Origin of the sequence: Chromobacterium sp. LK11, assembly GCF_001043705.1 — a bacterium.
GTDB classification, from domain to species: Bacteria; Pseudomonadota; Gammaproteobacteria; order Burkholderiales; family Chromobacteriaceae; genus Chromobacterium; species Chromobacterium alkanivorans.
Genome location: NZ_LDUR01000020.1, coordinates 55,640 through 102,166, shown reverse-complemented (window position 1 = coordinate 102,166; position 46,527 = coordinate 55,640). Strand labels below are relative to the sequence as shown.

Below are 46,527 nucleotides of genomic sequence, written 5' to 3'. Positions count from 1 at the left end.
TAAACGCCAGGCGGCATCGCCGTTGTCTGTTTATTTTTTAGGTTTTGCGGCCTTGCTTGCCGCCGGCTTGTCCGCAGGACTTTCCGGCGCTTTCGCCTGTTTCTCCGGCGCGATCTCGGTCAGCAACTGCTCCAGCAGCTTGCTGCGCGAGGCGATGTGGTGGTCGAAACGCCAGTCTTTCAGCAGGTCGATGGCGACGTCGAAATAACGCATGTCGATGTCGTAGAGCAGGCTGAGGTCGAAGGAGCGGCCCATTTCCAAGGCGGTCGCCAATTCCTTGAGCACCTGCATCTGCTGCGGGTCGTGTCCTTCTTCTATGAAACGGCGGATTTTCTTGGCGGCATTCATGGGGGAGGCTCCCTTGTTGGCAATGCGCCTATCTTAGCCAATGTCGCCGGGGCTGTAACTTGCATTGGCGCAAAGTAGAGTCGTTCCGCCGCCTTCCTCCCCTTTGGCCCCTAGCTCCTCTCTCGAATACCACCCAAAAGAACTATCTCGATTAGATCGTTTTTCTTTGCTCTTGCCCACGTCTGGAGAATGGGTTTCCCGGCGCGCGGGCAGTAAGGTGTGAGTATGGAGTTGGACTGGCCGGCCGCCTGGCCGCAGAGGGAGGAAAGATGACATCCGCGGCGTATAAGCAGTACTCGGTGCTGGCCGTCAGCACTTTTGCTTTCACCGTCTGTTTCATGGTGTGGATGATGATGGGCGTGGTGGGCATTCCGGTGAAGCAGCAACTGGGTCTGAACGAGACCGAGTTCGGCATTCTGGTGGCGATGCCGGTCTTGTCCGGCTCGTTGGTGCGAGTGCCGCTGGGCATCTGGACCGACCGCTACGGCGGCCGCATTGTCTTGTTCTTCCTGATGCTGAGCGCGGTGCTGCCGATTTATCTGATGGAGTACGCCTCCCAATACTGGCATTTCCTGCTGATCGGCCTGTTCATCGGCTTGGCCGGCGGCAGTTTTTCGGTGGGCACGCCCTATGTGGCGCGCTGGTTCGACGCGCGGCATCAGGGGATGGCGATGGGGGTGTTCGGGGCGGGCAACTCCGGCGCGGCGGTGAACAAATTCGTGGCGCCGGCCTTGATCGCGCTAGGCGGCTGGACGCTGGTGCCCCAGGTTTACGCCGGGGTGATGCTGGCCACGGCGCTGCTGTTCTGGTTTTGCAGCCATCACAATCCGGCGCATTTGAGCGGCGGCGGTCAGCGTTTCATCGATCAACTGAGGGTGATGCGCGATCCTCGGGTTTGGCGCTACTCGCAGTATTACTCGGTGGTGTTTGGCGGCTACGTGGGCTTGTCCTTGTGGCTGACCAAGTATTTTGTCGGCGAGTACGGCTTTGATATGAAAACCGCCGCTTTTCTCGCCGCCTGTTTTTCCTTGCCCGGCGGCGTATTGCGCGCGATCGGCGGCTGGATGTCGGACCGTTTCGGCGCGTATCGCACCACGTGGTGGGTGATGTGGGTGCTATGGGTTTGCTTCTTCATTCTGTCTTATCCGCAAACCGAGATGGTGGTGGCCACCGTCAAGGGGCCGTGGAGCCTGCATATCGGTTTGAACTCGGTGTTGTTCACCATGGTTTTGTTCATCGCCGGCGTGGCGATGGCGGTGGGCAAGGCTTCGGTGTTCAAGTTCATCGCCAATGATTTTCCCGACAACATCGGCGCGGTGTCCGGCGTGGTGGGTTTGGCCGGCGGCCTGGCGGGCTTTGTGTTGCCGATTCTGTTCGGCGCGCTGGTGGACCTGGCCGGGGTGCGTTCCAGTTGCTTCATGCTGCTGTACGGCACGGTTTGCGTCAGCCTGGTCTGGATGCATTACTCGTTCAAGCCGGTGGCCGAGCAGCGTTTGCGCCTGGCGGCTGCCGCCAGCCGTTGAGTTTGAGTTGCATGGCGGCGCGTTTAAGCGCCGCCGTTAAAAGATTGTCAAATAGCGCCGGTCCGGCCATGACCCGGGCCGACGGGGAGGATTGAGTCATGTCTTATGTCATCAAACGGTGGGAGCCGGAAAGCGCCGAGTTCTGGCAGCGGGAAGGCCAGAGCATTGCGCGGCGCAATTTGTGGATTTCGATTCCGTGTCTGACGCTGGCTTTCGTCATTTCGGTATTGTGGAGCGTGGTAACGCTGAACCTGCCGAACGCGGGCTTTAATTACACCAAGGATCAGCTGTTTTTGCTGACGGCCTTGCCCGCGCTGTCCGGCGCGACCTTGCGCATTTTTTACTCCTTCATGCCGTCGATTGTCGGCGGTCGCAAATGGACCACCTTGTCCACCGCCTCGTTGTTGATCCCGGCTTTGTGGTTGGGCTTTGCGGTGCAGGATCCGACGACGTCCTATCCGGTGATGCTGGCGATCGCCTTGCTTTGCGGCCTGGGCAGCGGCAATTTCGCCAGCTCGATGGCCAATATCGCTTACTTTTTCCCCAAGGCGCAGAAGGGCGCGGCCAACGGCTTGAACGCCGGCTTCGGCAACCTTGGGGTGTCCTTGGCCCAGTTCGTGATTCCGCTGGTGGTGACCGGCGGCATGTTCGGCGCCTTTGGCGGCGATGCGCAACATTATGTTAAAGACGGGGTGGAGAAGAGCCTGTGGCTGCAGAACGCCGGCTTTGTCTGGGTGCCCTTCATTATTGTGGCCACGGCGGCGGCCTGGTTCGGCATGAACGACTTGGCGGACGCCAAGGCTTCCTTCACCGAGCAGGCGGTGATTTTCCGTCGCAAGCATAATTGGCTGATGTGCTGGCTCTACATCGGCACTTTCGGCAGCTTCATCGGTTTTGCCGGCGCTTTCGCCTTGTTGACCAAGACCCAGTTCCCGGATGTGCCGGTGGCCAAGTTCGCTTTTATCGGCCCCCTGCTTGGCGCGCTGGTGCGCCCGATCGGCGGCGTGATTTCCGACAAGCTCGGCGGCGCGCGGGTGACTTTGTGGGTGTTCGCGGTGATGGCTCTGGCGGTGGTGGGGGTGCTGCACTTCCTGCCGGCGCATGACGCGGCCGGACAATTGAGCGGCGGCAGCTTTGCCGGTTTCTTCGCGATGTTCCTGCTGCTGTTCACCATGGCCGGCGTGGGCAATGGTTCGACTTATCGGATGATTCCGACCATCTTCACCACGGGGCGGCTGCGCGCGGCGGCCGGCCGCGGCGAAGAGGCGCGCAAGCAGGCCGAGGCGGACGGGGTCAAGGAATCGGCCGCGGCAGGCGGCTTCATCAGTGCCATCGGCGCCTATGGCGGCTATTTCATTCCGCAGAGCTTCGGCGCCTCGATGAAGGCGACCGGCGGCGCGGAGCCGGCCTTGCTGTGCTTCATCGTGTTTTATCTCAGCTGCATCGCCTTGTGCTGGTGGTTCTATGCGCGGAAGAATGCGGAAGTGAGTTGCTGATCCGCTGAAGACGGGTAGGCAAAAGGAGCGGCGGGGCGTCAAGGCGACGCGCCGCCGCTTTGTTCTTCATCAGGCGTTCAGGGCAGTTTGACGATGTAGTTGGGGCCGCCTTCCCGCGCTTTTTGCAGCGCTTCGTTCAAGCGCTCCAGCATGGGTTTGGGCGTGTTCTCGCTGCCGCGCAGAGCGCTGAGTCCGACGCAGGCGGCCGCCTTGCGCTCTTCTCCCTGGTAGACGAAGCTCAGCTGGCGCAGCGATTTGATCAGCCGGCGCGCCAGTTCGTTGGCGCCGCTGACCCCGGTATTGGGCAGCAGAATGATGAAGGCGTCGTCTTCGCGCTGGGCCACCAGGTCGCTGTCGCGCGTGCTTTGCAGGCACAGGCTGCCGGCCAGGCGCAGCAAGTGGCGGTGCGCCGAGCCTTCGTCAAGTTCCGGCATCGGCTCGGGCACGTTCATCAGGCTGAGGATCAGGCCGGAGACGGCGCCGCCGTAGCGGCGCGCGCGGCCGGTTTCGGCATGGGCGGCTGACAGCAGGCGGTGCATGCCGGCCACGCCGGTCAGCTTGTCGTCGTCGGTGAGCTTGTCTTCGGCGCGCAGGCTTTTCATCAGGCTGATCGAGCGCTCCACCAAGTTGCGCTCAAAATCCAGCAGCTGGCTCATCACCTTGGTTTCCGTACGGTCGCTGAAGCTGTAGACCAGCATGAGCGCGCCCTCCAGCTCCACCTCGCGCAGCGACATCTGCACCTCGAAGCGGCGCCCGCCGCTGGCTTGCAAGGTCAGCGAACGGTTGTAGATCATGCTGGTGCGGCGCAGTTCGCCGGCCAGCAGTTCGCCGTCGGCGGGGTCGGGCAGGAAGCGGGAGAAGGGTTGGCCGATCAGGTCGCCGTGCGGGGTGGCCAGCAGAATGGCGGCCAGCTGATTGGCGCTGACGATCTGGCCGTCGGCGGGAAGCGCGATGATCAAGGCGCCCTGTACGGTGTCGATCAGCGATTGAAAGGCTTGCAGTATCGCCATAGGGCTCTCCGTAAGTCGCGTGAGGCCGGCGAGTTCGCTCCTGGCGTGGCCAGGCGCGTAGCAGTGAGGCCGCTGGTCTTAAATGCGGCTGACAAAAACGCCGGGCGCCGCCTTGCTTCGGCTCGCCGTCTTGTCCGCGGCGCGCCTTGCCTTGGGCGTGAGGCTGATTTTTGTCCGCCGCTCTAAGTGTATTCCCTGAGTACAGATATTTCATGCCCAACTTGTTTGGAGGCGTTTGGCTCGCTCATCTTTGCCGGGAAATGGCTGCGCCTCCGCCGGAAATCAGAATTAATTGCCTGTGTACGCTGGAAATCGCCATCAATCATGGTAAATTCGTGTTTGTACGCAAAATACACTAGCGAGAACCGTAGCCCGTCGCCACCCCTGACGCGGCTTTCGGCCCGCCCACACGGCGGTTTTCTCTCCCTTGCCCGGCATGCCGGGTCCCTTCCGTTCGTTCCCGGGCTTCATGATCTGGCCTGGCGCGGGCCGCGCCTTGTCGGCGCAAAAACAGCACCTTTGCCGCTGCGGCGATCGCGTTTGGGCGCGGGCGTCGGTTTCGGCGATTCAAAAACAAATATTCGGACAAAGAAGCAGACTGCATCATGGCAAGATCACAATGGGGCTCGCGCCTCGGTTTCATCCTCGCCGCCGCCGGCTCGGCCATCGGGCTGGGGGCAATCTGGAAATTTCCCTATGTCGCCGCCACCAATGGCGGCGGCGCCTTCCTGTTCATTTATCTCGGCATTTGCCTGACGCTGGGCCTGGCGCTGATGCTGGCCGAAATGGCGCTGGGCCGCGCGTCCAAGGCCGGCGCCGTCGGCGCCTTCCGGCAACTGGCCGGCGGCGGCTGGCCCGTCATCGGCTATATGAGCGTCTTGGTGTGTTTTCTGATCCTGTCCTTCTATAGCGTGGTGGGCGGCTGGACCATCGCCTACATCGTCAAGGCGCTGGGCGGAGGGATCATGACCTCGGACGCCAAGACTCTGGGCGCCATCTTCAGCGGCTTCATCAGCGATCCGCTGGAGCCCATCGCTTATCACGCCGGCTTCGCCTTGCTGACGGTGTGGGTGGTGGCCGGCGGCGTGCAGAAGGGCATCGAGAACCTGTCGAAATTCCTGATGCCGGCCTTGTTCGTGCTGATGCTGGTGCTGATCGCCCGCGGCCTGACCCTGCCCGGCGCTTGGGAAGGCGTGAAGTATTTCGTGGCCCCGGACTTCTCCAAGGTCAGCAGCGCGATGCTGGTGGACGCGCTGGGCTTGGCCTTCTTCTCGCTGTCGCTGGGCCTGGGCATCATGATCACTTACGGCTCTTACGTCAGCAAGGAATCCAATCTGCTGGGCTCTGCCCTCTGGGTGATCGCGCTGACGGTGGCCACTTGCTTCCTGGCTGGATTGATGGTGTTGCCGGCGGTGTTCGCCTTCGGCTTCGATCCGTCGGCCGGCCCGGGCCTGACCTTCATCACCATGCCGGCGGTGTTCGCCCATCTGCCGCTGGGGCAGCTGTTCGCGGTGATGTTCTTCTGCCTGCTGCTGCTGGCGGCGTTGACGTCTTCGGTGTCCCTGCTGGAGGTGGTGACCAGCTTCGCTATGGACGAGTTCGGTCTCAAGCGCACCCAGTCCGCCTGGGCGATGACGCTGGGCATTTTCCTGCTGGGCATCCCGGCGTCGCTGTCGCTGGGCGTGTGGAGCGAGTACCAGCTGTTCGGCATGAGCTTTTTCGACTTGCTGGATTATCTGACTTCCAAGCTGCTGATGCCGGTAGGCGAACTGCTGCTGGCCCTGTTCGTCGGCTGGAAAGCCTGGCCGGTGGTGCGCCGCGAACTGAGCGGCGACGGCGCCGGACGCGGCATGCGTCTGATGCGAGGTTTTTGCATGGCGATGGCGCCGGCCTTGATAGGCTGGATCATGATCGCCAGCTTGCGCGCGGCCTGATCGCCTCCTCCTCTTCTCAACCCGCCGCCTTTCGCGGCGGGTTTTTCTTTGCGCGCGGGTTTCCTCGGCGCCAGCCTCATGCCGCTGTGTTCGCCTTGTTCAGCCATTGCCTATAGTTAGAGCGGTTGGACCGCCGCGCAAGGCACTGCGCTCCGGCGGTTCTTGATCCACGGCTTGCAAACAGGATACCCGATGCACTTCCGTCTGAAGCTGGTGCACAAGCTGGCCTTGTTGATCGCTCCGCTGGTGCTGCTCTTGTTGTGCGGAGCGCTGTGGTTTGCCTTTACGCAGTGGCGGACGGTCCAGGCTTTGCAGCGCGATCAGGCCCTGGTGGACGATGTGCAGCAAGTGGGCGAGCTGATTCACGCGCTGCAGATCGAGCGCGGGCTGAGCAACCGTTATCTGAACGAGCATAAGCCGATGCCGGCAGCCCTGCCGCGGCAAAAAGCGCTGGCCGACGCGTTGTTGATCCGCTTGCGTCGGCAACCCGCAGACGAACTATCGCGCAAGGCGAGCTTGTTTCTCTCTCAGCAGCTGCCGGCGGCGGAACTGCTCGCCACCTTGCGCCGCGACGTGGCGCAGCGCCATATTTCGCCGTTGCCGGCGTTTGAGCGCTACACCGAAATCATCGAGCGGCTCTCCAAGATCATCACCCTGTTCTATTCGCAAAGCGAGGATGTGCGCGCCTTGGTGCAGCAATGGGCCGCCTTGCATTGCCAGACGGAGTACACCGGCCGCGCGCGCGGCCTGATCGGCGGGGTGCTGGCGGTGGGCAGTTTCAATATCAACGAATTCCGCCTGGCCAGCGGCATGGTGTCGCAGGAGGCCTTGTGCCGCAGCCTGTACCGGCAGAACGACGGCGACGAGCGCTTGCTGGCCCAGGCGATGGACGCGAGCGGCGCGTACGAAGCGCTGCGCGACGCGGTATTGGCGCGCGGACCCGGCGCGATGCAGAGCTTGCCGAGCGAGGAGTGGTTCGCGGTGGCGAGCCGGCGCATCGACGCCTTGCTGGAAGTGCAGAACGCGGTGCTGGCCCGGATTCACGACGCGTTGGCGCAGCAGCAGTCGGCCGCGCGCTGGCAAAGCTGGCTGGCGCTGGCGGTGCTGGCCGGGGTGTTGCTGCCCATCGCCGCGGCCTTGCTGCTGGCGCGCAGCATACTGCGAACCTTGGGCGCGGAGCCGGACGAGGTGGCGCAGGGCATGCGCGAGCTGGCCGGCGGTCAACTGGATTTCCGGCTGCGGCTGGCCTCGTCGGACGAGGACAGCCTGGCCGCGCACATCCGCCAGATGGGGCGAAAGCTGAGCGGGGTGATCGGGCAAGTGCAGCAGGACGCGGACGCGGTGGCCAACGCCGCTTTGCAATTGAACAGCGCCTCGCAGGGTTTGTCCGACAGCGCCTGCCGCACTTCCTCCGATATCGAGCAGACCAGCCACGCGGTGGACGAGATCGCCGGCCAGATGTTCGCGATGGCCCGCGACGCCAGCCGCAGCGGCGACGTGGCCAGCGAGGCCGCGCGCCAGGCGGAGGAGGGGCGCCGGGTGGTCGGCGAAACCATAGAGGCGATGCATGTGATCGCCCAGCGCACCGACATCATCGACGACATCGCCTATCAAACCAATTTGCTGGCGCTCAACGCCGCCATCGAGGCGGCGCGCGCCGGCGAACTGGGCAAGGGTTTCGCCGTGGTGGCGGACGAGGTGCGCAAGCTGGCGATGCGCAGCCAGACCGCGGCCAAGGAGATAGGCCAGGTGGCGGCGGGCAGCGTGCGTCTGGCGGAGGAGGCGGGCAAGAGCCTGAGCGCCATTGTCGAGTCCAGCCAGCAAACCCGGCAACTGGTGCGGGACATTTCCAAGGAGGCCGTGGCCCAAGCGCAGCACGTGGGCGGCATCAACCAGGTGATGCAGGGCCTGAGCCAGCTGTCCCAGGGCAACGCCGCCGCCAGCGAGCAATTGTCGGCGGCGGCGCAGGAAGTGTCGCAGCGCGCCGGCAGCCTGCGCCGGCAGATGGCCTATTTCCGCCGGCCAACGGACGTTTAACGCACTTCGCGCATATCGTCGCGCTGGACGCGCAGCCGCACCGGCGCGCCGTCGGCCAGCAAGTCCGCCGGATTGCGGTTCAGCCGGTCCACCTGCAGCAGCGCGCCGGCGCTTTCCACCTGGTAGCGGACGACGTTGCCCAGCAGTTGGCGTTGCCTCACCACCGCCGGCAGGCTGTCCGTTTCCGCGCTGTCGCCGGGCAGCAACTGAATGGACTCGGGGCGGATCGCCAGATGGCCCTGGATCTCCAGGCCGAACAGCGCCCGGCTGTCGCCGGCGGATAGCAGATTGTAGTTGCCCATGAAGCGGGCGACGAACTCGGTGGCCGGCTGGGTGTAGATGGTTTCGGCGGCGCCCTCCTGCTCCACCTTGCCCTGGTTCATCACGAAGATGCGGTCCGACAGGGTCAGCGCTTCCTCCTGGTCATGGGTCACGAAAACGGTGGTCAGCCCCAGCCTGCGCTGAATGTCGCGAATCTGCTCGCGCAGATTCTTGCGGATGCGCGCGTCCAGCGCCGACAGCGGTTCGTCCAGCAGCAGGATGCGCGGCTCCACCACCAGCGCGCGCGCCAGCGCCACCCGCTGGCGTTGGCCGCCGGAAAGCTGATGCGGGTAGTGATCTTCCTTGCCGGACAGCTCCACCAAGGCCAGCGCGTCCGCCACCTTGCGGCGGATGTCGGCGGCGGAGCGCTTTTGCATCTTCAGGCCGAAGGCGATGTTCTCGCCGGCGCTCATATTGGGAAACAGCGCATAGCTTTGAAACACCATGCCGATGCCGCGCTTTTGCGGCGCGCAAGCGGTGATGTCCTCGTCCTGCAGGCGGATGGCGCCGCCGCTGGGCGTTTCGAAGCCGGCGATCATGCGCAGCACCGTGGTCTTGCCACAGCCGGACGGGCCCAGGAAGGTGACGAACTCGCCGGCTTCCACCCGCATATTGAAGTCGTGCACCACCGTGTGCTGACCGTAGCGCTTGTTGAGATGCCGGATATCCAGGTATGCCATTATGGGTTCTCTCTTATTCGGCGGCCGTCGCCTCGCGCAGCGCGCGGCGGTGACGGCCGGCCACCTGCAGCAGGCCCATGGCCGCCCAGGTGATCAAAAAGGCGATGATGGCCAGCGCCGCCGGCTCGTAAGCGCGGTTGGCGCCGATCAACTGTAGATAAGGTCCGAAGGCCGGCCGCGCCAGCAGGCTGGCCATGGTGAATTCGCCGATGACGATGGCGAAGGTCAGAAACGCGCCGGACAACAGCGCGGACTGGATATTGGGGAAGATCACTCGCAGCAGGATCACTCGCCAGCCGCCGCCCAGGCTTTGCGCCGCCTCGGCCAGCGAGCGCACGTCGATGGCGGACAGGCCGGCGTCGATGGAACGGTACAGATAGGGCAGCGCCAGCGTCACATAGCTGCAGACCAGCAAGAGATCGGTGCCGCGCTCGCTGCCGGTCAAGGGCAGCCAGGCGTCGCTGCCGAACAGGCGCAGATAGCCGAACACGATGACGATGGCCGGAATCACCAGCGGCAGCAGGGTGATGAACTCCACCAGCGGGCGCAGCCGCGGCAGCTTGAGCTGGATCCAGAACGCGGTGGGCGCCACCAGCAGGATGCCGATGACGATGGTGAACAGGGCCATCAGCGCGGAATAGGCGAAGCTTTGCTGAAAGCCGGGATCCTGCAGCACCAGCTTGTAGGCTTCCAGGCTGTAGCCCTCGCGCAGCATCTTCAGGCTGAATTCGAAGGTGGCCAACAGCGGCAGCAGGAAGTACAGGCCGCCGGCGACGACGGCGATCCAGGCGCCCAGCCGCGACGACGGTCTGTGAACGGGCTGGTGTTTCATGTCCGGCTCCTTTCCGCGCGGCCGCGCAGCCAGATATAGGCGGCGTTGGACAGGCCGGTGACCACGATCATGCCCAGCGCCAGCGCGTAGCCCAGGTTCTGGTCGTGCAGCACGTCGCCGCGGATTTGCGCGTAAAGCAGGATGGTGACGATGTTGAGCGAACTGCCGGTCAGCGCGTAGGCGGTGGCCACCGCGCCGAAGGCGTTGGCGAACAGCAGCAGCGCCGCGCCCAGGATGCTGGGCCACAGCACCGGCAGCGCGATGCGGCTCCAGTAGGCGAAGGCGGAACCGCCCAGGCTGTCGCAGGCCTCGCGCCATTCGGTCTTGAGGCCGTCTATGGCCGGGCTGACGATCAGCACCATCAGCGGAATCTGGAAGTACAGATAAGTCAGGGTCAGGCCGCTGAAGCTGAGGATGCTGAAACCGCCGGCGTAGAGGTCGAAATCCAGATAGCGGCGAAGCAGCACCGTCACCAGGCCCATGCGGCCCAGCGTGGCCAGGAAGGCGAAGGCCAGCGGCACGCCAGCGAAGTTGGACGCCACGCCGGAAAAGGTGGCCAGCGTCGGGCGGATCCAGCCCGGCAGCCGACCGCGGATCGCGGCCAGGGCCAGCAAGAGGCCGAAGGCCGCGCCCAGCAGCGCCGAAGCCGCGCTGATCTGCAGGCTGATCTTGTAGGCGTCGAGAATCGCCGGCTCGAACAGCCGCGCGATATTGTTCAGCGTGAAATGGCCGTCGGCGTCCTGAAAGGCGCCCAGCAGCAAGCGGGCGGTGGGCAGCAGCAGGAACAGCAGCGCGAACAGGAAGAACGGCGCCACGCCCAGCCAGGACAGCGAGACGAAGCCGCCGCCGGAGCGGCGCGGCGACGCCGGGCCGGAGCGGCCGGAGAGGGAGTCGGAAGATGCGGACATGAGGGCGTGTTTCCAAAGAGAACCCGCGCGCGGCGAAGCCGCCGCGCGCCAAGGGAGAGAAGCCGGTTTACTTCACATTGCTGCCGACTACGCCGTCCCACTGCTTGGTGATCACCGCCTTGTACGCCTCTTGCTGCTCCAGCGTCGGGAACAAGGCCTTCTTATAGGCGGCGGCGTCCGGCATCCGGCTTAGCAAGTCCTGCGGGATTTTCTTGCGCGCGGCCAGATCGTTGAAGCGGGTGGGGTGGCAATAGCCCTTGAGCCAGGCCAGCTGGCCCTCGTCGGAGAACAGGTATTCCTGCCACAGCTTGGCGGCGTTGGGGTGCGGCGCGTAGGCGCTGATGCCCTGGGCGTAAACGCCGGCCACCACGCCGCTCTTGGGCACCACCACCTCCACCTTGGGGTTGCCCTTCAGGGTGTCGCGGTCGGCCAAGGCGTTGTAGTCCCAGCGGATCACGATGGGAGTGCTGCCCTGGGCCAGCGAGGCCGCCTTGCCGATCACCGGCACGAAGTTGCCGCTCTTGTTCAGTTGGGCGAAGAATTTGAGGCCGGCGTCGGCGGCCTTGGCCACATTGCCCTTGGACTGGGACAGGCCGGCGGCGAACACGCCCTGGATCGCCTGGTTGGCGGCGCGCGGGTCGCCGGCCAGCGCCACCGCGTTCTTGTATTCCGGCTTCAGCAGGTCGCTCCAGTCGGTGGGCGTTTTGCTGACCAGATCCTTGTTCACCTCAAACGCCAGCACGCCGTAGTAATCGCCGTACCAATAGCCGTCCTTGTCCTTGACGCTGTCCGGAATGGTTTTCCAGTTGGACACCTTGTAGGGTTGCAGCAGGCCGGCGGCCTTGGCTTGCGGGCCGAAGGACAGGCCTACGTCGATCACGTCCGGCGCCTGCGGGCCCTTATTGCTCTTGTTGGCCTTGATCGCCTCCAGTTCGTCGGCGGAGCCGGCGTCCGGATTCAGCTCGTTAACCTTGATGCCGTATTTGGCCTTGAAGCCGGCGATCACGCCGCCGTAGCCGCACCAGTCGTGAGGCAGGGCGATCACGTTCAGCTCGCCTTCCTTCTTGGCGGCCTGGATCAGCGCGTTCAGGTTGTCGGCGAAAGCGGTGTTGGCCAGCAGGGCCAGCGCGCCCAGCACGGCGCAGCGCAACGGTGTATTCATGGCATCCATCCCTTTGGACTAGGTCAAATAAAAGCGATGCTGATGGTATTCCGCGGAGATGACATTCCGGTTTACGTCGCATGGCAATTTGATTGCGGATCGGTGACGAATCGTCGCGACGCGGCGCCTCCGCGCGGCGGACGCTTCATTTCCTTGTCATTTTTGCTTGGTAAAAAGCCGGCGGAGACCTGATAGCTGGACTAGTCCTGATGACTGAACCGAAACCGCTTTCCCAGGCCGCGCGCATCCGCGCCGCCTTATTGCAGCAAATCGACGGCGGCCTGCTGCGGCCGGGCGGCCGGCTGCCGTCGGAGCGCGCGCTGGCCGAGTTGTTCGCCACCACCCGCATCACCCTGAAGGAAGCGCTGGGCGTGCTGGAGGCCGAAGGGCGGGTGTACCGCGAAGAACGGCGCGGCTGGTTCGTCGCCTTTCCCAGGCTGGAGTACGCGCCGCTCCACTGCAACCATTTCCAGCGCATGGCCGACGCCCAGCAACGCACGGCGGAAACCCGGCTTTTGGGCGTGGAGACCGTGCTGGCTTCGCCCGAGCTGTGCCGGGCGCTGGAAGTGCCGCCCTTGAGCTCCTTGTGGAAAATTCGCCGCCAGCGCAGCCTGGACGGACGGGTGGCGCTGTACGTGGAGCACTTTCTGCGCCCGGAGCGCTTCCCGGACATCCAGGGGCAGGACCTGAGCCGGTCGCTGACCGAGCTGTATCGCCGCCGCTACGGCATCGAGTACGCGGCCGCGGTTTTCGACATTTTGCCGGCGGCGGCCCAGGGCCGGGTGGCGCAGGCGCTGATGCTGGCCGAGGGCAGCCCCATCTTGCTGGTCCGCCGGGTGAATCGCGACGCCGCCGGCGCGACGCTGGACTGCGATTACGAGTACTGGCGACACGACGCGGTGCGTTTGCGCGTGGACAGTCCTGCCGCGGCGGCGGCGAATTGAGCTACCATCGCGGCATTGGACACTGTTTGCAGGAGATCGCATGAGCCGCGTTTTAGTGTTGTACACCGGTGGCACCATAGGCATGACCGAAACCCCGGACGGCCTGGCGCCGTCGCCGGGCTTGCTGCCCGGCCTGCTGGAGCGCTTCCGCCGCCCCGGCCTGGATTTCGACGTGGTCGAATTCGAAGAGTTGATCGACTCCTCCGCCATCGAGCCGCGTCACTGGAACCGCATCATCGCCGCGCTGGCCGAGCGCTACGGCGACTACGACGGCTTCGTCGTCATCCACGGCACCGACACCATGGCCTATACCGCCGGCGTGCTGGCCTTCGCCTTGCGCGGTCTGGCCAAGCCGGTGGTGCTGACCGGCGCGCAATTGCCGTTGCTGCATCCGCGCTCCGACGGCTGGAACAATGTCGCCGACGCCCTGGAGGCCGCCTGCCAGCCGGAGCTGCGCGAAGTCGTCATCGCCTTCGACCGCCTGCTGCTGCGCGGCAGCCGCGCGCGCAAGCTGGACGTCGAGCAGTTCGCCGGTTTCGGCTCGCCCAACGCCGAGCCGCTGGCCCGTTTCGCCATTCACCCGCATTGGAACCAGGCCGCCTGGCTGCCGGCGCAAGGAGAATTTCAGCCGAAGGCGCTGCGCGAAGACCTGAATATCGCCTGCCTGTTTCTGAGCCCGGGGCAGGGCGCGGCGCTGGCCGGCCGCCTGATGGCGGACCCGATGCTGGACGCGGCGGTGCTGATGAGCTACGGCAGCGGCAACGCGCCGGCCGATCCGGCGCTGCTGGCCGGCGTGAAGGCCTTGACCGCGCGCGGCGGCGCGGTGCTCAACATCACCCAGGCGCCGCGGGGCGCGGTGGAGGTGGGCGCTTACGCCGCCAGCCAGCCGCTGGCGCGCGCCGGCGCGGTGGCCGGGGCGGACCTGACGCCGGAAGCGGCGCTGGCCAAGCTGCACGTGTTGCTGTCCGCCGGCCTGAGCGGCCCGCAACTGGCGGCGCAGTTGGCCCGGCCCTTGCGCGGTGAGATGAGCGCGCATTAAGACACTATGCGTCACCCAGGCTGCTCATTTTTTGAGCGGCCTTTTTTTGTGCCGATTTTTCATGGCCTTGCCGTGCTTGTCCACAGCTCGCCCACACGGCTTTACACCTTGGATGTGGGCAAACGGAAAAGTGGACGCCGTGGCGGCGGAACGGCGATGGAGGGCGTCTCGGCATGCCGTTGTCTTGATTCGGCGCGGATTTTCGCTCAAAAAATAAGCGGATGAAAATGCGCTTGACGGAACAAGGACTTGGCGTGTTTATCCACAATTGTCCCACATGGCTTTTCACGCTGGATGTGGGTAAACCACGAGCTTGCTTATTTTTTGAGCGAAACAATCAAATCCATTTTGCGGCAAGGGCTTAGCCGTCTTGTCCACAGCTGACGCACAGGGCTGTCCCCCTGACTTGTTGAGAACAGCGGCCCGACTGTTGATAGCGCGGCAAGCGGCGTATAATTGAACGCTTTTCCGCAATTCGAGAGCAGCAGGATGTCAGAGGGCGCGACGCGGCCGTTGAAGATCGCCATCGTGGGGCCGGAGTCCTGCGGCAAAACCACGCTGGCGCGCGCGCTGGCGGCGGCGCTGAACGCGGCCGGCATTGCCGCCGCCTGGGTGCCGGAATACGCGCGCGACTATTTCGCCGAGCGGCCGTACCGTTCCACGCCGGAAATCATCGAGGAAGTGGCGCGCGGACAGTTGGCGGCGGAACAGTCCTTGGCCGGCGACGTCCAAGTCTTGTTGTGCGACACCACCGCGCTGAATTGCAAGATCTGGAGCGAGGTGGCGCACGGGCATTGCAGTCCCGGCCTGCTGGATTTGTACCGACCCGGCGATTACGCGCTGACCCTGCTGGCCGAGCCGGACATCCCCTGGGAGCCGGACCCGCTGCGCAGCCATCCTACCCAGCGCGACTGGCTGTTCGGCCTCTACCGGCAGGCGCTGGAGGAGGCTGGCATTGCCGCGACGCGGGTGGGCGGCGCGCACGAGCGGCGCATGGCCCTGGCCTGGGCGGCGCTGGCGGCGATCTGGCCGGGCGAGCTGCCTAAATTTTGAGCGGAAAGAATAAAGCGCTGGAAATTCAGCAAATTGCCGCAATTATCCACAACAGGCCCACAAGCTTGTCCTGCCGCGGCGTGGATAGTTGTCGGCGATAGATTAAAAAATAAGCGACAGTAAAAAGGCGTGAAAAAAGAAGGCGCTGCGGTTCTTGTCCACAGCCCGCTCACAGCCCTGTCCCAATCGAGTGTGCAAAAATGAACGAAACCTTTGAATTGAGCGGCGAATACATCGCCTTGTGCGATCTGCTGAAAATCTGCAATGTCTGCGACTCCGGCGGCGCCGCCAAGCATTTCATCGCCGAAGGCAATGTGCGGGTGGACGGCCAGGTGGAACTGCGCAAGACCTGCAAGATCCGCGTGGGTCAGCAAGTCAGCGGCGAAGGCTTTACCATCTGCGTCGCGGCGCCATGAACGACGACGACTTCGACCCGCCGCCGGAAGCGCCCGAGCCCCCGCCGGACGACGCCTGCTGCGGCAGCGGCTGCGACCCGTGCATCTGGGACAGCTACAACGCGCTGATGACGGAATACCGCGCCAAACAGGCCGCCTGGGAGTTGCGCGAAGCCGCGCGCCAGGCCGCCGCCAACGGACAATGAGCATGGCCAGCATCGATCTGCATTTCCATTCCCACGCCTCCGACGGCGCCTTGCCGCCGGAGCAGGTGATCGCGCGCGCCGCCGAGCGCGAAGCCACGCTGGTGGCGCTGACCGACCACGACTGCACCCACGGCCTGGCCGCGGCGCGGGCCGAGGCGGCGCGGCAGGGCCTGGCCTTCCTCAACGGCGTCGAAGTCTCGGTCAGCTGGGGCAAGCACACCGTGCACATCGTCGGCCTGGGCATAGACCCGGAGCAGGCGACGCTGGCCGCCGGCCTGCAATCCATCCGCGACGGCCGCGTCAACCGCGCGCGGCAGATGTCGGACGAGCTGCTCAAGGTGGGCATCCAAGGCGCTTTCGACGGCGCGATGGCCTTGTGCGACAACCCGGAAATGATAGGCCGCACCCACTTCGCCCGCTTCCTGGTCAACAGCGGCCAGGTCAAGGACGTGCGCACCGTGTTCCGCAAATTCCTGACCCCGGGCAAGCCCGGCTACGTGGCGCACGAATGGGCCAGCCTGGAAGACGCGGTGGGCTGGATCCGCGCCGGCGGCGGCGAGGCGGTGATCGCCCATCCCGGCCGCTACGATATGGGCCGCACCCTGATAGAGCGGCTGATCAACGACTTCAAACAGGCCGGCGGCCGCGGCATCGAAGTGGCCAGCGGCAGCCACAGCCTGGACGATATGCACAAGTTCGCCTTGCTGGCGGACCGCCACGAGCTGTACTCCAGCGCCGGCAGCGATTTCCACGCGCCGGGCGAGGGCGGCCGCGACGTCGGCCGCACCGACGACCTGCCGCCCATCTGCAAACCCATCTGGAACGCGCTGGCCGCGCGCATCATCCGGCCCGCGGACCTGGCACAAGGCTGACCTCATGGCACAGTTTTTCATGATCCACCCGGACAATCCGCAGGCGAGGCTGGTGCGCGAAGCGGTGAAGATCCTGCGCGAGGGCGGGGTGGTGGTCTATCCCACCGACTCCTGTTACGCCTTGGGTTGCATGCTGGGCGATAAGCCGGCGATGGAACGCATCCTGGACATCCGCCAGCTGGACCTGCGCCACCACCTGACCCTGGTCTGCCACAATCTGTCCGAGCTGGCCAACTACGCCAAGGTGGACAACAGCCAGTTCCGCATGCTGAAAGCCGCCACCCCCGGCAGCTACACCTTCATCCTGCAAGCCACCCGCGAAGTGCCGCGCCGCACCCTGCATCCCAAGCGCTCCACCATCGGGCTGCGGGTGCCGGACCACAAAGTGGCGCTGGCCCTGCTGGAAGAGCTGGGCGAACCCATCCTGTCCTGTACCCTGATGCTGCCCGGCGACGAGGAGCCGCTGACCGATCCCTATGAAATCCGTGAGAGGCTGGAGCACGCGGTGGACGCGGTGATAGACGGCGGCTGGTGCGGCACCGAGCCCACCACCGTGATCGACATGACCGAGGGCGTGGAGCTGCTGCGCCGCGGCAAGGGCGACCCGGCGCCGTTTGGTCTATAAACTCCGCTTTTGCCTCCCGACACCGTTTTCAACCCACAAGAGACATCATGGGCGACATTAACCTGATCCAGAAAATCACCATTTACGCGCTGCCGGTGTTGTTCGCCATCACCTTGCACGAGGCCGCCCACGCCTACGCCGCGCGACGCTTCGGCGACAGCACCGCCTATATGATGGGACGGATGACGCTGAACCCGCTCAAGCACATCGACCCGATCGGCACCGTGTTGCTGCCGTTGTTGTCGGTGACGCTGGGCGGCTTCATCTTTGGCTGGGCCAAGCCGGTGCCGGTCAACTTCGGCGCGCTGCGCAAGCCGCGCGAACACGGCCGCCTGGTGGCCGCCGCCGGCCCGGCCGCCAATCTGCTGATGACCCTGCTGTGGGTGCTGCTGTTCAAGCTGGCCATTGGCATGGACACCAGCTACAGCGAACCGCTGATGCTGATGAGCCAGGCCGGCATCGGCATCAACATCTCGCTGATGCTGCTCAATCTGCTGCCCATCCTGCCGCTGGACGGCGGCCGCATCGTGGAAAGCTTCCTGCCGCCGGGCATGGCCTGGAAGTATTCCAGGCTGGAGCCTTACGGCATGTGGGTGCTGCTGGCCTTGATCGCCACCGGCTTGCTGACCACCATTTTGCGGCCATTCTACGGCCTGATGTACGGGCTGGTGCGCGCGCTGATTTAAGGCCTAGGTTCGCTCCAATCCTGACGCGCCGGAATTCGTTTCCGGCGCTGTCGCGCTTATTCTCTGAAACGGAATTCAAACATGTTCGCCAACCGCATTCTCTCCGGCATGCGCCCCACCGGCAGCCTGCACCTTGGCCACTACCACGGCGTGATCAAGAACTGGGTGCAGCTGCAAAGCACCCATGACTGTTACTTCATGGTGGCGGACTGGCACGCGCTGACCACCAATTACGACGACGTCTCCATCATCGGCAAGAGCGTCTGGGACATGGTGATAGACTGGCTGGCCGCCGGCGTGGACCCGGAACAGGCCACCGTTTTCATCCAGTCCAAAGTGCCGCAGCACGCGGAACTGCATCTGGCGCTGTCCATGGTGACCCCGCTGTCCTGGCTGGAGCGCGTGCCCACCTACAAGGACCAGATCGAAAAACTGTCCACCAAGGACCTGGGCACTTACGGCTTCCTCGGCTACCCGCTGCTGCAGGCCGCCGACATCCTGATCTACAAGGCCGGCCTGGTGCCGGTGGGCGAAGACCAGGTGCCGCATATCGAGCTGACCCGCGAAGTGGCGCGCCGCTTCAACAATCTGTTCGGCCGCGAGCCCAACTTCGAGGAATTGGCCCGCGCCGCGGTGAAGAAGATAGGCAAGGCCGGCAAGGAGTTCGACCGCCTGCGCACCGCCTATCTGCAAGACGGCAACGCCGAGGCGCTGGCCGGCGCGCGCGAAATCCTGGCCGCCAGCCAGAACCTGGGCGCGGCGGACCGCGAGCGCCTGTTCGGTTGGCTGGAGAACAAGGGCAAGAGCATTCTGGCCGAATGCGAGGCGATGCTGACCGAGGCGTCCAAGATGCCGGGCCTGGACGGTCAGAAAATGTCCAAGTCCTACGGCAACACCATCACCATGCGCGAAGACCCGGCCACCGTCACCAAAAAAGTGCGGGCGATGCCGACCGATCCGGCGCGGGTGCGCCGCACCGATCCGGGCAGCCCGGACAAATGCCCGGTATGGCAGCTGCACCAGGTGTACAGCGACGCCGACACCCGCGAATGGGTGAAGCAGGGCTGTACCAGCGCCGGCATCGGTTGCTTGGACTGCAAGCAACCGGTGATCGACGGCGTACTCCGCGAACAGCAGCCGATGTTTGAACGCGCCGAGCAGTATCTGAGCAATCCCAAGCTGGTCAAGGAAGTGGTGGCCGCCGGCAACGCCAAGGCCGAGCAAGTGGCGCGCGCCACCATGCAGGACGTCAAGGAGGCGATGGGGCTGGGTTACTGAGCGCCTTCGTCAGGATGAATGGGAAACGCCCGGCTTGCCGGGCGTTTTTCTTGGCATGGCGGACGCCGGCGGCGCCTTGCTTGGGGTGCGTGGGCGTCTCAATAGCGCGCCGGCCTGGCGTGGCAGGCGGCGAGTATTCCGCCGCGGGAAAGCTTGAGCCGTCGTTTGGCGACAAACGGCGGCTTTTTGCATCGGTTTGGCAACGCTGCTCAGGGCGACGCTCAGCGGAGCGTAAGCTGCTTGCTAGACAAAAGCCTGGCACACATCCACCCAGTCGGCCTGGGTGATGTGGTGCAGCTGCTGCGGCGACAAGCGCACCGCGCTGTGGACCGCGCCGGCGGCCGGCAGCACTTCGTCGTAAGCTTGCAAGGACACGTCCAGGTAGACGGGCAGCTCGGTGGCGAGGCCGAACGGGCAGACGCCGCCCACCGGGTGGCCGGTGATGGCCTCCACCTCGTCCGGCGGCAGCATCTTGCCCTTGCCGAAGGCGTCCTTGAACTTGCGGTTGTCGATGCGGGCGTCGCCGCGCGCGACCAGGATCACGTCGCGGCCGTCGTTAAGGCGGAAGGCCAGAGTCTTGGCGATGCGGCCGGGCTCCACGTCGTGGGCGGCGGCGGCTTCCGCCACGGTGGCGGTGCTGACGTCCAGTTCTATGATGGGGATGTCCAGCTGACGGGCGGCGAAAAACGCCTGGACGGACGCTAAGCTCATGGTGGCCTCAAAGCGAAAGGTGGAGCGTTTCATTATTCCGCCCCATCCTTCGCTTGTGAAGCATTTTTACTTCAGTCCTGCCGGGTGATGTCGCTGAGCTTGTCGGCGATATCCTGCGAGGTGGCGGCCTGTTCTTCCGAGGCGTTGGCGATTTCCACCACGAAATTGCGCATGGTGTTGATCTCGCCGACTATGGTCTGCAAGGCGCCCTCGGCGCGCTGGAAATCGCTTTCCGTGGTTTGCACCTGTTCGCGGCCCTGCTCGATGGCGCGCACATTGTGCTGCACCTCTCCCTGGATCGCGCGGATCATGTCGCCGATTTCCTGGGTGGCCTTGGTGGTGCGCTCGGCCAGCTTGCGCACCTCGTCCGCCACCACGGCGAAGCCGCGGCCCATCTCGCCGGCGCGCGCCGCCTCGATCGCCGCGTTCAAGGCCAGGAGGTTGGTCTGGTCGGCGATGTCCTTGATCACGTTGACGATGTGGCCGATGGCTTCCGAGCGCTGGCCCAGCGAGACCAGGCTGTCGGCGGTCTGGCGCACCATGGTGCCCACTTGCTGCATGCCCTGGCTGGTGTCGCTGACGATGGCCATGCTTTTCTTGGCCTCGCCCAGCATCAGTTCGGCGGATTCGGAGGTGGAGGAGGTCTGCACCGCCACGTTCTGGATGGTGGTGCTCATCGCCTGCATGTTCTCGGACAGCTCGTTGATGCGGGCCTCCAGGAATTCGCGGCGCTGGTTGCCCTGGTCTTGCAGTTGCTGGGCGCGGACTTCGGCGGATACGTCCTGAAAGCTGGCCATGAAACACAGCAGCTGGTCCGGATGGGCGGAGTCCCAGATCGGGAACACCTTGGTCTTGAACATGACCTCGCCCACCGGAATCATCGCGATATGCTGGTCTATCTTGCGGCTGGCCAGGTCGGCCAGGATGCGGCGGTTGTGTTCCGGGTCGCGGTGGAACTGGTGGATGCTGTGGCCGTGGGCGTGGTTGACGTCGACGCCGGCGCGGAATTTCTGGTTCATCATCTCTCGATGCCGGCTCAGGATGTCGCGCGCGGTCTTGTTCATGTAGAAGATCGCATTGTCGCGGCTGGTGTCGCACAGCATGATCAGATTGTCGGCGTGGTCCAGCACGCTCTCCAGTTGGCGCACCTGTCGCGCCGCGTCCGCGGTTTTGTCCACCGCCTTCATGAAGCCGAACATCCTCATCTCCCGCCTAGGTAGTTTTACTCAAGCAACAGCTGCTTGTGGTTTGGCTGAGGCGGGAGGGGAATGCAAGCCTTTTTTGATTTAAATCAAATGCAAAGCAGTGATTTTAAATGGTTAATTTATTCTCCAAGCGGCAGCAGCAGAGTCTCCTTGACCTCTTCCATCACCACATAGCTTTTGGATTCCTTGGCGGACGGCAGTTGCAGCAGGATGTCGCCCAGCAGCTTGCGGTACATCGACATGTCCGGGATGCGCGCCTTGATCAGGTAGTCGAACTCGCCGGAAACCAGGTGGCATTCCAGGATTTCCGGGATGCGCATGATTTCGCGGCGGAAGGCGTCGAAGATATTGCCGGATTTGGCCTCCAGCTTGATCTCCACGAACACCAGCAGCGCCGCGCCCATCGCATGCGGATTGAGGCGGGCGTAATAGCCTTCGATGATGCCGTCGCGCTCCATCCGACGCACCCGTTCGGTGCACGGCGTGGTGGAAAGTCCCACCTTTTCAGAGAGTTCCGTCATCGAGATGCGGCCGTTTTTCTGCAGCAGGCGCAGGATTTTCAGGTCGGTTTTATCCAGCGCTTTGTCGCTGCCAGTACTTTTCTTCATGTTTTCACTGTATCTATGAAAGTTTGCAGTTTTAAAATCTGTAGTCTGACGCTACTTTGGTGAAAAAACCCAGTGTTTCATTAATATACTACGCAAAATCACTATAGCCATGTAGTGCTGCAAACGGAGAGAGAAAATGAAGGTTATCGTGCTGGGCGGCGGTGTTCTGGGCGTGTCCACGGCTTGGTATCTGGCCAAGGCGGGTTGCGAGGTAACGGTGCTGGAGCGTCAGGAGGGCGTGGCGCTGGAAACCAGCTTCGGCAACGCCGGCCAGATCTCCCCCGGATATTCCACGCCCTGGGCCGCGCCGGGCATTCCGCTGAAGGCGGCCAAATGGCTGTTCCAGCGCCACGCGCCGCTGGCGGTGAAGCCGGACGGCAGTCTCTACCAGTTGCAGTGGATCGCCAAGATGCTGGCCAACTGCAATGAAGACGCTTACGTGGTGAACAAGAGCCGGATGATGCGTCTGGCCGAATACAGCCGCGACAAGATGAAAGAGCTGCGCGCCGAAACCGGCATCGGCTACGAGGCGCGCCAGGGCGGCACGCTGCAGCTGTTCCGCAGCCAGGCTCAAGTGGACGGCGTCAGCAAGGACATCGCGGTGCTCAAGGAGTGCGGCGTGGACTTCAAGGTGCTGGACCGGGACGGCTGCGCGGAAGTGGAGCCGGCGCTGGCCGGCGTCAAGCACAAGCTCTCCGGCGGCCTGCAACTGCCCAATGACGAAACCGGCGACTGCAATCTGTTCACCGCCCGCCTGGCCGAGATGGCGCGCGCCAAGGGGGTGGAATTCCGCTTCGGCGTGAGCGTGGACGGCATCGAGAGCGACGGCAAGCGCATCACCGGCATCCGCGTCGGCGACGATTTGCTGCGCGCCGACCACTACGTGGTGGCGATGGGCAGCTTCTCCCGCGACATGGTCAAGTCGCTGGGCATCGACATCCCGGTCTACCCGGTCAAGGGCTATTCGCTGACGGTGCCGATCACCAATCCGGCCGGCGCGCCGGTGTCCACGGTGCTGGACGAAACCTACAAGGTGGCGATCACCCGTTTCGACGACCGCATCCGCGTCGGCGGCATGGCCGAGCTGTCCGGCTACGATCTGTCGCTGAACCCGCGCCGCCGCGAAACGCTGGAAATGGTGGTGGGCGATCTGTACCCGAACGGCGGCGACATTCCGGCCGCCAGCTTCTGGACCGGCCTGCGGCCGATGACGCCGGACGGCACCCCCATCGTCGGCGGCACCCGCTTCGCCAATCTGTCGTTGAACACCGGCCACGGCACGCTGGGCTGGACCATGGGCGCCGGCTCCGGCAAGGTGCTGGCCGACATCATCACCGGCGCAAAGCCGGAGATCAGCCTGGACGGTCTGTCCATGCAGCGCTACGCCAAGCAGGGCGAAACCCTGGTGGTGCCGGCCGCGCGGCCGGCCGTGGCGGGCGCCTGAGCATGCGGCCGCTGATCGCCACCGTACGCACCCAATACCTGCGCGACAACTACCTGCTGGCCAAGCGCCAGCACGGCGGGCGGGTATTGGCGGTGCTGAAGGCCAATGGCTACGGTCACGACGCGACGCGTTGCGCCCAGGCGCTGGCCGATGTCGCCGACGGCTTCGCCGTCGCCTGCCTGGAGGAAGCGCTGCAGCTGCGCGCCGCCGGCGTGAGCGCGCCCATCCTGTTGCTGGAAGGGGTGTTCGAGGCGGCCGAACTGGCCGAGGTGGAACGTCACCGGCTGTGGCTGGTGGTGCAAAGCGAAGAGCAGTTGCGCATGCTGGAAGACGCGCAGCCGGCCGCGCCGTTCCAGGTCTGGTTGATGCTGGACAGCGGCATGCACCGCGAGGGCTTCCTGCCGCAGCATTACCGCGCGGCCTGGGAAAGATTGCAGGCCAGCGGCAAGGCGGAGAGCATCGTCAAGATGACTCACTTCGCGCGCGCCGACGAGCCGACGGTGCCGATGACCTTGGCGCAGATCGAAACCTTCGACGCCGCTACGGCGGGTCTGCCGGGCGAGGAGAGCGTGGCCAATTCCGCGGGCATCCTGTGCCATCCACGCTCGCGCCGCGACTGGGGCCGCGCCGGCATCCTGCTCTACGGCGCCAGCCCCTTGCCGGCGGGCTTCCCGCAGGGCGACGCGCTGAAGCCGGTGATGCGGTTGAGCAGCCGGATTTTCGGCGTGCGCGAGCTGGCCGCCGGCGAGCCTATCGGCTACGGCAACAACTTCGTCACCGAACGGCCCACCCGGGTGGGCCTGATCGCCGGCGGCTACGCCGACGGCTATCCGCGGCTGGCGTCCAGCGGCAGCCCGGTGGCGGTGGACGGCCGCCGTTCGCGCATCATCGGAAGGGTGTCGATGGACATGATCACCGTGGACCTGAGCGACTTGCCCGCCGCCGGCATCGGCAGCGAGGTGGAGCTGTGGGGAGACGCGGTGTCGGTCAACGAGGTGGCCGCCGCCGCCGGCAGTATTGCTTATGAATTGCTGTGCAATATCAAGCGCGCCCACTTTGTGTTCGAATAAGTTTTTTCTGATCTTCTGAAAGATATTTCAGAATCAAACGACTAAGCGGAAAGCCCGGCCTTTGGCCGGGTTTTTTTATTTGAATTGCATTTTGTGTTGCACTGACGCCGCAAGGCTGGCATCAAGGCTAGGTAATAGTGTCATTATTTGATAATTATTCTCATTAGTCTGGACGCGTCATGGAATTTCTGTTTTCCTTTATTTAAAAATAGTTACGAATCCGATGATGATTAAATATAAAAAACCATCTCCAGCTCGGCTCTGGCAGATGGCGGGGATCGTTTGTTGGGGCATGGCGGCGCAGGCCGCGGAGGTGCCCGGCATGTCTGGCAGCATGCATCAACAAATGGAAAACGATTCGCGGCGCCTGTTGCAGGACAACAGCCGCCGCTTCGACGCCATCATCCAGCAGCATAGGCTGCGGCAAATGCAGCCGGACAGCAATATGATGCGGCGGCCGCAAGCGGCGGACATGAGCGAGCTGGATTGCCTGCGCGTCAAAGGCGTGCGCCTGGCCGGCATCAAGCTGTTGAGCCGCAAGGAAGTGGCCTCGCTGGGCGAACTGGCCAGCGACTGCCTGAACAACGAGGAGCTGAACCGCTACAGCCGCGCCTTGACCCAGCTTTATCTAAAGAAGGGCTATATCGCCGCGCGCGTGGCGGCCGAAGGGCCGGACGAGCAGGGCGTGCTGACCTTGCGCGTGCACGAAGGCCGGGTGGAGAAAATCGTCAGCGACGACCGGCGCAGCAATCCGGCCACCTTGTTTCCCGGCGTGGTCGGCCGGCCGCTGAACATCCACGACGCGGACCAGGGGCTGGACCAGGCCAACCGCCTGCCGTCCAGCAAGGCGACGCTGGACATCCTGCCCGGCGAAACCGTCGGCGGTTCCATCCTCAGCCTGCGCAACAACCAGGACGCGCCGTGGCGGCTGAGCTTCAACGCCGACAACACCGGCCGCGACAACACCGGACGGGTACAGGCCGGCGTGGGCCTGTCCTGGGACAGCCCGCTGGGCCTGTCCGATTTCGTCAGCGTGTCGGCGCAGCGCACCAGCGACGACAACGCGGTGCGGCACAGCCGCAGCGAATCGCTGTTTTACTCTCTGCCTTACGGCTATTGGACTTTCAGCGGCTTCATCAGCCGCGCCGATTATCTGAACACGCAGCAGCTTCCCAATAATGTGGTGCAACTGTCCGGCAGCACCGCGCAGAGCGGCCTGCGCGTGGACCGGGTGCTGAGCAGGGGTCAGAACCAGACCACCTCGCTGATGGCGCAGCTGATCCATAAGCGGGTGCGAAATTACATTCAGGATGTCGAGTACGGGGTGTCCAGCCCCACGCTGAGCGTGGCCGAGTTGGGCTTGTCGCGCTTGCAGCTGCTCAGCGGCGGCGTGCTGATCGCCGACGCCGGCGTGCAGCGCGGCACGCGCTGGCTGGGGGCGAATGCGCCGGACCCGCGCGTGCCGGACGGCCCCAATCCGCAGTTCACCAAGTGGAAGGCTTCGCTGAACTGGTTGCAAAGCCTGGGCTTGCCCGGCGGCCCCTACCAGCTCAACAGCGCGCTGACCGGGCAGACCAGCCGCGACTATCTGCCCGGCGTCGAGCAGATGGACGTGTCCGACGCCAGCGCGGTGCGCGGCTTCCGCCGCAACTTTCTGGCCGGGGAAACCGCCTGGTTCTGGCGCAACACCTTGTCGCGCCGTTTCGAGGTGGCCGGCGTAGGCGTAACGCCGAGGATAGGCGTGGACGGCGGTCGGGTGTTGCCGAACCGTTCGGTTCTGCAGTGGCAGAGCATTGCCGGCGCCAGCCTGGGCCTGGCCTTCAGCTATCGCAAGGCCAGCCTGGATCTGGAATACAGCCGGCCTTTGTACAAGCCCGCCGGCTGGCAGCAGGAAGGCCATCAGCTGTTCGCCAGGGTGGCGGTTTCCTGGTGATGATTTTGTCATTTATTTTTTGATGTGAAGATTTTTTGAAAGAAATTAGTCGCGAAAGCGACTAAGCGATATTGGCAGTATTTCATTTGAATTGATTTAAAAAGAGACGTAGATTCGAAATCAAACGTATGTTTCATTGTGGGCGAGTCCGGCTGGCAGGCCGGCGCAGCCCGCGGAACATGGGTGGCTTGGATAGACGGTTTTGGACCGGATCTGCTTGTTCTCTGAATGAACGGGACTCAAATCATGAAGAAAAAAATAAATTTCGGCTTATCGGTAACGGGGAAAGTGGCCGCGGCGCTGACCCTGGCGTTTTGGGCGGCGGAAGCCGCGATGGCGGCCGGCATCGTCGCCGGCGGCAGCGGCGCGCAGCCGCAGGTGAGCAACGCCGCCAACGGCGCGGCGGTGGTCAATATCGTGGCGCCCAGCGCCGCGGGCCTGTCGCATAACCAGTACCAGGATTTCAACGTCGGCAAGCCGGGCGCGGTGTTCAACAACTCCGCCACCGGCGGCCAATCGCAGCTGGCCGGCCAGCTGGGCGCCAACGCGCAGCTGGGCGGACGCGAAGCCAGCGTGATTCTGAACGAAGTGATCAGCCGCAATCCGTCCTTGCTGCTGGGCAGGCAGGAAGTGTTCGGCAAGGCCGCCGACTACGTGCTGGCCAACCCCAACGGCATCACCTGCAGCGGCTGCGGCTTCATCAACACCCCGCGCGCATCGCTGCTGGTGGGCAACGCCAATATCGAGAACGGCGCCATCGCCTCCTTGCAGGCGGCGATGAACGGCAACGCGCTCAGCGTCAACGGCGCCGGCCTGAGCGGCGTCAACGTGCTGGATCTGATCGCGCCGCGCATCGACGTGCGCGGCAATGTCGCCGCGCGCGAGCAACTCAATATCCGCGCCGGCTTCAACCTGGTGGATTACCAGGGCGTCGACGCCAAGGTGCTGCGCAGCGACAAGGCGCCCGAGGGCGTGGGCTCGCTGGACAGCGTGTTCCTGGGCGCGATGCAGGCCGGCCGCATCAACATCATAAGCACCGCCGACGGCGCCGGCGTCAATGTGGGCGGCAGCCTGAACGGCGCGCAGGAAGTGTCGGTGGACGCGCGTCAGGGCAAGCTGGCGCTGGAAGGCGCGCAGATCCGCGCCAGCGAAGGCAAGGTGGCCTTGGCCGCGCGGCAGATCGACAGCCGCGGCCGGGCGGAAACCTCCACCACCCAGGACAGCGGCCACGACGAGAGCTGGTTCATCTGGAAAACCGGCGAAACCAATACCGCCAGCAAGGGCAGCGACACCCGCATCAAGCACAGCGTGATCAGCGCGCGCGACGATGTGAGCCTCAGCGCCGGCGACGCGGCGACCTTGGCCGCCACCGACATCAATGGCCGCAATGTGGCGCTCAGCGGCAAGGATCTGACGCTGGACAGCCAGCTGGCGGACAGCGCGTCCAGCAGCAGCAATCACGCCTGGAAAAACTCCTGGGCCTACAACCGCGACCAGAGCGAAAGCAGCCAGCGCCAGGAAGGCGTGCGCATCCGCGCCGAGCAGGACGCCACGCTGACCGCGGCGGCAACGGCGGCGGATAACCAGGCGACGGACGGCGCGCAACCGCGCGGCCAGATCGCCATCCGCGGCGGCAGCGTCAGCGCCGGCCAGGACATCCGCCTGCAGGCCGACGGCGGCGTGAAGCTGAGTGGCGTGGTGGAAACCGATACCCGCAGCGATAGGGGCAATCGCAAGAACGACGGCGCCAGCCTGGAAACCGGTTCCTGGGATCACGCTTCCAGCGAGCAACGCCTGGCGCAAAGCCAGCTGCGCGCCGGCCGCGATCTGGATATCCGCGCCAGCGGCGATATCGACGCCAAGGCGGCCAAGCTGGCCGCCGGCCGCGACGCCTCCCTGGATGCGGGCGGCGCGCTCGGCCTGGGCGTGCAGCAGACGACGAACCAGAACAGCCAACGCAACGACCAGGTGTACTGGGGCGGCATCGGCGGCGGCGGCAACCGCGACAACGGCAAGACCGACACCGTCAACACCGGCAGCGATCTGACCGCCGGCGGCAAGCTGACGCTGCACGGCGACAGCGTGGCCATCGCCGGCAGCCGCGCCCGCGGCGAGCGGGACGCGGTGGCGATCAGCCGCAGCGGCGACATCAGCATCGACAGCGTGGTCAACCAATCGCAAACCCGCACCGATCAGCGCAGCGGCACCGCCTTCAACATCACCAAGAGCAGCAGCAAGGGCAATGCCAGCCAGCAGCAGGCGGTCAACGCCGAGCTGAAGTCCGACACCAATCTGACCATCCTGTCCGCCAAGGACGTGGCGATCAGCGGCAGCCAGGTGCGCGCCGGCGGCGAATTGAACGTGGCCGCCAACGGCGACATCAAGGTGGCGGCGTCGCAGACCCGCGACACGGTGAAGAGCAAGGACACCGAGCTGGCGCTGCGCGGCGTCGGCGAGATCACCGGCGACAAGCAATACCGCGGCGGCGTGCGCATCGAACACAGCAGCAGCAGCGTGGACCGCGACGCGACGCAGAACCAGGCGGCGACGCTGTCCGGCGACAAGGTGGCGCTCAAGGCCCAGGGCGATCTGACCGTGACCGGCTCCAAGCTGAACGCCGGCGCCGGCGGCGCGACCCTCGGCGGCCAGAACGTCAGCCTGAACGCGGCGCAGGACACGGTGAAGGAAGGCAAGAGCAGCAGCGTCACCGGCGGCGGCCTCTATATCGACGCCGGCCTGGACAAGACCGGGGTGGCGTTGGGCGTGGACCAGAAGAACAGCCGCAGCCAGTCCGACAGCAGCACGGCCCAGGTCAGCGCCATCAACTCCAAGGGCGGCGTCAGCATCGTGGCCGGCAACGGCGACGGCGACATCCGCAACCAGGGCACCCAGGTCAAGGCCGACGGCGACATCAAGCTGGCCGGCGGCCGCATCGACAATCAGGCGGCCAACAGCACTCAGAAAACCACCACCGACAGCAGCCATTGGGGCGTGGAAGTGGGCGTCAACGCCGATTACAGCGGCGTGACCCGTCCGCTGGTGGCGGCCGGCGAGAAGGTGGCCAAGGGCGATGTGGCCGGCGCCGCGGGCGCGGCCGGCAATCTGGGCGCGGCCAATCTGGGCGTGGACCTCGGCGTCAAGGCCGGCGTCGGCAGCGAAACCCGCCAGTCCAGCACCGCGCAGGCCAGCAGCCTGAACGGCGGCAACGTCAAGGTGGACGCCAAGGCCGGGCTCAGCGATCAAGGCACCCAGTACCAGGCCGGCAATACGGTGGAGATCAAGGCGGACAGCCATCAGTTCAGCGCCGCGGCCAATACCCAGAGCCAGAGCGGCAGCAAGACCGAGGCGGATGTGGGCGTGCGCGTCTACACCACCACCGGCGAAGACGTGAACGTCAAGGCGGCCGGCAGCGGCAGCACGGTGACCAGCGCCTCGTCCAGCTCCAACGCGGTGACCGGCGGCATTCGCGCCGGCAACGGCGTCAAGGTGGAGGTGGACAACAACGCCGCCTACCAGGGCGTGACCATCGCCGGCGGCAAGGGCGCGGTCAGCGTCAGCGCCGGCGGCGACCTGAGCTTCAGCCAGGCCAACAACACAAGCAGCAGCGAGCAGCGCACCGTGGGCGGCAAGGCCAATCTGGCCATCACCACCAGCCCGATCGAAGGCGGCGGCAAGAATGTCGGCGGCAGCGGCGGGGTGGCGGTGAACGTGGACAAGCAGCAAGCCAAGTCCAGCACCGCCGTGACCGGCGGCGTGGACGCCGATGCCGGCGTGGCGTTGAGCGTCGGCGGCAAGCTGGCGCTGCAGGGCGACAAGATCGCCAGCCGCGGCGACGTGGCGCTGCAGGGCGACAAGGTGGAGTTCAAGGCCGCCGAGTCCAGCGCCGATAAATCCGGCAGCCAGTGGGGCTTCGACCTCAAGGCCGGCGGCAGCCAGAGCAATGGCCAGGAGAAGGCGAGCCAGGGCTTCAACGTGGGCGCCGGCGGCAATTACGCCAGCACCGACGAGTCCAGCCGCAGCCAGACCGGCGGCAGCGTGGTCAGCGGCGGCCAGGCCAGCATAGCGGCCGGCAGCGGCGGCATCCGTCTGAGCGGCACCCAGGTGCAGGGCGACAGCGCCAAGCTGAACAGCCAGGGCGATATCCGCCTGGAGTCGGCGCAGTCCAGCAGCCAGCGCAACAATTGGAGCGTGGCCGGCAATATCGGCGGCGGCAACAAGGCCAGCAGCGACAAGGAAAACGGCCAGATCAAGCCGGACAGCACCAAGAACGTGCACGACGTCAAGGCCGGTCTGGACGTGAAAGTGGACCAGCAGGACAAGTTGAGCAACGCCAACGCCGCGGTCACCGCCAAGCAGCAAGTGGAACTGAACGCCGAAGGCAACGCCACCCTGACCGGCGCCAACGTCAGCGGCAAGACCGTCGGCGGCCAGGTGGGCGGCAAGCTGGCGCTGGAAAGCCGTCAGGACCGCGACAATAGCGTGAAGGTGGATGTGTCGCTGGGCGTCAACAGCTCCAACGGCAAGGAAGCCAGCCTGGTCGACCAGGCCGCCGACAAGGCCGGCCCGCTGAAGGACAAGGTGAAAGAGAAGGGCACTGAGCTGGTCAACGCCGCGTCCGACAAGGTGAAGGAGAAGTACGACAGCCTGGCGTTCAACAAGGGCCTGAAGGAAGACACCACCAATGCGGTGAGCTTCAACGCCAACAGCGGAACCGTCACCCTGCCCGAGCAGCCGACCTCCGGCCCGGCCAAGTCCGGCACGCTGGACACGCTGGCGCGCAAAGGCGGCAACACGCTGAAGGACAAGCTGCTGAACGCCCAGGACAAGGGCACCGAGCTGAAGGCCGACGTGGACGTCAGCGTCAAGCGCGACAACTCGGTAGGCACCGTCACCGGCATCGCCGGCGCCGACGGCGTGACGCTGCAGGTGGGCGGCAAGACTCAGCTGACCGGCGCGACCATTTCGTCCGCCAACGGCAAGGTTGACCTGGGCGAGTCCAAGGTGGAAACCGCCGACATCGCCACCGAGCGCTACAACGGCGGCGGCGGGGTCAAGCTGAACAGCACGCCGTCCGGCATTCTGAAGCAGGCGGTCAGCGATGTGACTTCCGGCAAGGCGCCGCTGATCCGCGCCGAGCATCAGAATACGCCGGACGTGGTGAAAGGCGGCATTCAGAGCAAGTAAGACGCTCAATCCAAGCGAAAACCCCCGTCAGGAAACTGGCGGGGGTTTTGTTTTTAGTCGGCAGCTCTTAGGGCCTGTTCAAAGTCTCGCGAGCAAGGGCGAGACAAGACGAAAACGAGCGAAAAAGCGGAATGTACATGTGGTACATGAGCATTTTGAGCTCGTTTTCAACGCCGTATCGCTGAAGCGCAGCAGACTTTGAATAGGTTCTTACAAGGGTATGAACTCGGTCTCGCCCGGCACTATCGGAAAGCGCTGGGCGATCCAGTCCGCGCGGGCCTGGGCCAGCCGCTCGCGGCGGCTGGACACGAAATTCCAGTCCAGATAGCGTGGGCTGGCCGGCGGCGTGCCGCCCAGCAGCATCACCCGGCTGTCGCGCTGGGCAATCAGTTCGCCGCCCTGGGCGGTTCGCAGCAGGCCCAGCTGATTGACGCTCAGCGCGGCGCCGTCCACGTCCAATTCGCCGGCGGCGACATAGGCGGCCAGTTCGTCCACGCCTTCCGGCAGCGTCAGCCGCGAGCCGGCCGGCATCACGGCGCTGGCGTAGAACACCGGCAGCGGATAGGCGACCGGCGAGCGTTGACCCCAGCCGGCGCCGATCAGCAGGTTCAGCTCCACGCCGTCCTGCTTCCAGCGCGGCAAGTCCTCGGCCGGATAGTGGGCGAAGGCCGGCTCGCACTCTTCCAGCTCGTCCGGCAGCGCCAGCCACAGCTGCATGCCTTCCACCGCCACGCCTTGCCGGCGGATGTCGGCCGGCACCCGCTCGGAGTGGGTGATGCCGCTGCCGGCGGTCATCAGATTGACCGCGCCGGGCTCTATGCGCTGCACCGTGCCCAGGCTGTCGCGGTGCATCATCGCGCCGGAGAACAGATAGGTGACGGTGGCCAGGCCGATGTGCGGATGCGGCCGCACATCGCCGGCGTTGCCTTCGGCGGCGAAATGGGCCGGGCCCATGTGGTCGAGAAACACGAAGGGGCCGACGCGACGCGCCTGGCGGGTGGGCAGCAGCCGGCGCACCGGAAAGCCGATGTCGCGGTCCAGGCTGGTAATGGTTTGGGTAAGCAGCGGCATAATGCCTCCTGGCAATGGGTATGCGGGTCAGAAGCGTCCGTCGCGGAAATCGGCTATGGCTTCTTCCACTTGTTCGCGGCTATTCATCACAAACGGTCCCCACTGGGCGATGGGCTCGCCCAGAGGTTTGCCGGCAATCAGCAGCAGGCGGCTGTCGGCCGCGGCGCGGACGATGACGCCGTCGCTGCCGGCGCGATTGTCCAGCACCGCCATCTGCCTGGCCTTGGCACCGCGCTGTTGCGCGCCAACGGCGACCTCGCCCTGGTAGACGTAGAGAAAGGCGTTGTGGCCGGACGGGATTTCCAGCGCCTCTTCGCCGCCGGCGTCCAGATGCAGGTCCAGGTAGAGCGGCTCGGTGGCTTCGCGTTCCACCGCGCCGGCCTGGCCGCGCCAGTTGCCGGCGATCAGGCGGGCCGGGCCTTGGGCCGGCGCCGACGGAATTTCGGCGGCGGGAATGTCGCGATACCACGGCGCGCACAGCTTGCGCTTCGCCGGCAGGTTCAGCCACAGCTGGAAGCCGTGCATCAGGCCGTCTTCCTGCTCCGGCAGTTCGGAGTGGACGATGCCGCGGCCGGCGGTCATCCATTGCACGCCGCCGGGGCCGAGCAGGCCTTCGTTGCCGGCGTTGTCGCAGTGGCGCATGCGGCCGGCCAGCATATAGGTGACGGTTTCGAAGCCGCGGTGCGGATGGCTGGGGAAGCCGGCGATGTAGTCGCCGGGGTTGTCCGAGCGGAATTCGTCCAGCATCAGGAAGGGGTCCAGTCGCCGCTGCAGATCGGCGCTGAGCACGCGCAGCAGGCGCACGCCGGCGCCGTCGGTCACCGGCTGGCCGTCGACCAGACGTTCCGCTTCCCGGCTGATGAAAGAATGTTGCATGACCATGTCTCCCTGTGGCGCCGGACGGGCGTCCGGCGGTTGGCATGGTCGGATTATTGCGCGCCGCCGCGGCGCTTGATAGCGCAAAGAATTGCGCGCCAGGTTCAAATAATTTGAAGGCGCGGCGGCGGGCCTCAGCTCAGGGCGTTCTGCGAGCTTTGGCTGCGCAGATAGTCTTCCAGCGCGTGGCCGGCGGACAGGATGTGGAAGCGGATGAATTCCGCGGCCTCGTCTGCCTTGCCCTGGCGCGACAGCTCCAGCAGCTTGCTGTGTTCCTCGTGCGCCCGCTCCATGGTGCGGGTGAACAGGATCTGCATCCGGGTGTAGCGGTCGGTCTTGTTGTGCAGTTGCTCGATCAGCGCCAGCGTGTTCGGCCGCTTGGCGGCGCGGTACAGCGCCAGATGGAAGCGGGAGTTCAATTCGCCCCAGTGGCGCACGTCGTTGTTGCGCAGCGCTTGTTCGAATTCGCGCAGGGTTTGCTGGGCCAGATCGTGATCGGCCTTGGTGTGACAGGGGATGGCGGCCTTGAGCACCGAGCCTTCCAGCATCGCGCGGATTTCCAGCAGCTCCAGCACGTCTTCCAGCGACAGCTTGGACACCAGCGCGCCCTTGTGGTCGATGATCTGGATCAGGCCTTCGGCTTCCAGCTGGCGCAGCGCCTCGCGCACCGGCACCCGGCTGACGCCGTATTCATTGGACAGCGCCTCTTGGCGCAGTTGTTGGCCGTCGGCGAATTCCCCGGAGAGAATGCGCTGGCGCAGGGATTCGGTTACTGCACTGGTGAGCGTCTGGCGCTTGATCGGCTGCATGGTGGTCATCGTGGTGGGTGTCGTCGTCAGTCAAGCGGTGTCATGCAAATGTATTCGATTATACGGAGCTTGAACTGTCAGACAAGGCCCAAAACTGACCTTATGAGTCGCGAAAATGAAAAAACCCGGCGTTTGGCCGGGTTTTTGAAGGTTTGGGGTGGATGATGGGGCTCGAACCCACGACAACAGGAATCACAATCCTGGACTCTACCAACTGAGCTACATCCACCGCCGAAAGCGGTGAGCCGACGCCTTGAGGCGGCAACTTGAAATAGGGTGGGGTGGATGATGGGGCTCGAACCCACGACAACAGGAATCACAATCCTGGACTCTACCAACTGAGCTACATCCACCACTGAAACAACGACTGCATTGTACTACAAAATCTTTGGCGCGCCCGACAGGACTCGAACCTGTAACCCCCGGCTTAGAAGGCCGGTGCTCTATCCGGTTGAGCTACGGGCGCTCGGTCGGGCTTCGCCTTACTGCTGGTCGGGGCGGCGGGATTCGAACTCGCGACCCCCTGATCCCAAATCAGGTGCGCTACCAGGCTGCGCTACGCCCCGACGACAGAGACCGCAACTATACGGATGGCGATTTGGGCTGTCAACTAGTGTTTGCAATTAAATTGCGGCGGCGCGGGAGCGCAATATTGGGCGTATGGCGGGCAGGGCGGCAGTTCCCTTTATTTATCTTGATGTTAAGTAAGTTTTGTTGCGCAGCGGCATTTCGGAAGCGGCTGAAAAATGCGAGAATATGCGCCTTCTTTTTCAGCCTCTTTTATGGAACCGGCCCATGGCAGCACAACTGATTGACGGCAAAGCGGTAGCGGAAAAACTGATCGCCCAGGTGGGCGAGGGCGTGCAGGCGCGCCTGGCCGCGGGCAAGCGCGCCCCGGCGCTGGCGGTGATCCTGGTGGGCGAGGACCCGGCGTCCGCGGTGTACGTGGGCAGCAAGAAGCGCTCCTGCGAGAAAGCCGGCATCCGTTCGCTGGCCTACGACCTGCCGGCCGGCACCAGCCAACAGGAATTGCTGGACATCATCGATCGCTTGAACGCCGACGCTGACGTCGACGGCATCCTGGTGCAGCTGCCGCTGCCCAAGCAGATCGATCCTCAGGCGGTGATCGAGCGCATCGACCCTAAAAAGGATGTCGACGGTTTCCATCCCTATAATATGGGCCGGCTGGCGATCAAGATGCCGCTGCTGCGGCCGTGCACCCCGCGCGGCGTGATGACGCTGCTGGAAGAATACGGCATCGACCCTAAAGGCAAGAAGGCGGTGATCGTCGGCGCGTCCAATATCGTCGGCCGTCCGCAGGCGCTGGAAATGCTGCTGGCGCGCGCCACGGTGACGGTGTGCCACAGCGCCACCGCCGACCTGGCCGCCGAAGTGGCCGCGGCCGACATCGTGGTGGCGGCGGTAGGCATCCCCAACTTCGTCAAGGGCGAGTGGATCAAGCCGGGCGCGGTGGTGATCGACGTGGGCATCAACCGCTTGGACAGCGGCAAGCTGTGCGGCGACGTGGAGTTCTCCGCGGCGGTCGAGCGCGCCGGCTTCATCACCCCGGTGCCGGGCGGCGTCGGCCCGATGACGGTGGCCACCTTGCTGCAGAACACCCTGGATTCCGCCAATATGCACGCTTGAACGGCGCGTCCGTTCGGCCAAAACGCCATCGCCGCAGCCGCGGCGGCGGCGTTTTTGTTTTATCGACGGCATTGGCGACAAACGCTTGCAAACAAAGCGAGACGCTGGCGGCCCGGCTATCGTAAAATCGTCCGTTTTAGTTCGCAGTAAGCAAATCCGATCATGAGTCAAGACAAGCAATCGGCCACGCTGTTGATCAGCGCGCCGGACAAGAAGGGCCTGGTGGCGGCGATCGCCAACTTCCTGATGACCTACAACGCCAACATCATGCACGCGGACCAGCATCAGGACACCAGCGAAAACCTGTTCCTGATGCGGGTGCAATGGGATGTGAACGGCTTCACCCTGCCGATGGAGAATTTCGCCGCCGCTTTTCAGCCGATTGCCGACGAGCACGCGATGAACTGGAAGGTGTCGCTGTCCACCCGCAAGCCGCGGATGGCCATCTTCGTGTCGCAGTACGAGCACTGCCTGGTGGACCTGATGCACCGCTGGCGCATCGGCGAGCTGGATTGCGAGATTCCGCTGGTGATTTCCAATCACGAAACCTGCCGCCGGCTGGTGGAGTTCAACGGCATCCCCTTCCACGTGATCAAGGTCACCAAGGACAATAAGGAAGAGGCCGAGGCCGAACAGTTCCGCCTGCTGGAAGAGGCCGGCGTGGACTTCATCGTGCTGGCGCGCTACATGCAGATCCTGTCGCAGGGCTTCGTCGAGCGTTATCCGGACCGGGTGATCAACATCCATCACAGCTTCCTGCCCGCCTTCGACGGCGCCAAGCCCTACCACCGCGCTTTCGCGCGCGGGGTGAAGCTGATAGGCGCCACCAGCCACTATGTGACCGAGGACCTGGACGAAGGCCCTATCATCGAGCAGGAAGTCACCCGCATTTCTCACCGCGACGAAGTGGACGACCTGATCCAGAAGGGCCGCGACCTGGAGAAAGTGGTGCTGTCGCGCGCCGTGCGCTGGCATATCGACAACCGCGTGCTGTCCTATAACAACAAGACGGTAGTCTTTGACTGAGAGCGGACATGCGCCTGCTGATTGACGATGTGGTGGATTTGCTGCGCTTCCGGGTCAAACCCCTGGGCGAGTACCAGTATCCGCGCTGGCAGACCCTGTTGTTTTTGATCGCGCTGGGCCTGGTGGCCAGCGCGGACACCGCCGAGCTGGGCAACAACCTGACCGGGCGCATGCTGTTCATGGTGCTGTTCACGCTGGCGGAAACCCTGTGTTTCGCCGGCTTCATCGGCTTGTGGCTGCGTTTTGCCAAGTGGGACGGCCATGGTTCGCTGTTCGGCCTGGTGGCGGTGGCCAGCGGTCTGCAATTCATCGAGCCGCTGACCAGCTGGTTGCCGGACGACGCGGCGCTGGCGGTCAACGCGGCCTTGTCCATCTTCGGCATCCTGGTGCTGGTCAACGCGCTGGCCGTGGTGTCCGGCATCCACCGCTTGCGGGTGGCGCTGGGCGTGCTGCTGTTCGCGCCGGTGGCCATGGTGCTGCTGGCCGGGGCCCTGTCGCTGGGGTCGGCCGCGGGCTGGGTGGACTTGCCCGCAGGCGTGGCCGACGCCGCGCGCGGTGCGGAGAGTTCGGCGCCCGCCACCGGCATCTGAGCCCGCGGGCTGGAAAAACAACAGGACATGCTTTGGCATGTCCTGTTTTACATGGGGCGCGCGGCGCTCAATCCACCTTGGCGATGTATCTGGCCAGGCCCAGCAAGGCGCGCAGCGCGTCGCCCTTGGCGGTGACCTCGCCGCGCAGCCGCGCGTAGCGGCGCAGGATGGCGCGGCCCTCTATGAACAGGTCCATGTCGGTGTCCGGCGAGGACACCAAGGCGATGCGTTCGATTTCCCCCTGCGGGCGCGGCTGGCCCTGCGCGATGCACAGGTAGACCTTGTGCGCGTTGAACGGGGTGATGTGATCGAACAGATACAGCATGGAGTTGATGCGCAGGCCGGTTTCTTCCCGCACTTCGCGGATCAGCGCCTGGGAGCGCAGTTCGCCGCGGGCGGCCTTGCCGCCGGGAAGGTTGTAGCGGCCGCCTTTGGCCGCGGTGACCAGCACGCCGTCAGGCAGTTCGATAATAGCGGTTGCGCGCCTGGCCAGGTCCGCGGGCAGGCGCTCGTTTCTTTTTTCTTCCAAAACACTCATTCTTCAAAAAATTAGTTAGGGCCACCGACTTGAGGGTGGCCCTGGATATTATTTTTCCGATTCTAAAGCACTAGACCGATCAGTCCAATAAGCTGTGCTCAAAATTTGTTCAAATATATGATTGGAATATGTTTTATCGAGCTGGTATGCGTTGTGAAAAAACTGGTTTGAAATATCAGGCCAGCTTGATGAGCAGGCCGCCCAGGCCCACCAGCAGGCAGTAGTAGCCAAACGGCCGCAAGGATTCGATTTCGCTTTTCTTGAAATAGCGCATCAGAAAAGCGGTGCTGGCGTAAGCGCAGGCGCCGGACAGCAGGCCGCAGGCCAGCAGCAAGCCGGCCGAGGCTTGGCTGTGCGCCAGCTTGGGCACTTCCAGCACGCCGGCGGCGGCGATGATGGGAGTGGCCAGCAGAAAGGAAAAGCGCGCGGAAGAGGCGTAGTCCAGGCCGTGGGCGAGGCCGGCCACCAGGGTGGCGCCGGAGCGGGAGAAGCCGGGCAACAGGGCCAGCGCCTGGCCGGCGCCAATCTTGATCGCGCCCGACAGGCTCAGTCTTTCCAGATCCAGATGGGCTTGCCTCCGTTTCAGGCGGTCGCCCCACAGCAAGAGCAGGCCGTTCAGACTGAGGAAGACCAGCACCGCGGTGGCGCTGCCGAACAGCGCGCGCAGCTGCTTTTCCAATAGCAGGCCCAGCAGGCCGGCCGGAACGGTGCCGGCGATCAATAGCCACAGCAGCCGGGCTTCCGGATTGTCTGCCTTGCCGCGGGCCTTGAGAAAGCCGCTGATCAATTGCAGCCAGTCGCGGCGGAAATACAGCAGCAGCGCGGCGGCGGTGCCCAGATGCAGCACCACCATGAAGGGCAGGAAGTCCGGGCTCGTGCGGTTGATGGACCAGTGCAGCCAGTCCGGGATCAGCACGCCGTGCCCCAGGCTGCTGACGGGAAAGAGTTCGCTGACGCCTTGGATGACGGCGAACAGCAGGGCTTCGATGGGATTCATGACGGGTCCTGTGGCGGTGGGAGGACGGCTTGCGCCGGCCTGCTTATCAACGCCGCCGCCACGGCCCGGTTGACCGGCTCAGCTCCGCTGCCGGCGCTCCAGCTCCTGTTCCTCCTCTTCCAGCCGGCGGCGGATGGCGGCGAAGAAGCGGTGAATGCCGTGCACGGATTCGGACAGCTCGGCCAGGCACTGTTGGCGTTGCGCCGGCGTCAGCACGGCAAGCTGGACCTCCGGGTCCGGATTGCGTTCGAAAGCCAGGGTCAGGATGGGCTCCAGCAGCGGCGCCTGTTCCGGATCGTCGAACAACAGGCCCCAGTCCTCGTTCAGCAACTGCATGCCTTCGGAGAAGCCCTCGGCCCAGTCGTTGCCGCGCAGCTCGCCGGCGGCGTCCGGCTCCAGCCAGGGCTGGAAGGCGCCGTCTTCGCGCAGCGCGGCGGAGATGTCCAGCCAATGTCCCATCAACAGTTTGGCGAACTGTTCCAGCGCCTTGTCGCTGGGGAAGGCGGAATCGTCGTCGAAGGCGTCGCCGATGATGACAGGCAGGCATTCGGTAGGCTTGATCTGTTCCGGGCCGCTGAGCAGGGCGGCGAAAAAGCCGTCCAGGCGTTCCAGGTTCATGCCTTGCTGCGGCAGGAAGCGGTTCAGGGTGGCGGCCAGGCGTTGGTAGTCGGCGTCGGAAAGCGGAGTATGGCTCATGGCGGACCAGGGCTAGGGGAAAAAAGCCCATTATCCGCCATCTGACGGCCAAGCGCACCGCCGGCCGCCAGCCGCGACACAATCGCGATGCGGAGGACTTGACGGCTCTGTTACAATTGTTCTTTTTTGACCCAACCTCTAATAGGTTTCCATCATGTTGACCGTGTATAACACCCTGACCCGCCAGAAAGAAGAGTTCAAACCCATCGAGCCCGGCAAGGTGTGTATGTACGTGTGCGGCATGACGGTCTACGACCTCTGTCATATCGGCCACGCGCGCATGCTGACGGCCTTCGACCTGATCTACCGCTGGTTCGTCGCCTCCGGCTACGACGCCACCTATGTGCGCAACATCACCGATATCGAGGACAAGATCATCAAGCGCGCCGCCGAGCGCGGCATTCTGCCGCAGCAATTGGTGGAAGAGACCATCGCTGACATGCGCCAGGACGCCGCGGCGCTGGGCCTGTTGTCGCCGACGTTCGAACCGCGCGCCACCCAGCACGTGCCGGGCATGGTGGCCCTGATCGAAAAACTGATCGCCAACGGCAAGGCCTACGCCGCCGACAACGGCGATGTGTATTACGCGGTGCGCGAGTTCGAGGGCTACGGCAAATTGTCCGGCCGCACCCTGGACAAGCTGCGCGCCGGCGAGCGGGTGGAAGTGGACCCGCACAAGCGCGATCCGCTGGACTTCGTGCTGTGGAAGGCCGCCAAGCCGGGCGAGCCGTCTTGGGACAGCCCGTGGGGTCCGGGGCGTCCGGGCTGGCATATCGAGTGCTCGGTGATGAGCTGTCATCACCTGGGCGAGCATTTCGACATCCACGGCGGCGGCGAGGATCTGCAGTTCCCGCACCATGAGAACGAAATCGCCCAGTCCGAGGGCGCGCATGGCCACCAGTACGTCAACTACTGGCTGCACAACGGCTTCATCAACGTCGACGGCGAGAAAATGTCCAAATCGCTGGGCAACTTCTTCACCATCCGCGACGTGCTGGGCCATTTCGACGGCGAGGTGATCCGCTTCTTCATCGTGCGCAGCCATTACCGCAGCCCGGTGAACTACACCGACAGCATCCTCGTCGACGCCAAGCACGGCCTGACCCGGCTCTACACCGCCTTGCGCGGCCTGGAGCTGCCGGCCGCCGCCGGCATAGACTGGAAGGACCCGTTCGCCGCGCGCTTCCAGGCGGCGATGAACGACGACTTCAATTCTTCGGAAGCGGTGGCGGTGCTGTTCGAACTGGCCGGCGAAGTCAACAAGAGCCGCGACCCGCGGCAGGCGCGGCTGCTGAAGGACTTGGGCGGCGTGCTGGGCCTGCTGCAGCGCGACCCGGAGGAGTTTCTCAAGGGTGGCGCCGGCGACGACGAGCTGTCGGCCGAAGCCGTGGAAGCGCTGATCCAGGCGCGCAAGGACGCGCGAGCCAGCAAGAACTGGGCGGAGTCCGACCGTATCCGCGACGAGCTTACCGCCAAGGGCATCGTGCTGGAGGACGGCGCCCAGGGCACCATCTGGCGTCGCGCCTGAGTCGTTGCCGCCGCCGCTGACAGTGGATTTTGGACTTGTCAAGCGGCGGCAAAGCGCGGATAATCGATAGTTTCGCAAGCAGTACAGGCAAATCCCCTGTACCCGATTTGAAAGGAAGACAGATGAAAACCGATATTCACCCGACTTACAAAGACCTGACCGTTACCTGCTCCTGCGGTAGCCAGTTCGTGACCAAGTCCACCATGTCCAAGGACGCGTTCGGCATTGAAGTTTGCTCCAACTGCCACCCGTTCTACACCGGCAAGCAAAAGATCGTCGACACCGCCGGTCGCGTTGACAAGTTCAACCAAAAGTTCGGCGGCTTCTTCAAGCGCTAAGCGCCGAGAACACGTTGGACACCCAGAAAAAGGCAGCTCAGGCTGCCTTTTTTCTATGATTCCGGCGCGCCGGCGGCGGCAGGGCCTGGCAGATCCCGGCCGGCGGCGCGCGCATCCACATCTGCAAGGTTGAGGCCATGGCGATCCACATCGTTTACCTGTCCCACGGCGGCAAGAAATACTACGACCAGACCCGCTTTTCCGTGTTGAGCCTGTTGCATCTGCTGCTGAAGCAGCAGCGGCAGGACGTGAAGATCATGGTGTACACCGACGCGCCGGACAGCGTGCCCGCGCATCCGCTGGTCCGCACCGAGGCCTTGAGCCGGGCGCAATTGCAAGCTTATCGCGGCCAGTTCGACTACGTGCACCGCATCAAGCTGGAAGTGATGCTCAAGGCGGCGCGCGAACTGGGCACCGCCGTGTTGTACGTGGATTGCGACACCCGCTGGCTGCGCGTGCCGGACGAGCTGTTCGCCCGGCTGGAGGCGGGAAACGCCAGCTGCATGCATGTCAACGAAGGCGTGTTCGGCCCCGGCTTCTTCCCGGACTACCTGGCCGCGGTGGACAAGCACGGCGCCGAGCTGCGCAAAATGGGAGTGGCCGACGTTCAGGGCCTGGCGATGTGGAACGCCGGCGTGGTCGGCGCTTCCGCCGACATGGTGCCCTTCTTCGAAACCGCCTTGCGCGTCAACGACTTCCTGCTGCCGCGCGTGGAAGCGCGCAACTGGACCGAGCAGTTGGCCTGGTCGCTGGTGGCCTGCGACGGCCGCCAGCCGCTGGCGCTGGGGGATGCGCTGCACCATTACTGGAACTACAGTTACGAGGCGCCGCTCTACCTGGCGGAGGTGTTCGCTGGCATGGAGGCGGATTGGGACGTGGCGCGGCAGGCGGCGTACTGCGGCGAATTCGCCTGGGACGAGGCGCGCCTGAAGGCGATACAGGCCGACCCCGAACACAAGCGTCAGCGCCGCCGCAACAAGCTGCGCAATTCCATTTCCAAGCGCAAGGTGGATTGGCGCATTCTGATCGCTCGGCTGCGCGGCGCTTTGCCGTCGGCTGACTGAAAGCGTTTGAACGAGAGTCATGCTTACTTATTCGGAACAATCCCAAACCCTGGCCAAGCCTACGGAAAAGCCGTGGATCCTGCTGCTGCTGTGCTTCGTCTGGTTGTGGCCCGGCATCCTGGGCCACGACCCGTGGAAGCCGGACGAGCCTTTCGTGCTGGCGGCGGTGCAGGGCATGCTGGACACCGGCAACTGGCTGCTGCCCACGGTGCAGGGCGCGCCCTACCTGGATAGCCCGCCCTTGTACTACTGGGTGGCGGCCTTCATGGTCAAGCTGCTGTCTCCCTGGCTGCTGCCGGCGCACGACGCCGCGCGGCTGGCCACGCCGCTGTTCATGGCGCTGGCCTTGCTGCTGGCCGGCATGACCGGCCGCGACCTGATCGGCCGTCGTCACGGCCGCAGCGTGGTGATGGTGCTGATAGGCTGCGTCGGCCTGGTGGAAACCGGCCACCAGCTGACCTCGGTGGTGGCCGGCTTCGCCGGTTTCGCCGCCGCCTTCTACGCCTTGTCCCTGACCCTGCGCTCGCCCGGCCTCGCCGGCGCCTTGCTGGGCGCGGCCAGCGCGGCGATCTTCCTCAGCGCCAGCCTGATGGAGCTGCTGTTGCTGTGGATGGTGGTCTTGCTGCTGCCGGCCTTCTCCGCCTGGCGCAGCAAGCAGTACGCGATCACCGTGCTGCTGGCCTTGCTGATCGCCGCGCCCACTTCCATGGTGTGGCCGCTGGCGCTGGCCAAGAGCCATCCGGACGCGTTCAGCCTGTGGTGGAACGACTACTCGCTGGGCCAGCTCAACGGCTTCGGCCGGGTGCAACTGTTCCACGACTTCGGCTATTACAGCCTGAACGCCTTGTGGTTCGCCTTCCCTGCCTGGCCGCTGGCCGGCTGGACCCTGTACCGCAACCGGGAACGGCTGGACCAGGCGCGCTTGCAATTGCCGCTGATGTTCTTCGCCGTGGTGCTGATCCTGCTGACCTTGTCCAGCCGGCCCAATATGACTTACGCGATTCCCTTGCTGTTGCCGCTGTCTCTGCTGGCGGCGGTGGAGCTGGACAACCTCAAGCGCGGCGCGGCGGCCTTCCTCAACTGGTTCGGCCTGATGACCTTCGGCTTCTTCGCGCTCTTGGTGTGGGCGGGCTGGGCGGCGATGAACTTCGGCTGGCCGCAGGGCCTGGCCGGACGCGCCCAATACTTCAGCCCCTATTACCAGGTGCATGTGTCCAGCCTGGCCGCGGTGTGCGCGGTGATCGCCACCCTGGTGTGGCTGTGGGCGCTGACGCGCAAGCATTTGCGCGGCCGCCAGGCCATCAGCAACTGGGCGGCGGGCCTGACTCTGCTGTGGGGTCTGGGCATGACCTTGTGGCTGCCGTGGTTCGACGCCGCCAAGAGTTACCGGCCGGTGGTGGAGCGGATGATGAAGGCGCTGCCGGCCAACGCCGCCTGCGTGGCGACCGAGAGCCGCAACCAGCTGGCGCTGATCAGCTGGCGCTACTACGCCGGCCTGGATCTGGTGTCCTATCCGGCGGGCAACGCCTCGCCTTGCGACTATCTGCTGGTGGTGCGCTCCGAAGACGAGGGCATCGCCGAGCCGGGCTGGGAAGTGCTGTGGTACGGCTCGCGCCCGCGCGAGGACAATATGAAGTTTGCGCTGTTGCGGCGCATTCACTCGCCATGAGTTGCGAAAAAACCCCGGCAAGCCGGGGTTTTTTCTTGGCCGCGCGCCGGCTCAGCTTTGCAGCTCGTCTAGGTTCTCGAACAGCTTCAGCGCTTCCGGGTTGGCCAGCGCGGTGAGATTGCTGACCGGCAGGCCATGGATCACGTTCTTCACCGCCAGCTCGACGATCTTGCCGCTGATGGTCTTGGGGATGTCGGCGACGGCGATGATCTTGGCCGGCACGTGGCGCGGGCTGGCGCCGGTCTTGATCTGCGCCTTGATCCGCTGCTGCAGGTCTTCGTCCAGCCGCGCGCCGGCGCGCAGGCGCACGAACAGCAACACGCGCTCGTCGTCCTGCCACTGCTGGCCGACGGCGATGCTCTCCAGCACCTCGTCGAAAGCCTCCACCTGGCGGTAAATCTCGGCGGTGCCGATGCGCACGCCGCCGGGGTTGAGCACCGCGTCGGAGCGGCCGTAGATGATCATGCCGTCGTGGGCGGTGAGTTCGGCGTAGTCGCCGTGGCACCAGATATTGTCGAAACGGCCGAAATAGGCCTGGCGGTACTTGCCGCCGTCGGCGTCGTTCCAGAAGCCCACCGGCATCGACGGGAAGGGGCGGGTGCACACCAGCTCGCCCTTCTCGCCGCGCACCGGTCGGCCGTATTCGTTGTAGATGTCCACCGCCATGCCCAGGCCGCGGCATTGCAGCTCGCCGCGGTAGACCGGCAGGCTGGCGCAACCCAGCGCGAAGCAGGACACGATGTCGGTGCCGCCGGACACCGAGGCCAGATTGATGTCGGCCTTGATGTTGGCGTAAACCCAGTCGAAGCTTTCCGCCACCAGCGGCGAGCCGGTGGAGAACACCGCGCGCAGCGAATCCAGCTTCCATTCCCGCGCCGGGACGATGCCGCTCTTGCGCAGGCCGTCTATGTATTTGGCCGAAGTGCCGAAATGGGTGAAGCGCTGCCGCTCGGCGTAGTCCCACAGCGTGCGGCCTTCGCCGACGAAGGGCGAGCCGTCGAACAGCATCAGCGCCGCGCCGGAAGCCAGGCCGGACGCCAGCCAGTTCCACATCATCCAGCCGCAGGTGGTGAAGTAGAACAGGCGGTCGCCGTGGTGCACGTCGCCGTGCAGCTGCTGTTCCTTCAGGTGCTGGAGCAGGGTGCCGCCGGCGCCGTGGACGATGCACTTGGGCTTGCCGGTGGTGCCGCTGGAATAGAGGATGAACAGCGGGTGCCGGAACGGCAGCCGTTCGAAGCTCAGCGCTTGCGGCTGGTAGGCGGCGGTGAAGTCCGCAAGGGTGATGGCCTTGGGCACGTTTTCCGCGAACACCCCGGTTTCGCCCAGATAAGGCACCACGATGATTTGCCGCACCGAGGGCAGCGCCTCCGCCAGCGCCGCCATCTTGGCGCGGATGTCCACCGCCTTGCCGGCGTACCAGTAGCCGTCCGGGCAGAACAGCAGCTTGGGTTCGGTCTGGCCGAAGCGCTCCACCGCGCCGTCCGCGCCGAAATCCGGCGAACAGCTGGTCCACACCGCGCCCAGGCTGTTGGCGGCCAGCATCGCGGCGATGGTTTCCGGCATATTGGGCATGAAGCCGGCCACGCGGTCGCCGGACTGGATGCCGGCGCCGCGCATCGCCTGTTGCAGCAGCGACACCTGGGCGCGCAGCTCGCGCCAGCTCCAGCGCCGCTGCAACTGGTCCTCGCCCCAGAACACCAGCGCGTCGCCGTCGTCGTCGCGGCGCAGCAGGTTCTCGGCGTAGCTCAGCCGCGCTTCCGGGAAGAAGCGGGCGGCCAGCATATTGTCGCCGTCGCTCAGCGCCGTCGCGCCCTTGTCGCCGATCACGCCGCAGTAGTCCCAGACCAATGACCAGAAGCGGGCCGGATCGGCCACGCTGGCGCGCCACAGCTCGGCGTAGCCGTTCAGCTTGCGGTCGTAGGCCAGCTCGGCCAGCTTGGTGAAGGCGGTCAGGTGGGCGCCGGCCAGGCGGCCGGCGGAGGGGGTCCAAATGGGCGTGTCGGGGGTCATGCTTTCTCCTGATATTTTCTCCGCGCGCCGGCCCATGGGCGGGCGGCGGCTTGTTATCGTTCCGGCTTGGCGCGGCGTTGATCGCCGATGGCGTGCGCCAGCTTGGAGGCCGGCGGCTTGCCCAGCGCGTCGGCGATGAACCAGGCGGTGTCCACCAGCGCGGC

Annotated in this window: 41 protein-coding genes and 4 tRNA genes (1 of these 45 running past the window's edge); 24 read left to right on the top strand and 21 right to left on the bottom strand. The window is 64.8% G+C overall.

The genetic code is table 11. The features are described from left to right. Positions 1-30: 30 nt before the first annotated feature. A complete protein-coding gene (locus VK98_RS14015) occupies positions 31-348 on the bottom strand; it encodes a hypothetical protein (RefSeq protein ID WP_048414619.1) in 318 nt (105 codons plus the stop codon). 269 nt (positions 349-617) lie between these two features. Here VK98_RS14015 and VK98_RS14010 point away from each other — a divergent pair, with 269 nt between their 5' ends. Both VK98_RS14010 and VK98_RS14005 read left to right on the top strand, forming a co-directional pair. Beyond that, entirely contained in the window at positions 618-1,871 is a 1,254-nt protein-coding gene (locus tag VK98_RS14010; protein ID WP_048414618.1) for a nitrate/nitrite transporter, read from the top strand. A 98-nt stretch (positions 1,872-1,969) separates the two neighbouring features. Next, on the top strand, positions 1,970-3,367 hold the full coding sequence (locus VK98_RS14005; RefSeq protein WP_048414617.1) for a NarK family nitrate/nitrite MFS transporter: 1,398 nt from the start codon (positions 1,970-1,972) through the stop codon (positions 3,365-3,367). Positions 3,368-3,444: 77 nt separating this feature from the next. On the opposite strand, the gene VK98_RS14000 is transcribed toward VK98_RS14005, so the two are convergent. After that, the gene (locus VK98_RS14000; RefSeq protein WP_048414616.1) at positions 3,445-4,377 is read right to left on the bottom strand and encodes a PAS domain-containing protein; all 933 of its coding nucleotides are present in this window, start codon (positions 4,375-4,377) and stop codon (positions 3,445-3,447) included. Positions 4,378-4,982: 605 nt separating this feature from the next. Between VK98_RS14000 and VK98_RS13995 the strand changes: the two genes are divergently transcribed. Continuing rightward, the gene (locus VK98_RS13995) at positions 4,983-6,311 is read left to right on the top strand and encodes a sodium-dependent transporter (RefSeq protein WP_048414615.1); all 1,329 of its coding nucleotides are present in this window, start codon (positions 4,983-4,985) and stop codon (positions 6,309-6,311) included. A gap of 192 nt (positions 6,312-6,503) precedes the next feature. Further along, on the top strand, positions 6,504-8,348 hold the full coding sequence (locus VK98_RS22855; RefSeq protein ID WP_053077392.1) for a methyl-accepting chemotaxis protein: 1,845 nt from the start codon (positions 6,504-6,506) through the stop codon (positions 8,346-8,348). On the opposite strand, the gene VK98_RS13985 is transcribed toward VK98_RS22855, so the two are convergent. The 4 genes from VK98_RS13985 to VK98_RS13970 form a co-directional block, all read right to left on the bottom strand. Continuing rightward, positions 8,345-9,349: an ABC transporter ATP-binding protein gene (locus VK98_RS13985; RefSeq protein ID WP_048414614.1), complete on the bottom strand. Its 1,005-nt coding sequence runs from the start codon at positions 9,347-9,349 to the stop codon at positions 8,345-8,347. The two genes, VK98_RS22855 and VK98_RS13985, sit on opposite strands and share 4 nt — an antisense overlap. 13 nt (positions 9,350-9,362) lie before the next feature. Next, positions 9,363-10,181 carry an ABC transporter permease gene (locus VK98_RS13980; RefSeq protein WP_048414613.1) on the bottom strand — a complete coding sequence of 273 codons (819 nt, stop codon included), beginning with the start codon at positions 10,179-10,181 and terminating at the stop codon, positions 9,363-9,365. Then, a complete protein-coding gene (locus VK98_RS13975; RefSeq protein ID WP_048414612.1) occupies positions 10,178-11,089 on the bottom strand; it encodes an ABC transporter permease subunit in 912 nt (303 codons plus the stop codon). Before VK98_RS13975 ends, VK98_RS13980 begins: the two co-directional genes overlap by 4 nt. A 67-nt stretch (positions 11,090-11,156) precedes the next feature. After that, the gene (locus VK98_RS13970) at positions 11,157-12,251 is read right to left on the bottom strand and encodes an ABC transporter substrate-binding protein (protein WP_048414632.1); all 1,095 of its coding nucleotides are present in this window, start codon (positions 12,249-12,251) and stop codon (positions 11,157-11,159) included. 209 nt (positions 12,252-12,460) lie between these two features. Between VK98_RS13970 and VK98_RS13965 the strand changes: the two genes are divergently transcribed. The 9 genes from VK98_RS13965 to VK98_RS13925 all read left to right on the top strand — a co-directional run bounded on the left by VK98_RS13965 (position 12,461) and on the right by VK98_RS13925 (position 19,349). Continuing rightward, positions 12,461-13,195 (top strand): UTRA domain-containing protein, encoded by a 735-nt coding sequence (locus VK98_RS13965; RefSeq protein WP_048414611.1) that lies wholly within the window; start codon positions 12,461-12,463, stop codon positions 13,193-13,195. 40 nt (positions 13,196-13,235) lie between these two features. Further along, entirely contained in the window at positions 13,236-14,234 is a 999-nt protein-coding gene (locus VK98_RS13960) for an asparaginase (protein WP_048414610.1), read from the top strand. 489 nt (positions 14,235-14,723) lie between these two features. Continuing rightward, complete coding sequence (locus tag VK98_RS13955; RefSeq protein ID WP_048414609.1) at positions 14,724-15,287, top strand: AAA family ATPase; 564 nt, start codon at positions 14,724-14,726, stop codon at positions 15,285-15,287. A gap of 200 nt (positions 15,288-15,487) precedes the next feature. Next, positions 15,488-15,703 carry an RNA-binding S4 domain-containing protein gene (locus tag VK98_RS13950; RefSeq protein ID WP_048414608.1) on the top strand — a complete coding sequence of 72 codons (216 nt, stop codon included), beginning with the start codon at positions 15,488-15,490 and terminating at the stop codon, positions 15,701-15,703. Further along, positions 15,700-15,888: an oxidoreductase-like domain-containing protein gene (locus VK98_RS13945; RefSeq protein ID WP_048414607.1), complete on the top strand. Its 189-nt coding sequence runs from the start codon at positions 15,700-15,702 to the stop codon at positions 15,886-15,888. Before VK98_RS13950 ends, VK98_RS13945 begins: the two co-directional genes overlap by 4 nt. A gap of 2 nt (positions 15,889-15,890) precedes the next feature. Then, positions 15,891-16,760 (top strand): 3',5'-nucleoside bisphosphate phosphatase, encoded by an 870-nt coding sequence (locus VK98_RS13940; protein WP_048414606.1) that lies wholly within the window; start codon positions 15,891-15,893, stop codon positions 16,758-16,760. Between the two features lie 4 nt (positions 16,761-16,764). After that, the gene (locus VK98_RS13935) at positions 16,765-17,385 is read left to right on the top strand and encodes an L-threonylcarbamoyladenylate synthase (protein ID WP_048414605.1); all 621 of its coding nucleotides are present in this window, start codon (positions 16,765-16,767) and stop codon (positions 17,383-17,385) included. Between the two features lie 47 nt (positions 17,386-17,432). After that, positions 17,433-18,071 (top strand): site-2 protease family protein, encoded by a 639-nt coding sequence (locus tag VK98_RS13930; RefSeq protein ID WP_048414604.1) that lies wholly within the window; start codon positions 17,433-17,435, stop codon positions 18,069-18,071. An 81-nt stretch (positions 18,072-18,152) separates the two neighbouring features. Continuing rightward, complete coding sequence (locus VK98_RS13925; protein ID WP_048414603.1) at positions 18,153-19,349, top strand: tryptophan--tRNA ligase; 1,197 nt, start codon at positions 18,153-18,155, stop codon at positions 19,347-19,349. A gap of 243 nt (positions 19,350-19,592) precedes the next feature. On the opposite strand, the gene VK98_RS13920 is transcribed toward VK98_RS13925, so the two are convergent. The 3 genes from VK98_RS13920 to VK98_RS13910 all read right to left on the bottom strand — a co-directional run bounded on the left by VK98_RS13920 (position 19,593) and on the right by VK98_RS13910 (position 21,873). Continuing rightward, complete coding sequence (locus VK98_RS13920) at positions 19,593-20,060, bottom strand: YbaK/EbsC family protein (RefSeq protein ID WP_048414602.1); 468 nt, start codon at positions 20,058-20,060, stop codon at positions 19,593-19,595. Between the two features lie 71 nt (positions 20,061-20,131). Beyond that, positions 20,132-21,259 (bottom strand): methyl-accepting chemotaxis protein, encoded by a 1,128-nt coding sequence (locus VK98_RS13915; protein WP_048414601.1) that lies wholly within the window; start codon positions 21,257-21,259, stop codon positions 20,132-20,134. Positions 21,260-21,384: 125 nt separating this feature from the next. Further along, on the bottom strand, positions 21,385-21,873 hold the full coding sequence (locus VK98_RS13910; protein WP_048414600.1) for a winged helix-turn-helix transcriptional regulator: 489 nt from the start codon (positions 21,871-21,873) through the stop codon (positions 21,385-21,387). A 136-nt stretch (positions 21,874-22,009) separates the two neighbouring features. Between VK98_RS13910 and VK98_RS13905 the strand changes: the two genes are divergently transcribed. The 4 genes from VK98_RS13905 to VK98_RS13890 all read left to right on the top strand — a co-directional run bounded on the left by VK98_RS13905 (position 22,010) and on the right by VK98_RS13890 (position 31,504). Then, positions 22,010-23,317 carry a D-amino acid dehydrogenase gene (locus VK98_RS13905; RefSeq protein WP_048414599.1) on the top strand — a complete coding sequence of 436 codons (1,308 nt, stop codon included), beginning with the start codon at positions 22,010-22,012 and terminating at the stop codon, positions 23,315-23,317. Positions 23,318-23,319: 2 nt separating this feature from the next. Further along, positions 23,320-24,387, top strand: coding sequence for an alanine racemase (alr, locus tag VK98_RS13900; protein WP_048414598.1), 1,068 nt, complete (start codon positions 23,320-23,322; stop codon positions 24,385-24,387). Between the two features lie 322 nt (positions 24,388-24,709). Continuing rightward, positions 24,710-26,320 carry a ShlB/FhaC/HecB family hemolysin secretion/activation protein gene (locus tag VK98_RS13895; RefSeq protein ID WP_197083047.1) on the top strand — a complete coding sequence of 537 codons (1,611 nt, stop codon included), beginning with the start codon at positions 24,710-24,712 and terminating at the stop codon, positions 26,318-26,320. Between the two features lie 246 nt (positions 26,321-26,566). Beyond that, positions 26,567-31,504, top strand: coding sequence for a hemagglutinin repeat-containing protein (locus VK98_RS13890; RefSeq protein ID WP_197083046.1), 4,938 nt, complete (start codon positions 26,567-26,569; stop codon positions 31,502-31,504). A gap of 210 nt (positions 31,505-31,714) precedes the next feature. Here VK98_RS13890 and VK98_RS13885 read toward each other — a convergent pair whose 3' ends face one another. From VK98_RS13885 to VK98_RS13855, 7 genes are all read right to left on the bottom strand, one after another. Continuing rightward, a complete protein-coding gene (locus VK98_RS13885; RefSeq protein ID WP_048414597.1) occupies positions 31,715-32,575 on the bottom strand; it encodes a pirin family protein in 861 nt (286 codons plus the stop codon). A gap of 27 nt (positions 32,576-32,602) precedes the next feature. Continuing rightward, positions 32,603-33,451, bottom strand: a complete 849-nt coding sequence (locus VK98_RS13880; RefSeq protein WP_082159014.1) for a pirin family protein — start codon at positions 33,449-33,451, stop codon at positions 32,603-32,605. Between the two features lie 134 nt (positions 33,452-33,585). Further along, positions 33,586-34,260 carry a GntR family transcriptional regulator gene (locus VK98_RS13875; protein ID WP_231589283.1) on the bottom strand — a complete coding sequence of 225 codons (675 nt, stop codon included), beginning with the start codon at positions 34,258-34,260 and terminating at the stop codon, positions 33,586-33,588. A 153-nt stretch (positions 34,261-34,413) separates the two neighbouring features. Then, positions 34,414-34,489: transfer RNA gene (locus VK98_RS13870), tRNA-His, on the bottom strand. Positions 34,490-34,537: 48 nt separating this feature from the next. Next, a tRNA-His gene (locus VK98_RS13865) sits at positions 34,538-34,613 on the bottom strand. Positions 34,614-34,649: 36 nt separating this feature from the next. Beyond that, positions 34,650-34,726, bottom strand: a tRNA-Arg gene (locus VK98_RS13860). A 23-nt stretch (positions 34,727-34,749) separates the two neighbouring features. Then, positions 34,750-34,826, bottom strand: a tRNA-Pro gene (locus VK98_RS13855). 229 nt (positions 34,827-35,055) lie between these two features. Between VK98_RS13855 and folD the strand changes: the two genes are divergently transcribed. The 3 genes from folD to VK98_RS13840 all read left to right on the top strand — a co-directional run bounded on the left by folD (position 35,056) and on the right by VK98_RS13840 (position 37,523). Continuing rightward, the gene (folD, locus tag VK98_RS13850) at positions 35,056-35,907 is read left to right on the top strand and encodes a bifunctional methylenetetrahydrofolate dehydrogenase/methenyltetrahydrofolate cyclohydrolase FolD (protein WP_048414594.1); all 852 of its coding nucleotides are present in this window, start codon (positions 35,056-35,058) and stop codon (positions 35,905-35,907) included. Between the two features lie 162 nt (positions 35,908-36,069). Next, the gene (purU, locus tag VK98_RS13845) at positions 36,070-36,933 is read left to right on the top strand and encodes a formyltetrahydrofolate deformylase (protein WP_048414593.1); all 864 of its coding nucleotides are present in this window, start codon (positions 36,070-36,072) and stop codon (positions 36,931-36,933) included. Between the two features lie 8 nt (positions 36,934-36,941). Next, positions 36,942-37,523 (top strand): hypothetical protein, encoded by a 582-nt coding sequence (locus VK98_RS13840; RefSeq protein ID WP_048414592.1) that lies wholly within the window; start codon positions 36,942-36,944, stop codon positions 37,521-37,523. 67 nt (positions 37,524-37,590) lie between these two features. On the opposite strand, the gene VK98_RS13835 is transcribed toward VK98_RS13840, so the two are convergent. The 3 genes from VK98_RS13835 to VK98_RS13825 form a co-directional block, all read right to left on the bottom strand. Continuing rightward, positions 37,591-38,061: an NUDIX hydrolase gene (locus VK98_RS13835; protein WP_048414591.1), complete on the bottom strand. Its 471-nt coding sequence runs from the start codon at positions 38,059-38,061 to the stop codon at positions 37,591-37,593. Between the two features lie 175 nt (positions 38,062-38,236). Further along, on the bottom strand, positions 38,237-39,058 hold the full coding sequence (locus VK98_RS13830) for an undecaprenyl-diphosphate phosphatase (RefSeq protein WP_048414590.1): 822 nt from the start codon (positions 39,056-39,058) through the stop codon (positions 38,237-38,239). Positions 39,059-39,136: 78 nt separating this feature from the next. Continuing rightward, a complete protein-coding gene (locus VK98_RS13825) occupies positions 39,137-39,754 on the bottom strand; it encodes a UPF0149 family protein (protein WP_048414589.1) in 618 nt (205 codons plus the stop codon). A 154-nt stretch (positions 39,755-39,908) separates the two neighbouring features. Between VK98_RS13825 and cysS the strand changes: the two genes are divergently transcribed. The 4 genes from cysS (at position 39,909) to VK98_RS13805 (ending at position 44,353) form a co-directional block, all read left to right on the top strand. Continuing rightward, positions 39,909-41,282, top strand: a complete 1,374-nt coding sequence (cysS, locus tag VK98_RS13820; protein ID WP_048414588.1) for a cysteine--tRNA ligase — start codon at positions 39,909-39,911, stop codon at positions 41,280-41,282. Between the two features lie 122 nt (positions 41,283-41,404). Next, positions 41,405-41,620 (top strand): 50S ribosomal protein L31, encoded by a 216-nt coding sequence (rpmE, locus tag VK98_RS13815; protein WP_043593861.1) that lies wholly within the window; start codon positions 41,405-41,407, stop codon positions 41,618-41,620. A gap of 137 nt (positions 41,621-41,757) precedes the next feature. Beyond that, complete coding sequence (locus tag VK98_RS13810; RefSeq protein ID WP_048414587.1) at positions 41,758-42,684, top strand: hypothetical protein; 927 nt, start codon at positions 41,758-41,760, stop codon at positions 42,682-42,684. Between the two features lie 19 nt (positions 42,685-42,703). After that, positions 42,704-44,353, top strand: a complete 1,650-nt coding sequence (locus VK98_RS13805) for a glycosyltransferase family 39 protein (RefSeq protein ID WP_048414586.1) — start codon at positions 42,704-42,706, stop codon at positions 44,351-44,353. 51 nt (positions 44,354-44,404) lie between these two features. Here VK98_RS13805 and VK98_RS13800 read toward each other — a convergent pair whose 3' ends face one another. Further along, complete coding sequence (locus VK98_RS13800) at positions 44,405-46,363, bottom strand: acetoacetate--CoA ligase (RefSeq protein ID WP_048414585.1); 1,959 nt, start codon at positions 46,361-46,363, stop codon at positions 44,405-44,407. 53 nt (positions 46,364-46,416) lie between these two features. Next, positions 46,417-46,527, bottom strand: partial view of a hydroxymethylglutaryl-CoA lyase gene (locus VK98_RS13795; protein ID WP_048414584.1) — the end only. It continues 801 nt past the right edge of the window; only the last 111 of its 912 coding nucleotides appear in the window; its start codon lies off the right edge, out of view; it ends in the stop codon at positions 46,417-46,419.

Bases quoted from the DNA above. Each gene is read 5' to 3' on its own strand.
- VK98_RS14015 (WP_048414619.1), bottom strand. From the start codon at position 348: ATGAATGCCGCCAAGAAAATCCGCCGTTTCATAGAAGAAGGACACGAC.
- VK98_RS14010 (WP_048414618.1), top strand. From the start codon at position 618: ATGACATCCGCGGCGTATAAGCAGTACTCGGTGCTGGCCGTCAGCACT.
- VK98_RS14005 (WP_048414617.1), top strand. From the start codon at position 1,970: ATGTCTTATGTCATCAAACGGTGGGAGCCGGAAAGCGCCGAGTTCTGG.
- VK98_RS14000 (WP_048414616.1), bottom strand. From the start codon at position 4,377: ATGGCGATACTGCAAGCCTTTCAATCGCTGATCGACACCGTACAGGGC.
- VK98_RS13995 (WP_048414615.1), top strand. From the start codon at position 4,983: ATGGCAAGATCACAATGGGGCTCGCGCCTCGGTTTCATCCTCGCCGCC.
- VK98_RS22855 (WP_053077392.1), top strand. From the start codon at position 6,504: ATGCACTTCCGTCTGAAGCTGGTGCACAAGCTGGCCTTGTTGATCGCT.
- VK98_RS13985 (WP_048414614.1), bottom strand. From the start codon at position 9,349: ATGGCATACCTGGATATCCGGCATCTCAACAAGCGCTACGGTCAGCAC.
- VK98_RS13980 (WP_048414613.1), bottom strand. From the start codon at position 10,181: ATGAAACACCAGCCCGTTCACAGACCGTCGTCGCGGCTGGGCGCCTGG.
- VK98_RS13975 (WP_048414612.1), bottom strand. From the start codon at position 11,089: ATGTCCGCATCTTCCGACTCCCTCTCCGGCCGCTCCGGCCCGGCGTCG.
- VK98_RS13970 (WP_048414632.1), bottom strand. From the start codon at position 12,251: ATGAATACACCGTTGCGCTGCGCCGTGCTGGGCGCGCTGGCCCTGCTG.
- VK98_RS13965 (WP_048414611.1), top strand. From the start codon at position 12,461: ATGACTGAACCGAAACCGCTTTCCCAGGCCGCGCGCATCCGCGCCGCC.
- VK98_RS13960 (WP_048414610.1), top strand. From the start codon at position 13,236: ATGAGCCGCGTTTTAGTGTTGTACACCGGTGGCACCATAGGCATGACC.
- VK98_RS13955 (WP_048414609.1), top strand. From the start codon at position 14,724: ATGTCAGAGGGCGCGACGCGGCCGTTGAAGATCGCCATCGTGGGGCCG.
- VK98_RS13950 (WP_048414608.1), top strand. From the start codon at position 15,488: ATGAACGAAACCTTTGAATTGAGCGGCGAATACATCGCCTTGTGCGAT.
- VK98_RS13945 (WP_048414607.1), top strand. From the start codon at position 15,700: ATGAACGACGACGACTTCGACCCGCCGCCGGAAGCGCCCGAGCCCCCG.
- VK98_RS13940 (WP_048414606.1), top strand. From the start codon at position 15,891: ATGGCCAGCATCGATCTGCATTTCCATTCCCACGCCTCCGACGGCGCC.
- VK98_RS13935 (WP_048414605.1), top strand. From the start codon at position 16,765: ATGGCACAGTTTTTCATGATCCACCCGGACAATCCGCAGGCGAGGCTG.
- VK98_RS13930 (WP_048414604.1), top strand. From the start codon at position 17,433: ATGGGCGACATTAACCTGATCCAGAAAATCACCATTTACGCGCTGCCG.
- VK98_RS13925 (WP_048414603.1), top strand. From the start codon at position 18,153: ATGTTCGCCAACCGCATTCTCTCCGGCATGCGCCCCACCGGCAGCCTG.
- VK98_RS13920 (WP_048414602.1), bottom strand. From the start codon at position 20,060: ATGAGCTTAGCGTCCGTCCAGGCGTTTTTCGCCGCCCGTCAGCTGGAC.
- VK98_RS13915 (WP_048414601.1), bottom strand. From the start codon at position 21,259: ATGTTCGGCTTCATGAAGGCGGTGGACAAAACCGCGGACGCGGCGCGA.
- VK98_RS13910 (WP_048414600.1), bottom strand. From the start codon at position 21,873: ATGAAGAAAAGTACTGGCAGCGACAAAGCGCTGGATAAAACCGACCTG.
- VK98_RS13905 (WP_048414599.1), top strand. From the start codon at position 22,010: ATGAAGGTTATCGTGCTGGGCGGCGGTGTTCTGGGCGTGTCCACGGCT.
- alr (WP_048414598.1), top strand. From the start codon at position 23,320: ATGCGGCCGCTGATCGCCACCGTACGCACCCAATACCTGCGCGACAAC.
- VK98_RS13895 (WP_197083047.1), top strand. From the start codon at position 24,710: ATGTCTGGCAGCATGCATCAACAAATGGAAAACGATTCGCGGCGCCTG.
- VK98_RS13890 (WP_197083046.1), top strand. From the start codon at position 26,567: ATGAAGAAAAAAATAAATTTCGGCTTATCGGTAACGGGGAAAGTGGCC.
- VK98_RS13885 (WP_048414597.1), bottom strand. From the start codon at position 32,575: ATGCCGCTGCTTACCCAAACCATTACCAGCCTGGACCGCGACATCGGC.
- VK98_RS13880 (WP_082159014.1), bottom strand. From the start codon at position 33,451: ATGCAACATTCTTTCATCAGCCGGGAAGCGGAACGTCTGGTCGACGGC.
- VK98_RS13875 (WP_231589283.1), bottom strand. From the start codon at position 34,260: ATGCAGCCGATCAAGCGCCAGACGCTCACCAGTGCAGTAACCGAATCC.
- folD (WP_048414594.1), top strand. From the start codon at position 35,056: ATGGCAGCACAACTGATTGACGGCAAAGCGGTAGCGGAAAAACTGATC.
- purU (WP_048414593.1), top strand. From the start codon at position 36,070: ATGAGTCAAGACAAGCAATCGGCCACGCTGTTGATCAGCGCGCCGGAC.
- VK98_RS13840 (WP_048414592.1), top strand. From the start codon at position 36,942: ATGCGCCTGCTGATTGACGATGTGGTGGATTTGCTGCGCTTCCGGGTC.
- VK98_RS13835 (WP_048414591.1), bottom strand. From the start codon at position 38,061: ATGAGTGTTTTGGAAGAAAAAAGAAACGAGCGCCTGCCCGCGGACCTG.
- VK98_RS13830 (WP_048414590.1), bottom strand. From the start codon at position 39,058: ATGAATCCCATCGAAGCCCTGCTGTTCGCCGTCATCCAAGGCGTCAGC.
- VK98_RS13825 (WP_048414589.1), bottom strand. From the start codon at position 39,754: ATGAGCCATACTCCGCTTTCCGACGCCGACTACCAACGCCTGGCCGCC.
- cysS (WP_048414588.1), top strand. From the start codon at position 39,909: ATGTTGACCGTGTATAACACCCTGACCCGCCAGAAAGAAGAGTTCAAA.
- rpmE (WP_043593861.1), top strand. From the start codon at position 41,405: ATGAAAACCGATATTCACCCGACTTACAAAGACCTGACCGTTACCTGC.
- VK98_RS13810 (WP_048414587.1), top strand. From the start codon at position 41,758: ATGGCGATCCACATCGTTTACCTGTCCCACGGCGGCAAGAAATACTAC.
- VK98_RS13805 (WP_048414586.1), top strand. From the start codon at position 42,704: ATGCTTACTTATTCGGAACAATCCCAAACCCTGGCCAAGCCTACGGAA.
- VK98_RS13800 (WP_048414585.1), bottom strand. From the start codon at position 46,363: ATGACCCCCGACACGCCCATTTGGACCCCCTCCGCCGGCCGCCTGGCC.